The organism is Hungatella sp. SB206 (genome assembly GCF_051132295.1).
GTDB lineage: Bacteria > Bacillota > Clostridia > Lachnospirales > Lachnospiraceae > Hungatella > Hungatella effluvii.
Genome location: NZ_CP096603.1, coordinates 6,803,058 through 6,860,728, shown reverse-complemented (window position 1 = coordinate 6,860,728; position 57,671 = coordinate 6,803,058). Strand labels below are relative to the sequence as shown.

Annotated in this window: 53 protein-coding genes (2 of these 53 cut by a window edge); 46 read left to right on the top strand and 7 right to left on the bottom strand. The window is 52.2% G+C overall.

Features of this window, described 5'->3' with window-relative positions; all coding sequences use genetic code 11:
- From M1L66_RS30515 to M1L66_RS30465, 11 genes are all read left to right on the top strand, one after another.
- On the top strand, positions 1-80 hold the final stretch of the coding sequence (locus M1L66_RS30515; RefSeq protein WP_187020489.1) for a carbohydrate ABC transporter permease. Its footprint begins 802 nt before the window's first position; 80 of the gene's 882 nt are visible here — the last part of the coding sequence; its start codon lies off the left edge, out of view; its stop codon occupies positions 78-80.
- A 16-nt stretch (positions 81-96) separates the two neighbouring features.
- Positions 97-924, top strand: a complete 828-nt coding sequence (locus tag M1L66_RS30510) for a carbohydrate ABC transporter permease (protein WP_187020487.1) — start codon at positions 97-99, stop codon at positions 922-924.
- A 12-nt stretch (positions 925-936) separates the two neighbouring features.
- On the top strand, positions 937-1,755 hold the full coding sequence (locus M1L66_RS30505; RefSeq protein WP_434689394.1) for a transketolase: 819 nt from the start codon (positions 937-939) through the stop codon (positions 1,753-1,755).
- 1 nt (position 1,756) lies between these two features.
- Positions 1,757-2,692 (top strand): transketolase family protein, encoded by a 936-nt coding sequence (locus M1L66_RS30500; protein ID WP_434689392.1) that lies wholly within the window; start codon positions 1,757-1,759, stop codon positions 2,690-2,692.
- Between the two features lie 20 nt (positions 2,693-2,712).
- Positions 2,713-3,768: a hypothetical protein gene (locus M1L66_RS30495; RefSeq protein ID WP_434689390.1), complete on the top strand. Its 1,056-nt coding sequence runs from the start codon at positions 2,713-2,715 to the stop codon at positions 3,766-3,768.
- A gap of 6 nt (positions 3,769-3,774) precedes the next feature.
- Positions 3,775-4,845, top strand: coding sequence for an L-ascorbate 6-phosphate lactonase (ulaG, locus tag M1L66_RS30490; RefSeq protein WP_434689389.1), 1,071 nt, complete (start codon positions 3,775-3,777; stop codon positions 4,843-4,845).
- 12 nt (positions 4,846-4,857) lie between these two features.
- The gene (araD, locus tag M1L66_RS30485; protein ID WP_434689388.1) at positions 4,858-5,556 is read left to right on the top strand and encodes an L-ribulose-5-phosphate 4-epimerase AraD; all 699 of its coding nucleotides are present in this window, start codon (positions 4,858-4,860) and stop codon (positions 5,554-5,556) included.
- Between the two features lie 10 nt (positions 5,557-5,566).
- Positions 5,567-6,418, top strand: a complete 852-nt coding sequence (locus M1L66_RS30480; protein ID WP_434689386.1) for a TIM barrel protein — start codon at positions 5,567-5,569, stop codon at positions 6,416-6,418.
- Positions 6,419-6,594: 176 nt separating this feature from the next.
- Positions 6,595-7,218: a TetR/AcrR family transcriptional regulator gene (locus M1L66_RS30475; RefSeq protein WP_434689384.1), complete on the top strand. Its 624-nt coding sequence runs from the start codon at positions 6,595-6,597 to the stop codon at positions 7,216-7,218.
- A gap of 171 nt (positions 7,219-7,389) precedes the next feature.
- The gene (locus tag M1L66_RS30470) at positions 7,390-9,204 is read left to right on the top strand and encodes an ABC transporter ATP-binding protein (RefSeq protein WP_434689382.1); all 1,815 of its coding nucleotides are present in this window, start codon (positions 7,390-7,392) and stop codon (positions 9,202-9,204) included.
- Positions 9,201-10,943, top strand: a complete 1,743-nt coding sequence (locus M1L66_RS30465; RefSeq protein ID WP_434689380.1) for an ABC transporter ATP-binding protein — start codon at positions 9,201-9,203, stop codon at positions 10,941-10,943. Before M1L66_RS30470 ends, M1L66_RS30465 begins: the two co-directional genes overlap by 4 nt.
- A gap of 116 nt (positions 10,944-11,059) precedes the next feature.
- Here the strand turns inward: M1L66_RS30465 and M1L66_RS30460 are convergent, their stop codons facing one another.
- Positions 11,060-11,605 (bottom strand): hypothetical protein, encoded by a 546-nt coding sequence (locus tag M1L66_RS30460; RefSeq protein ID WP_434689378.1) that lies wholly within the window; start codon positions 11,603-11,605, stop codon positions 11,060-11,062.
- Between the two features lie 7 nt (positions 11,606-11,612).
- Positions 11,613-12,221, bottom strand: a complete 609-nt coding sequence (locus M1L66_RS30455) for a type 1 glutamine amidotransferase family protein (protein ID WP_434689376.1) — start codon at positions 12,219-12,221, stop codon at positions 11,613-11,615.
- A gap of 420 nt (positions 12,222-12,641) precedes the next feature.
- Here M1L66_RS30455 and M1L66_RS30450 point away from each other — a divergent pair, with 420 nt between their 5' ends.
- From M1L66_RS30450 to M1L66_RS30395, 12 genes are all read left to right on the top strand, one after another.
- Positions 12,642-13,280 carry a hypothetical protein gene (locus M1L66_RS30450; RefSeq protein WP_002604985.1) on the top strand — a complete coding sequence of 213 codons (639 nt, stop codon included), beginning with the start codon at positions 12,642-12,644 and terminating at the stop codon, positions 13,278-13,280.
- On the top strand, positions 13,273-13,665 hold the full coding sequence (locus M1L66_RS30445) for an iron chaperone (protein WP_187020462.1): 393 nt from the start codon (positions 13,273-13,275) through the stop codon (positions 13,663-13,665). Before M1L66_RS30450 ends, M1L66_RS30445 begins: the two co-directional genes overlap by 8 nt.
- A complete protein-coding gene (locus M1L66_RS30440; RefSeq protein ID WP_434689374.1) occupies positions 13,646-14,647 on the top strand; it encodes a hypothetical protein in 1,002 nt (333 codons plus the stop codon). Before M1L66_RS30445 ends, M1L66_RS30440 begins: the two co-directional genes overlap by 20 nt.
- Before the next feature lie 227 nt (positions 14,648-14,874).
- A complete protein-coding gene (locus M1L66_RS30435; protein WP_187020461.1) occupies positions 14,875-15,789 on the top strand; it encodes a hypothetical protein in 915 nt (304 codons plus the stop codon).
- A 1-nt stretch (position 15,790) separates the two neighbouring features.
- A complete protein-coding gene (locus M1L66_RS30430; protein ID WP_187020459.1) occupies positions 15,791-17,101 on the top strand; it encodes an adenylosuccinate synthetase in 1,311 nt (436 codons plus the stop codon).
- Entirely contained in the window at positions 17,086-18,570 is a 1,485-nt protein-coding gene (locus tag M1L66_RS30425; RefSeq protein WP_434689371.1) for a sensor histidine kinase, read from the top strand. The genes M1L66_RS30430 and M1L66_RS30425 overlap by 16 nt, the downstream gene beginning before the upstream one ends.
- A gap of 2 nt (positions 18,571-18,572) precedes the next feature.
- Positions 18,573-19,430 carry a response regulator transcription factor gene (locus M1L66_RS30420; RefSeq protein WP_187020456.1) on the top strand — a complete coding sequence of 286 codons (858 nt, stop codon included), beginning with the start codon at positions 18,573-18,575 and terminating at the stop codon, positions 19,428-19,430.
- Positions 19,431-19,620: 190 nt separating this feature from the next.
- Positions 19,621-20,724: a TRAP transporter substrate-binding protein gene (locus M1L66_RS30415; RefSeq protein WP_434689369.1), complete on the top strand. Its 1,104-nt coding sequence runs from the start codon at positions 19,621-19,623 to the stop codon at positions 20,722-20,724.
- A 281-nt stretch (positions 20,725-21,005) separates the two neighbouring features.
- The gene (locus M1L66_RS30410; protein WP_002604977.1) at positions 21,006-21,533 is read left to right on the top strand and encodes a TRAP transporter small permease; all 528 of its coding nucleotides are present in this window, start codon (positions 21,006-21,008) and stop codon (positions 21,531-21,533) included.
- Positions 21,530-22,825: a TRAP transporter large permease gene (locus tag M1L66_RS30405; RefSeq protein WP_187020451.1), complete on the top strand. Its 1,296-nt coding sequence runs from the start codon at positions 21,530-21,532 to the stop codon at positions 22,823-22,825. The genes M1L66_RS30410 and M1L66_RS30405 overlap by 4 nt, the downstream gene beginning before the upstream one ends.
- 29 nt (positions 22,826-22,854) lie before the next feature.
- Positions 22,855-23,325, top strand: a complete 471-nt coding sequence (locus M1L66_RS30400; protein ID WP_434689366.1) for a YcxB family protein — start codon at positions 22,855-22,857, stop codon at positions 23,323-23,325.
- Positions 23,326-23,392: 67 nt separating this feature from the next.
- Entirely contained in the window at positions 23,393-24,364 is a 972-nt protein-coding gene (locus M1L66_RS30395; RefSeq protein ID WP_187020627.1) for a TRAP transporter substrate-binding protein, read from the top strand.
- Between the two features lie 52 nt (positions 24,365-24,416).
- Here M1L66_RS30395 and M1L66_RS30390 read toward each other — a convergent pair whose 3' ends face one another.
- Entirely contained in the window at positions 24,417-27,317 is a 2,901-nt protein-coding gene (locus M1L66_RS30390) for a response regulator (protein WP_434689364.1), read from the bottom strand.
- Positions 27,318-27,545: 228 nt separating this feature from the next.
- Here M1L66_RS30390 and M1L66_RS30385 point away from each other — a divergent pair, with 228 nt between their 5' ends.
- From M1L66_RS30385 to ttdB, 6 genes are all read left to right on the top strand, one after another.
- The gene (locus tag M1L66_RS30385; RefSeq protein WP_432764179.1) at positions 27,546-28,115 is read left to right on the top strand and encodes a DUF1847 domain-containing protein; all 570 of its coding nucleotides are present in this window, start codon (positions 27,546-27,548) and stop codon (positions 28,113-28,115) included.
- 31 nt (positions 28,116-28,146) lie between these two features.
- Entirely contained in the window at positions 28,147-28,785 is a 639-nt protein-coding gene (locus M1L66_RS30380; RefSeq protein WP_187020444.1) for a GntR family transcriptional regulator, read from the top strand.
- A complete protein-coding gene (locus M1L66_RS30375; protein WP_025530027.1) occupies positions 28,778-29,428 on the top strand; it encodes a GntR family transcriptional regulator in 651 nt (216 codons plus the stop codon). Before M1L66_RS30380 ends, M1L66_RS30375 begins: the two co-directional genes overlap by 8 nt.
- 187 nt (positions 29,429-29,615) lie before the next feature.
- On the top strand, positions 29,616-30,884 hold the full coding sequence (locus M1L66_RS30370; protein WP_110321719.1) for an SLC13 family permease: 1,269 nt from the start codon (positions 29,616-29,618) through the stop codon (positions 30,882-30,884).
- Positions 30,885-30,968: 84 nt separating this feature from the next.
- Entirely contained in the window at positions 30,969-31,868 is a 900-nt protein-coding gene (gene ttdA / locus M1L66_RS30365) for a L(+)-tartrate dehydratase subunit alpha (protein WP_187020443.1), read from the top strand.
- Complete coding sequence (gene ttdB / locus M1L66_RS30360; RefSeq protein ID WP_187020441.1) at positions 31,868-32,485, top strand: L(+)-tartrate dehydratase subunit beta; 618 nt, start codon at positions 31,868-31,870, stop codon at positions 32,483-32,485. The genes ttdA and ttdB overlap by 1 nt, the downstream gene beginning before the upstream one ends.
- 114 nt (positions 32,486-32,599) lie before the next feature.
- On the opposite strand, the gene M1L66_RS30355 is transcribed toward ttdB, so the two are convergent.
- The 3 genes from M1L66_RS30355 to M1L66_RS30345 form a co-directional block, all read right to left on the bottom strand.
- Positions 32,600-33,664, bottom strand: a complete 1,065-nt coding sequence (locus M1L66_RS30355; protein WP_187020439.1) for a carbon-nitrogen hydrolase family protein — start codon at positions 33,662-33,664, stop codon at positions 32,600-32,602.
- A gap of 76 nt (positions 33,665-33,740) precedes the next feature.
- Entirely contained in the window at positions 33,741-35,150 is a 1,410-nt protein-coding gene (locus tag M1L66_RS30350) for an SLC13 family permease (RefSeq protein ID WP_434689359.1), read from the bottom strand.
- Positions 35,151-35,652: 502 nt separating this feature from the next.
- Positions 35,653-36,552 carry a LysR family transcriptional regulator gene (locus tag M1L66_RS30345; RefSeq protein WP_187020435.1) on the bottom strand — a complete coding sequence of 300 codons (900 nt, stop codon included), beginning with the start codon at positions 36,550-36,552 and terminating at the stop codon, positions 35,653-35,655.
- Positions 36,553-36,674: 122 nt separating this feature from the next.
- On the opposite strand from M1L66_RS30345, the gene mdcA reads away from it, so the two are divergent.
- From mdcA to M1L66_RS30295, 10 genes are all read left to right on the top strand, one after another.
- On the top strand, positions 36,675-38,312 hold the full coding sequence (gene mdcA, locus M1L66_RS30340; protein ID WP_434689356.1) for a malonate decarboxylase subunit alpha: 1,638 nt from the start codon (positions 36,675-36,677) through the stop codon (positions 38,310-38,312).
- Positions 38,313-38,332: 20 nt separating this feature from the next.
- The gene (locus tag M1L66_RS30335; RefSeq protein ID WP_434689354.1) at positions 38,333-39,880 is read left to right on the top strand and encodes an acyl-CoA carboxylase subunit beta; all 1,548 of its coding nucleotides are present in this window, start codon (positions 38,333-38,335) and stop codon (positions 39,878-39,880) included.
- A gap of 10 nt (positions 39,881-39,890) precedes the next feature.
- Entirely contained in the window at positions 39,891-40,214 is a 324-nt protein-coding gene (locus M1L66_RS30330; RefSeq protein WP_434689352.1) for a sodium pump decarboxylase, gamma subunit subfamily, read from the top strand.
- Positions 40,215-40,238: 24 nt separating this feature from the next.
- The gene (locus M1L66_RS30325) at positions 40,239-40,634 is read left to right on the top strand and encodes an acetyl-CoA carboxylase biotin carboxyl carrier protein subunit (protein WP_187020429.1); all 396 of its coding nucleotides are present in this window, start codon (positions 40,239-40,241) and stop codon (positions 40,632-40,634) included.
- A gap of 97 nt (positions 40,635-40,731) precedes the next feature.
- Positions 40,732-41,811, top strand: coding sequence for a sodium ion-translocating decarboxylase subunit beta (locus M1L66_RS30320; RefSeq protein ID WP_434694355.1), 1,080 nt, complete (start codon positions 40,732-40,734; stop codon positions 41,809-41,811).
- A gap of 220 nt (positions 41,812-42,031) precedes the next feature.
- Positions 42,032-43,522, top strand: coding sequence for a DEAD/DEAH box helicase (locus tag M1L66_RS30315; protein ID WP_432764178.1), 1,491 nt, complete (start codon positions 42,032-42,034; stop codon positions 43,520-43,522).
- Positions 43,519-44,847 (top strand): sensor histidine kinase, encoded by a 1,329-nt coding sequence (locus M1L66_RS30310; protein ID WP_187020425.1) that lies wholly within the window; start codon positions 43,519-43,521, stop codon positions 44,845-44,847. The genes M1L66_RS30315 and M1L66_RS30310 overlap by 4 nt, the downstream gene beginning before the upstream one ends.
- A gap of 41 nt (positions 44,848-44,888) precedes the next feature.
- Entirely contained in the window at positions 44,889-45,884 is a 996-nt protein-coding gene (locus M1L66_RS30305) for an alpha/beta hydrolase (protein WP_434689349.1), read from the top strand.
- Positions 45,885-46,024: 140 nt separating this feature from the next.
- Positions 46,025-47,134 carry a DNA glycosylase AlkZ-like family protein gene (locus tag M1L66_RS30300; RefSeq protein ID WP_434689347.1) on the top strand — a complete coding sequence of 370 codons (1,110 nt, stop codon included), beginning with the start codon at positions 46,025-46,027 and terminating at the stop codon, positions 47,132-47,134.
- Positions 47,135-47,239: 105 nt separating this feature from the next.
- Positions 47,240-48,058, top strand: coding sequence for a MerR family transcriptional regulator (locus tag M1L66_RS30295; protein WP_187020421.1), 819 nt, complete (start codon positions 47,240-47,242; stop codon positions 48,056-48,058).
- Here M1L66_RS30295 and M1L66_RS30290 read toward each other — a convergent pair whose 3' ends face one another.
- Positions 48,059-49,837, bottom strand: coding sequence for a hypothetical protein (locus tag M1L66_RS30290; RefSeq protein WP_187020420.1), 1,779 nt, complete (start codon positions 49,835-49,837; stop codon positions 48,059-48,061).
- A gap of 160 nt (positions 49,838-49,997) precedes the next feature.
- Here M1L66_RS30290 and M1L66_RS30285 point away from each other — a divergent pair, with 160 nt between their 5' ends.
- The 7 genes from M1L66_RS30285 to M1L66_RS30255 all read left to right on the top strand — a co-directional run.
- Complete coding sequence (locus M1L66_RS30285) at positions 49,998-51,719, top strand: sensor histidine kinase (protein ID WP_187020418.1); 1,722 nt, start codon at positions 49,998-50,000, stop codon at positions 51,717-51,719.
- Positions 51,697-52,413, top strand: a complete 717-nt coding sequence (locus tag M1L66_RS30280; protein ID WP_025531541.1) for a response regulator transcription factor — start codon at positions 51,697-51,699, stop codon at positions 52,411-52,413. The genes M1L66_RS30285 and M1L66_RS30280 overlap by 23 nt, the downstream gene beginning before the upstream one ends.
- 158 nt (positions 52,414-52,571) lie before the next feature.
- Positions 52,572-53,945, top strand: a complete 1,374-nt coding sequence (locus tag M1L66_RS30275) for an ABC transporter substrate-binding protein (RefSeq protein WP_187020416.1) — start codon at positions 52,572-52,574, stop codon at positions 53,943-53,945.
- Positions 53,946-54,071: 126 nt separating this feature from the next.
- Positions 54,072-54,959, top strand: a complete 888-nt coding sequence (locus tag M1L66_RS30270; RefSeq protein WP_187020415.1) for a carbohydrate ABC transporter permease — start codon at positions 54,072-54,074, stop codon at positions 54,957-54,959.
- An 11-nt stretch (positions 54,960-54,970) separates the two neighbouring features.
- Positions 54,971-55,804, top strand: coding sequence for a carbohydrate ABC transporter permease (locus tag M1L66_RS30265; RefSeq protein ID WP_002604948.1), 834 nt, complete (start codon positions 54,971-54,973; stop codon positions 55,802-55,804).
- Positions 55,805-55,814: 10 nt separating this feature from the next.
- Positions 55,815-57,152: a sulfatase-like hydrolase/transferase gene (locus M1L66_RS30260; protein WP_434689342.1), complete on the top strand. Its 1,338-nt coding sequence runs from the start codon at positions 55,815-55,817 to the stop codon at positions 57,150-57,152.
- Between the two features lie 344 nt (positions 57,153-57,496).
- Positions 57,497-57,671, top strand: partial view of a DUF6709 family protein gene (locus tag M1L66_RS30255; RefSeq protein WP_434689340.1) — the beginning only. It continues 854 nt past the right edge of the window; the window shows 175 of its 1,029 coding nt (coding positions 1-175); its start codon is at positions 57,497-57,499; the stop codon falls past the right edge of the window.

Genomic DNA, 57,671 nt, shown 5'->3' with positions numbered 1-57,671 from the left:
CTGCAATTATTCTGATGATTATGCTGATTATGCTGACGGTGTTCGTAAAGGGCGGCAAAGAAGCAGATGACAAGCATTAACGGGAGGAGAGCGATAATGAAGACACGTTCCGCATTATGGACTATGCTGCGTCTGCTGGTAGTTCTTCTGATTGCCATAGTGGTTCTGTTTCCTGTCTATATTATGGTAATCACATCTTTTAAGACCAGCAGCCAGGCATTTGATATGCCGCCGGAATTCCTGCCGGCCCCCGCGCTTTTTAACTATCACGCGGTGCTGACAGAACTGAATTTTACGCGGTACCTTTATAACAGCCTCGTCATCTCCCTTGTCACCACGGCAGTCAGTATTCTGGTGTGCATCATGTCGGGGTATGCGCTGGCCAGATTTAACTTCCGGGGGGTCGGCCTCCTCTCCATGGGTACGGTGCTGATTCGTATGGTGCCGCCGGTAGTGGTCGCGGTGCCGATGTATGTACTGTGGACTAAATTCGGACTGACCGGAGGCCTTAGTGGACTGGTCCTGGCATATTTGGGGCTGACGATCCCGTTAAATGTCTGGATGCTTTCTATATTTATTAAAGAGATACCCTTTGAACTGGAGGAAGCAGCCGCGATTGACGGATGCAGCTATATGAGAATTCTTTGGGGAATTGTGGTTCCGCTTATTAAGCCGGGAATCTCCGTGACCAGCGTCTTTACGTTCCGGACGGCGTGGAATGAATTCCTTCTGGCAATTATTTTGAGCAACCGCAGCACGAGGACACTTCCGGCCGCAGTATCACTGATGATCAGTGACCTTGGAATCAATTGGGGGCAGATTATGGCGATGGCGACCATTATAGCAATACCGGCATTTATCGTGACCTTTGCGTGTTCGAAGAATCTAATAACCGGTATGACGGCAGGAGCAGTAAAAGGATAGAGGGGGATGAGTATGAGCGATATCAGACTGCTTGAGGAGAAGGCAGGAGAGATCAGAAAACTGGTTATTACATCGGTCAGCAGGGCGGGAAGCGGCCATCCGGGTGGCGCGTTATCCTGCGCGGACTTATTGGCGGCTCTGTATTTTGAAGTGATGAACATCAGGCCGGAGGAGCCTCTGTGGGAGGAGCGGGACAGATTCGTCCTGTCCAAGGGACACTCCTGTCCGGCACTGTACGCGGCATTGGCGCTGCGCGGGTATTTCCCTGTAAAGGAAATGGACACGCTCCGTTCACTTGGTTCCATACTTCAGGGACATCCCTGTGCGGAGAAGACACCGGGTGTCGATGTGTCCACCGGATCGCTGGGACAGGGACTTTCCATTGCAAATGGAATCGCCCTGGGGGCAAGACTGGATAAAAAAGAGTTCTACACCTACTGTCTCATGGGAGATGGGGAGACGGAGGAAGGGCAGGTATGGGAGGCGGCCATGACTGCATCCCATTATAGACTGGACCATGTCATCGCATTTGTAGACTACAATCATCTGCAGATAGACGGCTCCATAGAGGAAGTCATCGGAAACCGGAATTTGGCGGCAAAATTCCAGGCGTTTGGCTGGAGGACGATCACGGTGGATGGGCACAGCATGGAGGCGGTTCTCGGTGGAATTCAGGAGGCGAAACGCAGCAGGGGAACTCCGGTCTGCATAATCTTAAATACCATTAAAGGAAAGGGCGTCTCCTTTATGGAGAATCAGGCCGCCTGGCATGGAGGTGCGCCGACGCCGGAACAGGCCGCACGCGCACTCTCAGAACTGGAGGGAAATTAATATGGGGGAAATGATTGCGACGAGGGAAGCCTTTGGCAGAGCATTGGCGGCGTGCGGAGCAGAAAATCGTGACATTGTTGTTCTGGATGCGGATTTATCAAAGGCTACCATGAGCTCTGTATTCCAGAAAGCCTTTCCAGAACGTTTTTTCAATGTGGGCATCGCGGAAGGAGACTTGATCGACACGGCCGCGGGGCTGGCGGCTGCGGGGAAAATACCATTTGCGTGTACCTTTGCGGTATTTGCCGCGGGCAGGGCCTTTGAACAGATACGCAATTCGGTGGCGTATCCCAAACTGAATGTGAAAATCTGCGGCAGCCACGGAGGCATTGCAGTGGGCTGGGATGGGGCTACCCATCAGGCGGTGGAGGATCTGGCCATCATGGCGGCAATTCCCAATATGGTGGTGCTGTATCCGGGCGATGCGGTTGAGATGGAGGCGGCGGTAAAGGCGATGGCATTCTATGACGGACCTGTCTATATCCGGTTTGGAAGGCAGCCGCAGCCGGTTTTATTTGACAGATCGTCCTATGAATTCAGGATTGGTAAAGGCATTGTCATGAGAAACGGGCGTGATGTGACTCTGGTGGTGACTGGTTCCTTACTTGCAGCAGCCATGCAGGCAGCCGACGATTTGGCAGCCGGGGGAATTGAGGCGGAAGTGCTGCACTTGCCGACGGTAAAACCGCTTGATGAAGCACTGCTTGTGGAATCGGCATCCAGAACCGGCAGGGCGGTGGTCATTGAGGAGGGCGTAATACGCGGCGGACTGGGGTCCGCAGTCGCAGTGACGCTTGCACAGCATTGCCCGGTGCCAATGGGATTCATTGGAATGGAAGATACCTTCGGCCAGTCGGGATCACCGGAGGAACTGCTGGAGTATTACCATTTGACCCCGGCGGCTGTTGTGGAGCGGGTAAAGGGATTGATGAAATAAAAGAACAGGGAGGAAGTCGTATGTTTTCTGTGACAAAAAGGGTTTTGGCTGAATTTGACAAACTCTATGCAATCGCCGGAGTGGTGGATCAGGGCCATTTTAAGACGTGTTATGCGGCTTCGGAGGGCCGGGAGGGCCGATGTGTCCAAATCGATCTGGAGGACGGCAGAGTAAGCGAACGATGGAGTTCCCCGGGAGGTACGATGACACTGTGTCCCACCGGGAAGGAAGGGGAGTTTCTGGCGACACAGGGCTTCTGGCCGGTGTTTGACGCGGCGGAATCGGTAATTGTAAGATCTTATAGGGAAGGAAATGGATATGTGACAGAACCAGTGCAGAAGATTCCCTATCTCCACCGGTTTGAGCTTCTGAATCTTTCGTGGGGAAGGGTCCTGCTGGCGGCTACTTTATGCGGCGGGAAAGAGAATAAAGATGACTGGAGTAAACCGGGGGCAGTCTATGCAGGAGCCTATGCGGAGACAGCAGGGATTCACAGGGCAGAGCCGGTGTCTCTGGAGCCTGTTCTGACGGGGCTGACAAAGAATCACGGATTCTGCCAGACCTCATTTCGTGGGAGAGAGGCAGTACTGATCGCGGCTTCGGAGGGTGTATCTGCATTATATCCGCCGGCGGGAAAAGAGGATAAATGGGAAACCGAGAAGCTCTTAAGCAGGGAGTCCAGCGATGTGGTGTGCTGCGACCTGGATGGTGATGGTCAGGATGAGCTTGTGATTATAGAAGGATTTCATGGAAATCTGGTTACTGTAAATAAATGGACAGACGGCGGCTTTCAGACCGTATGGAGTACGCCTGTCACATTCGGACATGCGCTCTGGTGCGGAGAGATCGCGGGAAGGAGATGTCTGATCACCGGCCACAGAAGAGAGGGGATGGAGCTTACTCTGTTTGACTTCACAGAAGACAGCAGAAATCCTGCCAGGCTTACGATCGGAAACGGCGGACCGAGCCAGATCTGTGTCTGCCCCAATGAGAATGGGGCGGAAATTTTAAGCGCAGACCGGGAGAGAGGACAGGCCGTATTATACACAGTAACAGCAGAAAATAAAGGAGGTTGACATAATATGCCGGATATTAAAGATATAACATGGGAGACGTGGGCAAAAGACGTTTTCCCGGAATGGGGAACCTGGTTAAATGAAGAGATTGAACAGACCGTTGTGCCGGACAATCATTTTTGTATGTGGTGGCTGGGCTGCACCGGACTGTGGGTAAAGACGCCGGGAGGTGCCAATATCTGTATTGATTTGTGGCTGAATACAGGGAAAAAGACCAGGAACTGGCCTTATCCGTACGGACAGGGAAGGGATTTCCAGATGACGCGGATTACCGGAAGCCGTGAGATACAGCCCAATACCAGAGTAGTGCCGATGGTTATGAATCCTTTTGAGATTCACGAGATTGACGCGGTACTCTCCACACATTTTCACAGAGACCATATTGATCAGTATGTAGCCGCGGCCGTATGCAGGAATACAAAGGATGTGCCCTTCATCGGACCGGAATACAGCGCGAATATCTGGCGGAGCTGGGGTGTGCCGGAGGAGCGGATCCGTGTAGTGAAGCCGGGGGACACCATAAAGATAAAGGACCTGGAAATCACCGCTGTGGACTCCTTTGACCGGACAGCCTTGATTACAGACCCGCCGCTGGGCGATATCAGAGGCAGAATGCCTGATGACATGGATGTCAGAGCCGTAAACTACGTGATCAAAACGCCGGGAGGAACGATTTACCACAGCGGAGATTCTCATTTCTCCAATTATTACCGGAAGCACGGAAATGATTATGATATCGATGTGGCGCTGGCAAGCTTTGGTGAGAATCCGCCGGGCTGTACGGATAAGATGACTTCTGCCGACTGCCTGAGAATGGCTGAGAACTTACGGGCAAAGGTTCTGATTCCGTTCCACTACGATATCTGGTGTAATATGCTGGCCGATCCGGCTGAAATCGAGCTGTTGTACAACTTTAAAAAGGAACGTCTCGGGTATGTGTTCCATCCCTACATATGGCAGGTGGGTGGAAAGTACACGTATCCCCAGGACAGGGACCATACCCGCTATATGTATCCGCGGGGATTCGGCGATGCCATGGCTGATGAACCGAATATCCCGTTTAAATCATTTTTATAGTGTGAGGTGAGTATGAACTTAGCTGAACTGAAAAAACAGGTGTATGACTGTAATCTGGAACTGGTACGGAGAGGGCTCGTGATCTATACGTGGGGAAATGTCAGTGCGATTGACCGCGGGAACGGACTGGTGGTTATCAAGCCGAAGGGAATTGAGTATAACCTTCTGACGGCAGACGATATGGCGGTGACGGATCTGGACGGAAATCTGGTGGAAGGAAGCCTGCTTCCTTCCGTGGATTTAGATATCCATCTGGAACTATATAAAAAGTTCCCGAATGCGGGCGGGATCGCCCATACCCACTCCACGTGGGCCACGGCCTGGGCCCAGGCCGGCGTGGATATCCCCGTGATGGGAACGACTCATGCAGACCATTTTTACGGGCCGATTCCGTGTGTCCGGCAGCTGTCCAGGGAAGAAGTGGAGCATGACTATGAGCGGAATTTGGGCCGTGTGATCGTGGAACGGTTTGAGGCCATTGATCCGGTTTCTATGTGCGCGGTGCTGGCTCCGGGACACGGTCCGTTTACCTGGGGAAGTAGCCCTGAGGAGGCGGTGGAACACAGCGTAATTCTGGAGGAACTGGCCAGAATGGCGAAGCTGTCTGCAGATATCAATGGCGGAAAGGCTCCGATTCTTCCGGAATATATGGCGGAAAAACACTATATGAGAAAATTCGGACCGGAAGCTTATTTTTATCAGAAACGGTGAGGAGGAGCTTATGAAAAAATCGGCAGCACTCTCTCTGTTTGCAGGCTGGAAGGGAATGCCTGCACTCTACTATGGAACTGATGAAAAAACGCTGGCGGAGATAAGCGGATTTGGCTATACCGGCGTGGATTTATTTGTAGACGATCCGTTTCTCCCGGAAAACCGGGCGGCACTGGGGAAGTTAAGGAGGCACGGTCTTGGGGTTGGAGCGGTCATGCCGGCGCTGCTGGCCAAACAGGGGTTATCTCTGGGGGACAAAGATCCTGAGATGCGTAAGTATGCGGTGGAACGGATCGGTGATATGATCCGTTTTGCCTCGGAAGCCTCCGGCATGGTCTCCCTTGGACTGGTGCGCGGCAGAGCCGGAGCGGGTGCTGGCCGGGAGGAGTTTTTTAAACGTCTGGCCGGAAGCTTTGAGGAACTGCTTAAGACCTCTTTGCCGCTGGAGGTTCCGCTGATACTGGAGCCGATCAACCGTTATGAATCGGATCATTTAAATTCCAGTATGGAAGCCCTTGATTTTATTGAAAAGAGCGGGCTTCCGCTCTATTTGATGCTGGATACATTTCATATGAACATTGAGGACGTGGATCTGGCGGAATGCTTCCGGCGGTGTGCTCCCTATACAAAACATGTCCATTTTGTGGATTCCAACCGGCTGGCTCCGGGAATGGGGCATTTGAATATGGCAGAGCTGTATCGAACGCTGGAAAAGCTGGATTACAGCGGATACCTCTGTCTGGAGGCTCTGCCCCTGCCTTCCGGAAGCGAGTGCGCCCGGATGGGGGCGAAGTTTTTTGGTTCCCAGGAAAGCTCGTCCTGTAAAACAAATAAACTCGTCGTTCCTTATGGCAGCGTCTGAAAGCCGGAGAATGGCTGCCCGGCGAACATTTATATATAAAAATTGTCTGTTATTGAGAAAATGAGAAAAAGGGATCAGTAAGCTGTATTGACTGGTTCCTTTTTTTGTCGTATCATAACGGTGTTATATAACACTGTTATAAAAGTGCTCGAACCAGAGCAGAATTGAGGTAATAAATGGGTACCCAAAACAGAGATACGGCTGCGGCGATTCTGGAGGCCAGCAGGAAAGAATTTATGGAATACGGATACGAGAAGGCATCGTTAAGGCGGATTGCAAAAGAAGCCTCGGTTACCACCGGCGCAATCTATGGCTATTTTGCAGGAAAGGATGCGCTGTTTGCGGCGCTGACGGAAGATGCGGCGGAGGAACTGGTGGAACTGTATACAAAGGTGCACAGCGATTTCGCGTCGCTTCCGCCCGAGGAGCAGCCGGATATGTTGAATGTTGTGACGGAGGAGTGTGTCCCGTGGCTTGTGAATTACGTCTATGACCACTTCGAGGCGTTTAAGCTGCTTCTGTGCTGCGGCGCTCCCGGCTGTGGAGAACGCTTCTTTGACCGGCTGGCCGAGGTGGAAGAGCAGTCATGCCATGATTTTGTGGCGGCGGTAGAGCAGATGGGTTATCCAGTCCCCAAACTGGGAGATGCGTTGATCCATATCGTGTGCAGCACCTTCTTCCGGCAGATTCAGGAGTTTGTAGACCACGATATCCCGCGGGAAGAGGCGATGTCCTGCTCCCTCATCTTAAGCCGTTTCCAGCATGCGGGGTGGAAAAGGATTTTGAATCTCCCTTCATAGTCAGGAATGGCGGACAGATAGGTCAGATGCAATAGTACCTGTAAATGGGAGCGTATTGCGCTATTGGGTTAGTTGAAACTAACTGAACCGCGGGGTACAATGCGAGTTACGATGCGAGTTATAGTGCGAGTTACAATGCGAGTTACAATTCAACAAAAAGGAGGATGAAAAATGGAAAGCAGTAACAGGGAAATCATGACACGGCTTCCGGAGGCAAAGAAAGTCACGCTGATGACCTTTGCCGGAAAGTACCGGTTCCTCACGGGGACCGGCTGTGTCTTATCGGGAATCAGTTCCGTAATTGCGCTGGCGCCCTATCTGTGCATGTGGAATGTAGTGAAAGAGGTGGTTCTGACCTGGAATACCGGTCTGGACGGCCGGAGTCTGGTTCATTGGGGCTGGCTGGCGGTGGCGTCATCTCTGATCAGCATGCTGTTTTATTATGGAGCGCTCATGTGCACTCATTTATCGGCCTTCCGCACAGCCAGAAATATGAAGACCGCGGCGCTTCACCACCTGACAAGGCTTCCTATCGGATATTTCAAGCAGGAGGGGAGCGGAAAGCTGCGGCGGATAATCGATGATGGAGCCGGCCAGACGGAGACGTATCTGGCTCATCAGCTTCCGGATCTGGCAGGGGCTATTGTGACGCCTGTCGCCGTTCTTGTGCTTCTTCTGGTCTTTGACTGGAGATTCGGCCTGATCAGCCTGGTTCCAATGGGCGTGGGCGTATTTTTCTTAAGCCGCATGATGGGAACCGGGATGGCGGAGTGTATGCGGCAGTATCAGAACGCCCTGGAAGATATGAATAACGAAGCGGTGGAGTATGTCCGGGGAATTCCGGTGGTTAAGACGTTTCAGCAGAGTATATTTTCGTTTAAGAGCTTTCACGATTCGATCCTCCGGTATCGGGATTGGGCGGTGAATTATACCATCTCCCTGCGCATTCCCATGTGTGCCTATACAGTCAGCATCAACGGGATTTTTGCCATACTGATTCCCGCCGGAATTCTGCTGGCCGGTGATATTTCCAGAGGAGCCTCCTATACGGCTGCGGCGCTGGACATTATCTTTTATATTTTATTCAGCCCGATCTGTGTGGCAATGATGGATAAGATCATGTGGACCAGTGAAAATACCATGGCAGCCAAAGACGCCATGAACCGCGTCTTAAAAATTCTGAAGGAAGAGCCGCTTTCCGAGCCGCCCGCGCCGAAGAAGCCAAAGGATTATACGATTCAGTTTCAGGATGTGACATTTTCTTACCGGAAGGGAGGAATTGCAGCTCTGGATAAAGTCTCCCTCACGGTTCCGCAGGGGGCTACCGCGGCCGTGGTGGGCGCTTCGGGCAGCGGCAAGACCACATTGGTAAGCCTGATTCCCCGGTTTTTTGATGTCAATGGCGGTAGTATCACCATAGGAGGCGCCGATGTGCGTGAGATCGGTACGGAGGAGCTGATGAAAATGGTCAGCTTTGTATTTCAGGACTGCCACTTATTTAAGGATACCCTTCTGAATAACATACGGGCGGCCAGGCCCCAGGCTGCGGAGGCCGAGGTTAGGCGGGCTCTGGAAGCCGCACGGTGCGAAGATATCATTGAGAAAATGCCGCAGGGCCTCCATACCGTTGTCGGCACAAAGGGAGTCTATTTATCGGGAGGTGAGGTCCAGCGGATCGCCCTGGCAAGAGCTATCTTAAAGGATGCCCCCATCGTTCTGTTGGATGAGGCAACCGCATTTGCAGATCCTGACAATGAGTACCTGATTCAGCAGGGATTTGAGAAACTGGTAGAAGGCAAGACGGTTATCATGATCGCCCACAGGCTGTCCACCGTCTGCCGTGCGGACCGCATCTTTGTGATGGAGAAGGGACGCATTGCGGAAGAGGGAAGCCATAACGCACTTCTCGCATCCGGCGGACTGTACGCCAGGATGTGGGAGGATTACCAGAGGTCGGTAGAATGGAAGGTAGGTGGAAAGGCATGAGTAAATATCTTCAGAAAAAATTTGCATTGAGCGGGCAGGGAGGAAAAGATCTGACAAAGGCAATCTTTTGCTGTGCCCTGACGAATATCAGCCTGATGTTTCCGATGGGAATCCTGTTCCTCTTTATGGAGCGGCTGACCGGCCCTCTCGTCGGCCTGGAAGCCCCGGATATGGGAATCGGCGGACATGTGGGAATCAGCGTGGTTCTGCTGGCGGTGATGGGCTTCTTTGAGCATCTGCAGTATAACGCCACATTTCTCTCCTCCTATCAGGAGAGCGCCAATATGAGAATCAGGCTGGCGGAACGGCTTCGTAAGCTGCCGCTGTCATTTTTCGGTAAAAGAGATCTGGCCGATTTGACGACTACCATTATGGCGGACTGTGCATTTGTGGAGAAAGCATTTTCTCATTTTATACCGGAACTGATGGGGGCTTTGATTTCCACGGTGCTGATCGGAGTCGGACTTCTTGCCGCAAACTGGAGGATGGGAATTGCGGTCTTGTGGGTGGCACCTGTATCATTTCTTCTGGCTGCCCTGACCAGACCGCTTGTGGACCGGATGGAGCGGAGACAGAAGGGGAAAAAGATCGCAGCCTCCGATGGCATTCAGGAATGCATCGAGAATATTCAGGATATCCGGGCCAATAACCAGAGTGCGGATTATCTGGAGAAGCTGGACCAGAAAATCATGGACGTGGAATCGATTACGGTTAAACTGGAGCTGTTAAACGGCACGCTGGTAACCTCGGCTCAGATGATCTTAAAGATCGGCATGGCAACCACGGTTCTGGTGGGAGCGTCCCTTCTCGTTTCTGGCTCTATAAGCTTTATGATCTTTCTGATGTTCATGCTGGCTGCGACCAGGCTGTACCAGCCGCTGAGCGGCTGCCTTCAGAATCTGTCTGCCGTGTATTCCACGCTGCTTGTGGTAGAGCGCATGAAGTCCATCGAGGAACAGAGGATACAGCAGGGGAGAGAGGACGCCGCCTATCGTGGCTATGATATCGTGTTTGACCGGGTGGGATTTTCCTATAAGGAAGGGGAACCGGTCCTGCGGGAGGTGTCCTTTACCGCGAGACAGGGGCAGGTTACGGCTCTCGTAGGCCCATCCGGAGGCGGCAAATCCACCAGCGCAAAGCTGGCCGCGCGGTTCTGGGATATCGATAAGGGAACGATCACCATCGGCGGCTGTGATATCAGCAAAATAGAGCCGGAGACGCTGCTGAAGAGCTTCGCCATCGTATTCCAGGACGTGGTTCTGTTCAACAATACGATTATGGAAAATATCCGTCTGGGCAGAAAGGGCGCCTCCGATGAAGAGGTACTGGCGGCAGCCAGGGCAGCCCAGTGTGAAGAATTTATTAGCCGTCTTCCAGAGGGCTATCAGACACGGATCGGGGAAAATGGCTCCACCCTTTCCGGAGGCGAACGGCAGCGGCTGTCCATCGCAAGGGCTCTTTTAAAGGATGCACCAATCATACTCATGGATGAGGCCACGGCATCCCTGGACGTGGAGAATGAGACGTTGGTCCAGGAGGCCATCTCCAATCTGGTGAAGGATAAGACCGTGCTGATTATCGCCCACCGGATGAGGACTGTAGCGGGCGCCGATCAGATCGTCGTACTCAAGGACGGATGCGTGGCGGAACAGGGAACGCCGGAAAAGCTGCTTGAGGATAATGGGATTTACCGTCATATGACGGAGCTTCAGAATAGAAGTTTGTCCTGGAGTTTGTAAATCTTTAAAGGTGTGAGAGAGTCATTGCCGAACAACGGCGCCTGATGATACAATAAGTAATAATGGGCACGTCTTTTACCAATAAGGCGTAATACGTAAAAGGTCTGTTTTACGTATTACGCTGTTGTCCATGATTCAAAAAGAATATAGTCATCTTCCGTTTCAATCAGATAATCGAAAGCGTTCCAGGCATGAATATCACCGTATCGAATGATAGAAAGAATACGTGACGGAACGGCAAGATCAAGTATTTTATTCTTAATATCGAATCCTTCTATGGTATCCGCCTGTATATATTTGATACTCGAAGTACCTCGACACGAAAAGTATTCTGGTATCCAATCGTTTTTTAAGTGCTGTTTCCATTCACCAGTACTAAAATTATCCTTCCACGGTTTTTCTGTTTTCGGCCATTCTTGATGATCATATAATGAATAGATAAAAAGAGCAGAAACTGCCATTTCCAGGGAATTGCACAAATATTTTGGAATTGCACAAAAATAGGCCCCTTCTTCTCTGGCATCGCGGGAATATACACGATTGCTGCGTATGCTGTCTTTATAATTTTCTATAGCTACTTTTGAGGCTAATTCAGCAAAATAATCTATATCACAAAACAACTTACCTACTGTATTTAATATAAAATCAACCTCCTGTTTCATAGCTATTTCAGGTGTCATAAGACGGCAAACATACCTGCCTTATCGCGCCATATTTGAAATTATCATACCACTTTGCCATTTCAACGTCGCTATCCACTTTTAGTATTTTGAAAATTTCATAAGCAAATTCAACCGCCGCCGTTTCATTTGCAGTAATAAAACCGCCATCCACCACTACCTGAGCAGGAACATAGAGTGCCTGTCCACAATACCCACGTTGACTTTGAAACAGTTCCAGGCTATCACCTGTATGCTTTATATCATTCAGAAAACCATGCCTGCATAAAAATGTTGTTGCACCGCAAATAGCGGCTACAGGAACACTGGCATTTGAAATTCTTCTGATAAACTCCGCAATTTTATCGTAGTCATTTTCTTCCCAAGAAAGACCACCAGGTAAAATAATAATTGCAGTATTGGAAAAATTCAAATAATTATCTATGCTGTAATCAATGTTTACACACAGGTTGCCCATAGAAACTTTAGGACTAGTATCAAGAGCTATCGTTTTTACAACATAATCTGAAAACACGTTGGCAACAGCTATCGCGTAGCTCGCCTCCCAATCGCACCATCTATCGGTCAGCAGTAACAATATTTCATTTTTCTTATTCATTAAATTTCCTTTCATTAACACAGGTAATGTGCCTTATCCGCCTAATGCGTACAAACCCATAATCTTTTTTCATTTTAATATGACCGCATGGAAATGTCAAACAGCTCAGTTTATTTCATTACTTCATGCTACAGCTCATAACTCGGTTTGTTCGCTTGGGCACCATTCGGGCACCATTTTACCCTTTGCAGGACGGTTTCTCACATGGCAGAAATGCTGATTTCATTGGCCTTTCCGGCTGGAAAAAGGATTTTATGGTTTACTTTTTGGTTTCCGGAAATATGAATTTTGCATATAAGTGATCCGCCCCACACATCTACCCGCGTTTTATCAGGAAATATCTGTAAAAAAACAGCATTTGATGGTAGAATGGTTAATAACACAAGCAAAGTGACTATTGCAAAGACGGGAGACGATCATATGGAGAATCAGAAAATCAGAATCATAAAGAAAAACAACGATTTTTCCCTGGAATACCAGCCGGGCGATATTTTTACGGTAGACAGCACCTGGTACGGAGGGGTCAACGTGACCAGCAAATCCGGAATTCCGCTGTCGCTCGACCGGGAAGAATACGAGCTTTATCAGGAGGAAGAGGAGCCGCGCCGCGAGATCGACCGGTATTCCTATCATCTGGGCGCGATGGACAGTTTCTGCGAGATGGTGGCGGCGGGAGTAAAAAAGCTGGCCATGAGCCACCCCTGTGCCACAAAGGAGGAACGGGATTTATTTCTGCCGGAGGTGAAACGGATCTGTGATTCTTACGGGATACGGTTCTATCCGGAGGATGAAGCGTTTCTGACGGACTTATTTCCTGAGGAGCTGAACCGGGGGACGTATAACTATCTGTTTTACAGCGCGGACGAGGTGCTGGAATCGTATCTGGGTCTGAAAGAAGAGCAGAAGCGGCTTATGGAAAACGGCACTTACACCAGACAGCAAAGCTATGAGACTGCCAGGAAGTTCGGACAGCTTCTTTCCTATACGGAGGAGGGAACCAGGCGGCTGATCGAGAAAACAGAGAAGCAGAAGGCGGAAGGAGACACGTGCCATGGCTGATCAAAAGAATCAGGAACGCTGCCAGGAAGTCGATGATTATATCGCCGGTTTTGAGGCTCCGGTGCGGGAGCGTCTGGAGGCGGTCCGATCCCTTGTCCTGGAGACTGCCGCCGGATGCAGCGAGAAGCTGGCGTGGGGCGCCCCAACGTACTACTTAAACGGATATCTCTTACAGTTTGCCGCGTATAAGAAGCATCTGGGCTTCTACACCACTCCGGCCACGCTGGAACATTGGAAAGAGGCGCTTTCCGGTTATAAGACAAATGAGAAGAATACGGTGCAGTTCCCTCATAATAAGGAACTGCCGCTGGATCTGATGAAAGAAATGATTCTGTTCCGGATCCGTGAGAAGGAGACTGATGCGGATGGCTCTGTTAAAATGTAAGATGTGCGGCGGAACGCTCACAATTGATAAAGACAGCAGCCTGGCTGTCTGTCCTTACTGTGGGACGAAATCCACAGTATACGATCAGGACAGAAAACTGTTCGAACAGTTTCAGACCATGTTTGCGGCTCTTTTGAATAAAGATGCAGACGCGGGAAAGACGGAGGAGGGCTTCTGGGTGGAGGCCACGGACGAGGAGCTGGTCAGGGAGGATGGGGAGATCATTGCCATCCGCTGCCTCTGGAGGATGAAGGCCGATTTCTGTACCGTGTATGTGGCGAAGAAGAATGTGATTTACACGTTTGATAAACAGTATGAAGCCTATGCGGACCGTTACATCAAGATGGTTTCGGAGGTGAAGTATCCGAACCGGGAGATGGAACAGGAGCTGAAAAACTACATTCCGCAGGTGGTGACCCACTGCCGCCTGGAAGACGGAGGCCGCATGGTGGCCATAGAAAAGAAGCCGGGCGTCTATCCATTACGGCTGTTAGGCATTCTGCTGGACCGCCATGCGGCCTGGGTGATCAGCCGGCTGGAGAATTTGTGCTGCCTCCTCTCCTATAGCGGAATTGTTTTAAATGGCCTGACACTGGACAATTTATTTGTGGAGCCAGCCACCCATCAGATCTACTTATACGGCGGATGGTGGTTCGCCGGATATCAGAACGGAACGATGAGCGGAATCTCCGCGGACGCAAGAAAATGCATCTACAGGAAATACCTGGAGAGCAAGCGATGCCATTTCTCCACGGACTTGGAATCGCTGCGTCTTGCGGCGGCAAAGCTGCTGGGATGCGAGACAAGGGAGGCGGTGGAAGGCCTTCTGACTCTGCCGGAACCGTTCCGGGAGTTTTTGCTGGAGCCGGCAGCAGGCAGTGCCGGAAGCGATTTTGCCGAGTGGGACAAAGTGCTGGAGGCCTCGTACGGGGAACGGAAATTCATTCCCCTTCCCGTTACGGATGAGGAAATCTACAGCTAGTACTGCGTTGCGCAATTAACTGTGATAAAACACCCGCTATCTACGCCAGAGCCGCGCCTGCAAAGCTAGCCGTAGGGTCCACTACGCCGTCGCTTTGCAGACACGCCTCTGACGCAGATATCAGGCATTTTATTCACAATTAATTACGCAATGCAGTACTAGTACTGCGTATTATCAGGGCAGTATACCGGAATAAAAGATCTATCACATATGCAGGAGGAAACAGTATGGGACACGGAAGTTACCAGAGTAAGGATTGGAATAATTTACGATCAGCAAGAAACATCAACCAGAATTCCACGGTAAACGATATCTACCGTTCCAGGCAGATGAGACCGAACCTGGACCCCAATGGGGTGAAATACCGGGAATCGTGTGATTCCATGGACAATCCGGCGTCCACCGCAATTATTTTCGGGCTGGATGTGACGGGCTCCATGGGATACTTATCGGAGGAGATCGCCAAGGGCGCTTTAAACCGCACCATGCTGGAAATATATGAGAAGGAGCCCGTTACGAACCCGCATATTATGTTTCAGGCCATCGGGGACTCCAAGACGGATGATGCGCCTCTCCAGGTGACCCAGTTCGAGGCGGATATCCGGATTGCGGAACAGCTTTTGGATGTCTGGTTCGAGGGACGGGGCGGCGGCAACGGCGGGGAGTCTTACCTGCTTTCCTGGTATTTTGCGGATAAGCATACGAAGATTGACTGCTATGACAAACGCGGAGAAAAGGGATTCTTATTCACCATAGGCGACGAGCGGTGCCATAAGATTCTGACGAAAGCGGAGATCAAGCGCGTGTTCGGGGATCTGGCTTTCCGGGATTGCAGCGCCGAGGCCCTCTATGAAAAGGCCTCCCGCAGATATGAGATTTTCCATATCGTGATGAAGGCCGGAGCCTACAAGGCACAGAACAGCGGGAAAGACTGGAAGCAGCTGATCGGATCCCGTGCCGTAGAGCTTGATCCGAATGATCTGGATGTGCTTCCGGAGGTTTTTGTCAGCCTGATGCAGGCGGCCAGAGGCATGGAGACAAAGGCAATTACCGCGCAGTGGAGCGGAAAGGCCGCGGACGTGGTTGCAGAGATTATAAAAGGAATCAGAAAAGAAGAGGGAGAGGGCTTCCTGACATTTTGACATGGGTGATTACGGGAAAGAGATAAAAGCGGTTATTGGCAAGAATTTTGGTGACGAGGGAAAGGGAAAATGTGTGGACCTCCTCTGTGCTGAGGCCATGGAACAGGGAAAAAAGGCTGTTGTAGTGCGCCATAACGGCGGCGCGCAGGCGGGCCACACGGTGGAAGGGGAAAATTTCCGGTTTGTATTCCACCAGCTGGGGAGCGGCTGCTTCAGAGAGACGCCGTTTTACTGGAGTGAGACATTTCTCCCCGATCTGGTAAAGCTGGGGGAGGAGGCGGAAGCATTTGAACGGATACGCGGTGACAACGGGGCCGGACATGACGCGGTGGCCGCCTATGCAAGCCCGGACTGCGTCTGTGTGACCGTCTTTGACGTGCTGCTGAACAGTCTGGCGGAGGAGCTTCGGAGGGAGGCGCGCCACGGCTCCTGCGGCATGGGGATATATGAGACGGTCCACCGCGCCAGGTCAGTTACGGGCGGCGCAGTGACCTTCCGTCTCGGTGATCTGGAGGGAAAAAGCACGGAGGAGATTGCCGGGATGCTGAAAAGGATACGGGACTGTTACGTACCCGGACGACTGGAGGAAATATGCAGGGAGCTGGACGGCGGTCCGGAAGCGCCCTTTGACCGTCACGGTGACCCGTGCGCAGAGCGTGCGGGTGATCGTTGGGACAGGCTGTGGGATCATGAGTGGTTCCGCCTTCTGCGTGATGACAATGTGCTCTGGAACGCATCAGATCTGATGCGGGAAAATTTTAACCGCTACGTCATCACGGCAGATCCCAGCCAGGTCCTGGAACCGTTCGATACGGTGATCTGCGAAGGCGCCCAGGGACTTTTGCTGGACGAGGACAATACGGAGTACTATCCTCATTTGACGCCGTCCCACACGGGACTGTTCAATGTGAGCCGCCTTCTGGCATCGGCAAGAATCGAGCCTGCATCGCTGGACGTCCGCTATGTGACACGGTCCTACGTGACGAGGCACGGCGGAGGGCGGCTGGATCATGAGTGCCGGAAAGAGGAGATCAATCCCTTCATCCAGGACTTAACCAATCTGCCCAATCCCTGGCAGGGAGAGCTGCGGTTTGCAAAGCATCCTGACGTGAACGGGTTCTTTGCCCCGCTGGAAATGGATCTGGGGAATTTACCCGCACGGCTTAAGAAGCGCCTGTGTGCGCGGATCGAGGTGACCCATCTGGATGAGACAGACGGGCGGATTCTGTGCTGCGGCCGCCCCCGGGAACTGGAGGAGTTTCAAAAAGAATGTGAGAACATGGGGAAGGAAGTGCTATGTTTCAAAATATAAAAGAAATCTGGTTGACAATCTCTCTGAAGCGGAAGATCGGCTCTTTCGCCGTCATGGTAATTCTGGTCATGGGGCTTTCCGTGGCCTTTAATATTCGTATTATGGATTTCTCTCTGGGCAGTTTCAATGTCATACTCGACGATAATTCACGGTGTCACGATTTCCAGGAGGCGATGGAACTGGAAATAAAAGCGTTTGAAGTGTATGTGAGAGACCGTACACAGGAAAACAGGGATGAGTACGTCCTGGCCTGCGTCAGGTCGGAGCGGTGCCTCCGCTCCCTGCCCTTCGACTATGAGCGGATCGGCGAGGAACGGTATGCCAGGACCTGGAATGTGAAGAACGGTTATGAGGGGTACTGCATGGCCCGCGATCAGCTGCTGGAGATGGATTCCGGCTCTGAGGACTTTATTCCCCGTCTGTACGAAATTTATGATATGCAGTCTTACATTCAGACCTACGCCAGAAGACTGGTGCAGGTAACCTTAAAAGAGGGAAATGCGACCTACCAGGAAAAGGTTCCGGTGTTCTACCAGCTGCCGTATCTGATCCTTCTGTTCTCCGCTGTTATGATGGTGGTGGCTTTATGTCTGACGAAGCTGCTGTCCAGCACCCTGATCGATCCGCTGGTCAAGCTGGCCCACACCTCCAGAAAGATCGCCAGAAATGATTTCAGCAGCAAGGACATAACCGTTGAAAATAAAGATGAGATGGGGGAACTGGTCAGCGCCTTCAACAAGATGAAGCACGCCACGGAGGGGTATATCAACACCCTGAAGGAGAACAACGAGATGGCCGAGCTTCTCCACAAGGAGGAGCTGGAGAAGATGGAGATGGAGAAACGTCTGGACGCCACGCGGCTGGAGGTGCTGAAGAGCCAGATCAATCCCCATTTCCTGTTCAATACATTAAATATGATCGCATGCACGGCAAAGCTGGAGGATGCGAAGACCACGGAGCGGATGATCGCCAGCATGAGCAACCTGTTCCGGTATAATTTAAAGACATCGGAACAGATTGTGCCGCTGGATCAGGAACTGAAGGTGGTGGAGGATTACATGTATCTTCAGCAGATGCGTTTCGGCAGCCGTATCGGGTATGAGTGCCGGATCGATGTGGATGCCAGGCAGGTGATGGTCCCGGCCTTCACGCTGCAGCCGGTGGTGGAAAATGCCATTATCCACGGCCTGTCGCGGAAAGAGCAGGGCGGAAGGGTCTTTTTAAAGGTGTGGAAGGACGGAAACAGCGTAATAATCTCCGTGGCCGACACCGGCCTGGGAATGGACGAGGAGACGCTGGAGGAACTGGTGACCGCGCTGAAGAACAGCCACACGGCAAAGATGGGAATCGGCCTGGGCAATATCTACCAGCGGATTCAGACCATGTACCAGAACGGCGGCCTGAGAGTTTACAGCAAAAAGGGGCGGGGAACCGTCATTCAGATGACAATACCGCAGGAGGAAATATGAGTATGTACCGTGTATTAATCGCAGATGATGAAATGATTGAGAGAAAGGTTCTCTATAAGACGCTTACGGAGAATTTGGGGGACCAGTGCACGATTTTCCAGGCAGAAAACGGGCGGGAAGCCCTGCGGGTCTATGAAGAGGAGAAGATTCAGATCGCCATCTTAGACATCGAGATGCCGGGAATCACCGGAATCGAGGCCGCGCAGAAGATCCGGGAGCAGGATGGGGACTGCTGTATTATTTTCCTTACCGCTTTTGATGAGTTTGCCTATGCCAGAAGCGCCATTACGGTCCGGGCGCTGGACTACCTGTTAAAGCCGTATGACGAGCAGGAGCTGATGCTCGTCCTGGAGGAGGCCATGCGGCTGACCGAGGAGCGGATGGGAGAGAAAGCCGTAAGAGAGCAGATGGCCACAGGGACGTATTCCGGTACCGGATCAGACGGCAGATCTGCTTCCAAGACGGCCGGAGGCGACGGAGGCGGTACGGAAGCTTCCAGAGATGAGGGCGAGGATTTCGGCAGCCTCCGTCTGTCCAGAGTGGCAGAAATCATCGACAAGTATATACATGAGAATTACATGTTTGACATATCCATGCAGGACATGGCCAGGATGATGAATTATTCGGAGGCCTATTTCTGCAAGCTGTTCAAACAGTGCTTCCATAAAAATTTCACATCCTACTTAACCGAATTCCGTGTGGCGGAGGCGAAAAAGATGCTGGAGGAGCCGACGGTGAATGTAAAAGAGATTGGGAAAGCGGTCGGATATGCGGATTCCAATTACTTCGCAAAGGTTTTCAAACGGATTACAGGCCAGAGCCCCACGGAATACCGAATGGTTATTTTTCAAAGAATATAAAGAATGCGTTAAGAAGGTGTTTGTACGAAGTGCATAAAGAAAAGCAAAATATAGGTTAAAATAATACTATGATTCACAATTATTTACCGTTTCCAGGGAAAAGAAATCCTCTTATAATGAACTTAACGTAAAGAAAACGTTAAGAAATACACTGAAATGTAAAAAGAGTGTTAAGAGGAGGAATTGTGACATGAAGAAGAGATTTGTGAGCACAGTGTTATGCGCGGCAATGGTAGCCGGTTCCCTGGCGGGCTGTGGGTTAAAGACACCGGAGACGACGACGGCGGCGCCGGCACCTGAGACCACCACGGCAGCGGCGGCTGAGGAGACGAAGGCAGCAGAGGAGACTTCCGCGGCGGCAGAGGCTTCCGACACGCCGGAAGTAACACTTGTTTATGCCGAGGTAAACCCGTTAGACACCATCGTCGGACAGATGGCAACCGCGTTCAAGGAGAAGGTAGAAGAGCTTTCCGGCGGGAAGATCGCCATCGACATTCAGGCCAGCGGTGTTCTCGGTTCTGAAAACGATGTCCTCGACACCATGCTGGGCGGCGGCGGAACCATCGACATGTCCCGTATCTCCGCGTTCGCTTTGACAAGCTACGGCGTGGAAAAATCCGTACTTCTGTCTATTCCGTATACATTTGTAAACCGTGACCATTTCTGGAATTTCGCCAACAGTGACCTGGCGCCGGAATTCCTCATGGAGCCCCATGACAACAATCTGGGAGTAAGGGGCTTATTCTACGGCGAGGAAGGCTTCCGCCATTTCTTTACGGTAAAAGAGATCAGCGGCCTGGAAGACTTAAAGGGCATGAAGTTACGAGTATCCAATGACCCGATTATGAACGGTATGGTTCAGGGCCTGGGCGCAAACCCAACTGTTGTTTCCTTTAACGAACTGTATTCCGCTCTTCAGACCGGCGTTGTAGACGGTGCGGAACAGCCGATTGCAAACTACAAGTCCAATGCGTTCCAGGAAGTTGCGCCAAACTTAATCCTTGATGGCCACACCCTTGGCGCGGTTCAGGTTATCATCACGGACGAAGCATGGGATAAGCTGACAGAAGAGCAGCAGAACATCCTGATGGAAGCAGGAAAATACGCATCTGATTTCAACAGAAAGATCTCCGAAGAGGCAGAAAACAAGGTCCTGGATGAGCTGAAGGCAGAAGGCATCAATGTCATTGAAGTGCCGGATATCACCCCATGGCAGGAAGCCTGTAAGGATATCATCGATTCCTCTACGGCAGACAACAAAGAACTGTATCAGAAGATTCTCGATATGAAATAAATTCGCAACTATTTAGCCGTGCATCTTCTTGTTTTCGAAAAGCACGAAACCAAGAAGCCCGGGCGTTCAGCCCTATGCCAGTTTGTAAAAAAAAGTGCTTATACAAGCGAGCTTGTAACACTCTTTTCCGTACAAACTGCCGCACGGCTGAATAGTTACATAAATTGTTGCTGCAATGGAAACGGGCACAGAGGATGATTCTTGTTACGCCTCTGTGCCCCGTTTGTTACGGGGCATGTGCGCGGAAGTGTGCATGTGGCCGTATTGGAAAGGGGATCAAGATGCCGGGTATTTTTAATAAAATTGATAAGATTAAACCTGCCTACGATGCTACCTATCAGTCTGTCATGTTCTTATGCAAGCTGCTTCTGGTCGTGGATATCCTCATTACCACCATGTCTGTAATCGGGAGGTACGTTCCGTTTATTCCCGATCCGGCGTGGAGTGAAGAGGTGGTTTTAACCTGTATGTCTTATATGGCGGTGCTTTCGGCTGCTCTTGCAATCCGGAGAGGCGCCCACATCCGCATGACAGCTTTCGACTCGTATCTGCCGAAAAATGTCGTAAAATTTTTAGATTTACTCTCTGACGCGGCCGTTCTGGCCCTGGCGCTGATCATGATTTTTGTCGGTTGGAAGTATGCCAGGGGAATCGGCTCCAAGGGTTCCTATGTGAGTATGCCGAAGATATCCAGATTCTGGATGTATTTTCCGGTTCCTTTAGCGGGGGTGGCCATGCTGATCTTTGAACTGGAGGCTGTATACAATCACATCAAAAGCTTTTTCGTAAAGGAGGCGGACCAGTCATGAGTGGAGAAACATTAGCAATTGTCGTTTTGCTTGTCAGCTTTTTTGTCATGGTTTTTCTGCGCTTTCCGATTGCCTACGCGGTGGCGCTTTCCTCCGTGTTCTGTCTGCTTTCCCAGGGACTTCCGCTGACGACCATCTGCCAGCAGATGGTAAAGGGAATCAGTTCCTTCAGCCTCATGGCGGTACCGTTCTTTATCACCATGGGCTGTCTGATGGGCTCCGGCGGTATTTCGGAGAAGCTGATCGCGCTGGCCAACGCCTGCGTCGGATGGATGCGCGGCGGCATGGCAATGGTAAATATCGTTGCCTCCTATTTCTTCGGAGGAATCTCTGGCTCCGCGGCGGCGGACACCGCGTCCCTCGGTACAATTCTGATTCCGATGATGGTTGACCAAGGGTATGACGACGATTTTTCAACGGCCGTTACCATCACCTCATCCTGTGAGGGGCTTCTCGTTCCTCCCAGCCATAATATGGTCATCTATGCCACCACGGCGGGCGGCATTTCCGTAGGAAGCCTGTTCCTGGCCGGATATATTCCCGGTGCGCTGCTGGCGGTATCCTTAATGGTGGGATCGTATATTATATCGGTCAGACGCAACTATCCGAAGGGCGAGAAATTCAGCATTATCAACCTGTTAAAGCAGCTGGGCGTGTCCTTCTGGGCACTGGCGGCGGTTCTGATCGTGGTATTCGGCGTTGTCGGCGGTGCGTTTACGGCGACGGAGTCCGCGGCGGTCGCGGTTATCTACAGCCTGGTTGTCAGTGTGTTTATCTACAAGGGGCTGGACTGGAAGGGCGTCTGGAGAGTTCTCGGTGACTGCGTCGACACGCTGTCCATCGTTCTGATCCTGATTGCCACCTCCAACATCTTCGGCAACTGTCTGACACGCCTCCACGTTCCGGTTCTGGCGGCGGGTGCGATCATCGGCCTCACCGATAATCCGATTCTGCTGGCTCTGCTGTTAAACTTGATTCTTCTTGTACTTGGATGTATTATGGATATGGCGCCGATTATCCTGATCGCAACGCCGATTCTTCTCCCGATCGCCACGTCGATCGGTATCGATCCAATACAGTTTGGTATTATGGTAATTCTGAACTGTGGTATCGGGCTTTTAACACCTCCTGTAGGCGCGGTGCTGTTTATCGGATCCGCGGTATCCAAGACGCCGATGGAGCGGGTTGTCAAGGCGACGCTGCCATTTTACCTGTGTATGATCATTACGCTGATGCTGATTACGTTTGTTCCGGCCTTCAGTATGTGGCTGCCCACGGTATTGGCGAAATAACAGCGTTTGGCGGTTCGGAGGTGTGAGTGATGAAATATAAGTATACCTACAGGAATACCGCGGGCGAACTGTGGCAGCTTTCCATGTATTATACATACGGTTCAGTGGTCGGGATGTGCAATCTGATCTTCACGGCGGCGGTGATCGCCCTGACCATCAATAAATGGAATACAGTCAGCGGAGTATGGCGGTTCCTTCTGCTCCTCGCCTGCTGTCTCTTTACGGTTATCCAGCCGCTTGCCGTCTGGAGAAAGGCTGAGAAACAGGCAGCAGGGATCAGCAGGGATACGGAGATGGAGTTTGGAGACGGGGGAATCCGTATCCGGGTGGGTGACGAGAACTCTGCAATTCCATGGACCGTAGTCAAAAAGATTTCTAAGAAACCTACAATGATTATCCTGTTTTCCGATACCACTCACGGTTACGTGCTTACGAACCGGGTGCTTGGAAAAGACCGGGATGCGTTTTATAACTATGTAACATCGAAAAGTGCTGTATAGAGGGAACATGGCGGAAAGGAGGGACTGTGCTGTGAAAATAAAGACGGCGGCTCTGTTTGTCTTTGCAATGGTTATCCTGGCTGCGTGCGGCGGCCGGAAGGAAGACCAGACAAAGGCCGTAGATCCGGAATTTGTGTTTACGTATGCAGAGAATCAGGCAGAAGACTACCCCACAACACAGGGGGCCTACAAATTCGCCGAGCTGGTGGAAGAGAAGACCGGCGGGAGAATCGTGATCTCGGTCAACGCACAAGGCGTGCTGGGCGATGAGAAGACGGTAATCGAACAGATGCAGTTCGGCGGTGTCGATTTTGCCCGTGTGTCCTTATCGCCGCTGGCAGAATTTGTTCCCAGGCTGAATGTGCTTCAGATGCCGTATCTCTATACGGGAAGGGAACACATGTGGAAGGTCCTGGATGGGGAGATTGGCGACGATTTCTTAAATTCCTTCGACGGCTCCGATCTGGTGGCCCTGTCCTGGTACGACGCGGGAGCACGTAATTTCTATAGCTCGACAAGGCCGATCACGAAGTTGGAGGACATGAAGGGCATGAAAATCCGTGTCCAGGAGTCGGAGCTGATGGTGGGAATGATGGAGGCGCTGGGGGCCACCGCGGTGCCCATGGCCTACGACAAGGTCTATTCCGCCCTTCAGACCGGGATTATCGACGGGGCGGAGAATAACTGGCCATCCTATGAGTCCACGGCTCACTATGAGGTTGCCAAATATTATACGATCGACGAACACAACCGTGTTCCGGAGCTTCAGCTGGTGTCCCAGGCCACATGGGAGAAACTGACGAAGGAGGATCGGGATATCATACGCGAATGCGCACAGGAATCCTCCCGTTATGAGAGGAAGCTGTGGGAGGAGCGGGAGCGGACCTCTGAGGAAAAGGTGCGGGCGGCAGGCTGCCAGGTGGTGGAGCTGCCTCCGGAAGAAAAGGCCAGATTCCAGGAGGCCGTCACGTCCATGTACGGCAAGTACTGTGCGGAGTATGTGGATGTCATTGATGCGATAGTTGCGGTGGGGAAATAAACGAGGAAGGGAAGTGAGACGCCATATCCGGCATATCACTTCCCTTTCTCGTTTATTTCCCTATCGCTTTTTCCAATTCACTGATCAGCATAGTTATATCCAGCGGTTTTACCAGATAGCCGTTCATGGAGGCCTCAAACGCCTTCTTCCTGTCTTCCTCGAAGGCGTTGGCCGTCATGGCCAGGATTGGTATCGTAGCGGAGTCCTCACGGTTCAGGGCCCGGATTCCCCTGGAGGCATCCAGCCCATCCATGACAGGCATGCGGATATCCATCAGAATGGCCTGATACGTTCCGGGTTTCTGATCGCGGAAGCAGTGGATGGCCGCTTCCCCGTTCCCGGCGACATCTACTGCGGCGCCGTTCATCTCCAGGAGCGTCTTTGCGATCTCCTGATTGAGCTCGTTGTCCTCCACCAGGAGGATTCGGGCGCCCTTCAGAACGGATTTCTGAGTCCGCATCTCGGCTGCGGCCGGTTCCGCGGAGTCTTTTTTGTCCAGCTTCGAAAAGGTATCGTAAATGACCGAACGGAACAACGGTTTGGCGATGAAGTAGTCGATTCCGGCCTCGCGGGCCTCCTCCTCTATGCCGCGCCAGTCGTATGCCGTAATCATGATAATCATGGTGTCAGGGCCAACCAGGCGGCGGATTCGCCGGGTGGTTTCGATGCCGTCCATACCGGGCATCTTCCAGTCAATCATGGCGATATCAAACATCCAGTTCTCCATGATGGCCTTTTCTACTTCCCGGACAGCCCGGATGCCGGCGTCCACCCACAGCGTTTTCGCCCCGATATCGTCGAGAATCAGGGCGGTCTGTCTGCCAATAGAAGGATCGTCGTCTACCACCAGCACCTGAAAGCCTTTTAAGAGATTCTGACGTTTCCGTTCCCATTCTTTCTCCTCATCGTCGGATACCAGCTGGAAGGGAATGGTGACGGTGAACTGGCTTCCCTCCTGCTTGCGGCTCGTGACAGAGATGGTTCCGCCCATCAGCTGCACGAGGCTGTAGACGATGGAGAGGCCCAGGCCGCTTCCCACGTTGTTGCGGGCGTTGCCGGGGGCTTCCTGCTCAAAGGGCTGGAAGAGGCGCTTCATAAAGTCTTCCGACATACCGATTCCGTTGTCCTCAATGATGAACTGGATATAAGCGTATCCGTTGGTTCTCTTTTCTTCCGAGATATTAACGCGGATCGAGCCGCCTGGCGGCGTGAATTTCAGAGCGTTTGACAGGAGATTCATGAGAATCTGCTTCATACGCAGCGAATCCCCGATATAGTGGCTTTCCAGAGGCTCCAGGTGACGCATCTCATAGGCAATCTCCCGTTCCAGCGTCTGCGGATAGATAATCTGGTTGATCTCCTCCACAAATGCCGTGAAATCGAAGAGGTCATGAGCGATCTCCATCTTATCCGTTTCAATCCTGGACATATCCAGAATGTCGTTGATCAGGGAGAGGAGATACTTAGACGAGGTATCAATTTTTTGGAAGCAGTCCTTTACAGTCCTGGTATCGTTAAGCTTGATCTGGCCGATGGTGCTCATGCCGATGATGGCATTCATCGGTGTCCGGATATCGTGGCTCATGCGGGAGAGGAAGTCCGATTTGGCCCGGCTGGCTGCCTGGGCTGAAACGAGGGCCTCCCGGAGCAGCTGTTCCTGGCGGGCCTGTTCCTGCCGCAGTTCATCGAGGAACTTGATCAGACAGATCGTCAGAACGTCGTCGCTGAATGGATTCTCCACGGCAATCGCGTGAATAGACAGCCAGTGGTATTTGCCGTCGACTGCCCGCCCCTGTAGTTCCATATAGACTTCCTGTTCTCCGGCTGCAAAGCGGCGAAGAAGGGCGTCACGGCCGAAGGCATTGGTAAAATCCTCCTGATAGGTGCTGTAGATTCCCGGAATGCTGCCAGCCTGAAGGTCTGTATAGCGGCCTTCCTCAGGAAATTGATACTCCAGCTGGTCATTTACAAAGCAGTGGTACGTGTCATGAGTCAGATTGACGCTCACGATCAGGGGATAGGCGGTGCAGATCGCGGCACGCAGCGAACGGTTTTCCAAAATCCGCTCCTGCTCCTGAGCCTGCTCCAGACGCATTTGTTCAGTAATATCGGTAAACACCGCCTGGATGACCTCCAGACCGTTGCTGTTGATGATTCGTCCCATCACCACATTGATCCAGGCTTCCTCCCCGTCTTTTTTGATGCAGTGGCGCCGGTAGGAGGCGGACTCTCCGTTCAGGGTGAGGCGGTCGAGAAGCGCGGAGATCCACTCCTGGTCCTGTGTGTCAACCTTTTGGAGCGGGTTCCTGACCGCCTCGCGGTACTCCGACTCCGAGGCGTATCCGTAAAATCGCCATACCATGGGATTGACCGAGATGATGGTACGGGAGGGATCGGTGGAAAACTGGAGAATACCGCAGGGGAGCGTATGGTAAAGCTGTTCTAGAAATCGGGTCTGATGTTCGTATTCCTGCTTTTTCGTGTCCAGCGCGGATTTCAAACGCTCGAAGGCCTGGCGGCCCGATTCCACCGGAAAGAGTTCGTCGTCCTGAATCTCCGAAAATGGGACAGAGTTATGAATATGTACCGTTTCCAGGCCGTCCCCCTTTTCACGGAAAATAAAGGTAGCCCTCTGCTGGATATTTAGGCAGGTCTCGGATTCGGGCTTGCTGATCAGACGGCTGACCGCCTCGCATAAGTAGGAGCCGCCTCCTAAATCGATGGAATGATACTGTTCTTCACACATGTCGCAGGCGATCATCCCGTCCCTGCCGCTGCGGAAAACAGCGGCTACTGCTTCTTTTCCCTCCGCCTTCTGGTGTTCTCCGCTGCCAAGCCATACGATGTCATCGGCAAATGTCGAAATCATGAATTCCATGTCAGAGTCGCAAAAGTACGTAGTCAGTATTTTGCGGGCCAGTGACTCTATCTCAGCCAGTGTCTTTTTACCCAAAACAATTACCTCCCGGTTTAAGCCCAAAGTATATTTCTTTTATCATAGCACAGTTTGATACCGGAAGAAAGTGCGTAAGTTGGGAAACCATTGAAAATTAAGGGATTTTGCCTTTGACATCGGAACGATAATTGGATACAATATTAAATATAAAAAGAAAGCCGGGTAAGATCAATGTATATGTGTGCCAAATGTAAAGTTTATGCCTGCAGTGCAGGAGAGAAGAAGGTGCTTCCTAAAAACTGTCCTATGAGAAATGAGCCGCTCTTGAAGGAAGCGCTGTCCGAGTATGAAAAACCGGAAAATCACGATTTTTACGTGACTTCGTCGGAGATAGAGAGTCTGGGATACGGCCAGTGGGTGAGAGTGAGGGAAACCATAGAATTTTGCAGACGTATGGGATACCGGAAGCTTGGCCTGGCGTTCTGCAGGGGCCTCCGGAAGGAGGCGGAGATCGTTTCGGATATCCTGACGAGGCATGGATTTTCGGTGGTATCCGTGATCTGCAAGGCTGGAGGGACAGACAAGAGCCGCATCGGAATCGCCGAGGAACGGAAGGTCCATCCGGGCGAATTTGAGCCGATGTGCAACCCGGTTTTTCAGGCCAGCCTGCTGAATGAGCAGAAGACGGAGTTTAATATCGCATTGGGCCTCTGTGTGGGGCATGATTCCTTCCTGTATAAGTATTCGGACGCATTTGTCACCACGCTGGTGGTGAAGGACCGCGTGCTGGCCCACAATCCGGCAGGCGCATTGTACTGCGCGGAGGGGTATTATAAAGAGAAACTGAACGGCTGATACGCGATACCGGAAGAACAGGAGTGATAACATGGAGACAGTGAGTGCAGTACAGACAAAAGATTATATCGTTTCCGCCATACGCAGCGAGATTCTGGCCGGTAATATGAGGCCGGGCGAGGAGCTGACGCAGGAATTGATCGCGGAACAGCTGGGGGTGTCGCGCATGCCGGTCAGGGAAGCGCTTCAGTCTCTGGCGCAGGAAGGCCTGATTGTGCGCCTCCCCAACCGCCATATGCAGGTTGCGGCCATGGAAGAAAAGCAGGTGAGGGACACCTTTCGCATGGCCGCCGCCATGGAGACGGAGATCCTGCTGATGATACCGGAGGAAAAGAGGGACGAGCTCCTTCTCCGGCTGTCGGAACTGGCAGAGACGGCGGGAAACGGAGAACAGAAGGCCGCCGCCGGGGCCGAGATGGCCTGGCATAGGTATGCACTGGCCAGCCTCAAGAACTCCTATATTCATCAGCTGTTTCTGCGCCTTTTAGACAGCTACGTTTCCTATGCGGTCGAGAGATTAAAACGGGGAAATGCGGCTGCGGAACTGATGACCGATGTGGGGACCGCGCTAGCGAGCGGGGATGAGGGGGCGCTGAGGGCCGCCATGAACCGTTACTACGGCCGTATGGCGGACTGCCTGCTGATCAGTAAGGAGGAAACGTATGAATAATTTGGGTAAGGTAAAGCTGCTTCCGGCCCGGGAGCAGGTAGCGTCTATCCTGAGAAAAGCCATTCTTTCCAGGGAGCTGCAGGAAGGGCAGGAGATCACGCTGGAAGGAATCGCCGAGCTGGTGGGCGTCTCGACGACACCGGTGCGGGAGGCATTTCAGATTCTGGCCAGAGACGGGCTGATTAAGCTGCGCCCCAACAAGGGGGCTGTAGTCCAGGGGATCAATGAAAAGACCATCCGGGATCACTACGAGACGAGGGCCGTCCTGGAAGGGGAGGCCGCGGCCAGGGCCAGCGCCGAGGGCGTGGATTTATCCGCGGTGGATCAGGCGTATCAGATTGCCGAAAAGGCGCTGGAGGACAACGATTCGGCGGAATACTCCAGATATAACCAGGCGTTCCATATGGGAATCTGGGAGGCGGCGGACAACGAGAAGATGAAATCGCTTCTCTCCTCCATGTGGAATGGGCTGTCCATGGGACACAAGGTGACGGAAGAGGATTATGCCAAGATTTCCATCTACGAGCACAAGAAGATTCTCGACGCCATGAAGGCCCACGACGGCAGCCGGGCCAGAAAGCTGATGAATGACCATATTATCAGAAGCATGAAGAACATCCTCACCAGATTCGAGACGGACTGATGGGATTAAATAAAGGCCGGGATTGTTGGAATTGAATAAAAATCATCACTAAAAATCGTACAAAACAACGAAATCAAACAAACGCCTTGACAAATGGATCTGCCGAGGCGTATGATTAGGATAACAAATGGATACATTATCATATATCAAATATCAAAAGAGTATCCAATGAAAAAGGAGGGGCTTTATGGATCCAGTAGTTGTTACACTGTTGTTTCTCTTGTTTGCCATTGTGATGTTCGTGTGGGAACGGATTCCACTGGCAGTCACGTCGATGATCGTGTGTATTGGCCTTGTGCTTACGGGAGTGCTGAGCACGAAAGACGCATTTGCGGGTTTTACGAACAGCAATGTCATTCTGTTTGTGGCCATGTTTATTGTCGGGGGCGCGCTTTTTGAGACGGGAATGGCCAACAAGATCGGAGGCGTGGTTACAAGGTTTGCAAAGACGGAGCGCCAGCTGATCGTCACCATCATGATCGTGGTGGGCCTGATGTCGGGCTTCTTATCCAACACGGGTACGGCGGCCGTATTGATTCCGGTCGTAATCGGTATTGCGGCAAAGTCCGGGTATTCGAGATCCAGACTTCTGATGCCGCTGGTATTTGCGGCGGCTCTGGGCGGTAACTTATCCCTGATCGGAGCACCGGGCAACCTAATTGCCCAGAGCGCCCTGCAGGAGATGGGAATGAGCTTCGGTTTCTTCGAATATGCCAAGATCGGCCTGCCTATGCTGATCTGCGGCATCATCTATTTTGCAACCATCGGTTATAAATTCCTGCCGGACAAGACGCCGACCGACGGGGACAGCACCTTCGATGAACAGGTGGACTACAGCAGCGTTCCGAAGTGGAAGCAGAGCGTATCCCTGGTTGTCTTAGTCTGTACGATATTAGGAATGATCTTTGAGAAGCAGATTGGAATCAAGCTGGAGATAACCGGATGTGTCGGTGCGCTGATCATGGTCTTAACCGGAGTTATCAGTGAAAAACAGGCCTACAAGGCCATTGACATGCAGACGATCTTCTTATTCGGCGGAACGCTGGCCCTCGCAAAAGCGCTGGAGACCACGGGAGCCGGAGCAGCCATCGCCGATTTCGTGATTGGACTTCTCGGTAAGAATGCGTCTCCGTTCCTGCTGCTGGTAGCCGTATTCATGATCTCCTGTGTGCTGACAAACTTTATGTCCAACACGGCGACGACGGCACTGCTGGTTCCGATCAGCGTCTCGATCGCAGCCGGTATGGGCGCGGATCCGAGAGCCGTTCTCATGGCAACCGTAATCGGCGGCTCCTGTGCCTATGCGACACCCATCGGCATGCCTGCCAACACCATGGTCATCTCGCCAGGCGGGTATAAATTTATGGATTATGTAAAAGCAGGGCTTCCGCTCATCGTGGTATCCACGGTTGTGAGTCTGGTGCTGCTGCCCATATTCTTCCCGTTCTATCCGTAGGAACCGGGAAATAATGATTCTAGTACTGTACATAAGCGGCCCACAAACAGCCGCAAAGTGCATATAACAAGGAGGATGTAAGAAATGAACAAGGAACAGGCTGTTGCACAGATGACAGACACCATGGCGAAGTTCGTGGCTTATTCGGGAAAGGTACTGCCCGACGACGTCTATGCGAAATTGGAAGAACTGAGAGAGAAGGAGACCAGCCCGCTGGCCAAAACCATCTACGATACCATGTTTAAGAACCAGACGCTGGCGAAGGAGCTGGACCGTCCCTGCTGTCAGGATACGGGAGTCCTGCAGTTTTTCGTGAAATGCGGAGTCCATTTTCCACTGATCGGAGAACTGGAGGCGCTGTTAAAGGAAGCGGTGATCGAGGCTACCATCAAGGCACCCCTCCGCCACAACAGCGTGGAGACCTTTGACGAGTACAACACCGGCAAGAATGTGGGAAAGGGAACGCCGACCGTATTCTGGGAGATCGTCCCGGACTGCGATACGTGCTGTATCGATACATACATGGCGGGAGGCGGCTGTACACTTCCCGGAAAGGCCATGGTGCTGATGCCGGGAGCCGGATACGAGGGAGTAACCCAGTTCGTCATGGACGTGATGACCAGCTATGGACTGAACGCATGTCCGCCTCTTCTGGTAGGCGTCGGTGTGGCTACCTCCGTGGAGACGGCGGCCCTGCTGTCCAAGAAGGCATTAATGAGGCCCCTGGGAACTCACAATCCCAACGAGAGAGCCGCCTCCCTGGAACGCATGCTGGAAGACGGGATCAATAAGATCGGCTTAGGGCCTCAGGGCATGAGCGGAAGCTATTCCGTCATGGGCGTGCATATCGAGAATACGGCCCGCCATCCATCCACCATCGGCGTGGCGGTCAACGTCGGATGCTGGTCGCACAGAAAAGGGCACATCGAGTTTGATAAGGATTTAAACTATACCATCACATCTCATAAGGAGGTAACGTTATAATGGAGAAGAAGGTATTAACGACACCGCTTCGGGCGGAAGATCTGGAAGATATCCATGCTGGAGATATTATATACTTATCCGGCCATATCGTAACCTGCCGTGATGTGGCGCACCGCAGACTGATCGAGGAAGGCCGGGAGCTTCCGGTCGATGTGAGGGGCGGAGCCATCTTTCACGCAGGCCCTATTGTAAGGCCCATTCCGGGTTCTGATGACAGGTTTGAGATGGTATCCGTAGGTCCCACCACCAGCATGCGTATGGAGAAATTTGAGAAGGAATTTATCGAGGAGACCGGAGTCAGGGTCATCGTCGGAAAGGGCGGCATGGGAGAGAAGACCATGGAAGGATGCCGGGAAGGAAAGGCGATTCACTGTGTATTCCCAGCCGGATGTGCGGTCGTGGCCGCCACCTGTGTCGAGGAGATTGAGGACGCGCAGTGGCGTGACCTGGGAATGCCGGAGACACTCTGGGTATGCAGAATCAGGGAATTTGGCCCCCTGATCGTCTCCATCGATACCCATGGAAGAAACTTGTTCGAGGAGAACAAGGTGGTGTTTAACCAGAGAAAGGACGAGGCTGTGGAGGAAATTAACAGGCACGTCAGCTTTATCAAATAAAAAATAATCAGTTTTCTGCCGGAAGAAGGCCGGTTCGCATCTGCTGCGGACCGGCCTTCTTTTCTGGTTTGCTGTATGGGGCGGAATGGGGGAACGTTCTTCCTTCGGGTCGTTTTATTCAGTGTCTTCCTCTTCATAAGGGATATATTCGCGGGATTCTCCGATTCCCTCATCGTAGAAGTATGCCGGTTCCCGGGGCGTTTTGTTTACATGGAGCTGAAAGACGTCGAACCGCTGGTAGGCTCCTGCGATATCGTGGATTCCCTTTGCCGTGATTTCATTTGCAATGTCGCAGTCGGCGTAAATAATTCCTTCCTGGTTGTTCTCAATCGATGGGCAGCACGGCTGTCCGTTAGGGCCTGCGATCATGGTGAGGGCCCAGGACTGGTTGTGGAGCCATTCCTTTAAAGCGGGATCGCCCATGGACATCTGCTCCATGGCATCCTCATCGAGGGAGGCGGAAGAACAGATATTGAATACCTTTGCCTCAAATGCGTGAGCACAGGTACGGACGCGCAGGCAGTCGGCGTAGTTGCCTTTTTCTCTGCTGGTCGGCCAGCAGGGAGGATAAACGGAGATATGTACCTGCTCTCCCTGGGCTACCAGGGCGTAACGGGCCAGAGTATTGGAATTTTCGCCGCAGATCAGGGAACCGATCCGGCCGATCTCCGTATCATGAATATTGAGCGAAGAGCCGTCGCCGAACGACCATACCAGCTTTTCTCCCCATGTGGGAAGAAGCTTTCTATGGTGGCCGATCATGTTGCCTTCCCGGTCGAACAACAGGGTGGTATTCCACATCGTCCCAAAGTTGGACGTGCTCTTTTCGCAGATACCGACGGATAGGAAGATGCTGTTGTCACGGGCAATTTTCTGCAGTTCATGAAAGGCAGGTCCTGGAACGGTGACTGCATTTTCAAACAGTCTTTTGTAAAATGGATGCTGGTCTACCGGCGGCAGGAACAGGCACCAGAGCGGGAAGGTAGGAATAAAGGATTCTGGGAATACTACGAGATCCGCGCCGTTATCTTTTGCTTCCTTTGTCAGGCGTGCGACTTTCTGAATCGTCGCATCGCGGTTTAGGAATACGGGAGCCGCCTGAACGGCCGCGGCTCTTAATTTAGGCAGTGTATCACCGATTGTGTGAGTAATTTCTTTGACTGCTTCTTTTTTAGACATAATATCTGCACTCCTTTTCTCTTTGTTGTAAGTTTGAATTGTTATATGAGCGGCGGATTATCGTACCGCCGTTTTTCTACGGGATCAGTCCCAGAATCTTCCAGTAGGGCACGCTTGCGGTCAGCGCCAGAATGCTTACGATGTGGAAGACCAGACAGAACGGCACCAGCATGGTATGGCTGAGTTTCTCATCTCCGCCCGCCGAGTTGAACGCGGCGAGAAAGTTGATGTTCTGATACTTGGTAAAGTACGGGTATACCACGCAGTAGGACGCCATGGCCGCAATCCATGGACTCATGCCTGCATGGAGACAGAACGGAGTCAGGATTACGATAAAGAGCGTGTAGCAGGTGGTCATATCTACGATGATGAAACGTGCCAGCAGGGCGACTGTGGCAATGACAAAGACGAATAAAAACGGATTGCTGATGAGACTCGCCATGGAGGCTCCGAAGGTATTACCGAGCCAGGTGTCGATTCCCACGGTGGTGATGGCGTTGGCCAGGTTGATGGCGCCGCCCATAAATGCGATAATGCTCCAGTTGATACGGCTGTTATAGTCCTTCGGCGTAATGACGCCCAGGGCCAGCAGCGTGGACATGCCTAATACGGCTGTGATGGCTGCCGGAATGTTTAAGGTGCGTTCCAGAACCCAGAAGAAGATACAGGCAACGAGCACGATCAGCGTGATCTTTTCATTTCTCGACATGGGGCCTAAGTCGGTCAGCATCTTGTTGACGTCTTCCTTTATCAGCTTCGGAGCCTGTGTGGGCCGGTAAAGGATCCGGATGGCGAAGTAGCTGGCAATGGTACAGATAATGAGCCACGGGAGCATGGCGCGCAGCCAGAACATCCAGCTGAATTGGGCCTGTACATTTTCCGGGAGTAGTCCCATGATGATGTAGGAAAAGAAGGAGGCGCTCAATACCGCCTGGCTTAACAGCGTATAGCCTGCGTACATGGCGGACCACATGCCGGCCATGCCCTTGGAGCGGTCCTCGAATCCCAGTTTCTCGCCGATGTCGGTGGCCATGGCGCCTACGATGGACACCTTGGCAATGGTGGAGGGAATAAACGGGCCGATGATGACACCGGACCCCAGCAGGGCCAGAACCTGCCCGTTAAAGGTCGGCGGGCAGACGCGCATGATCCAGAGCGCGACTCTTGCCAGCAGTCCGCTCTTCGTTACGGCGGCGCCGATTCCCATGGCCGCGATGAGCAGCCAGACCGTGGTTCCCGAGAAACTTCCAAATGCCGTCGTAAACGGCACAATTCCTAAGAGAACCCACGTACAGCACATGATGAAGATGCACACAAAATCGGGGATTGCGTTGGTCATCCAGTTGATAATAGCCCAGATTAACAGACCCATTGTCCACATCGCCTTCTGTTCCAGCCCCCCGGGTGCGGGAATCAGAGCGATGCCAAGGCCCACAGCGATGGCGACAGCTTCGCTTATGAGCTTCTTTTTTGTCTCTTTTGTCATGATAAAAGTACCCCTTCCTTCAAGAAATGAATGACTGGGCACAGCCGTCAGTACTTCTCCGCAGCAGCAGCATCCCCCCGGATAATTATGGTTCCTCCTCTCTTTTGCCCGATAGATTTGCGATAAAAAGTAAGTATCTGTGCCTTCTCCCAATTGCATACTGCAATAGTGACAAAAATATTTGCTATATAAGGAATTATATGTGCAAAACGCCATAATGTAAAATACTAATACATTCATAGACTTATGCCTTTTTTGTTATGTATCAGGGGAAATGATTGATGCTGCAGGTGATATGAATGGAGGTATGATAATAGCCTGAGGCAGAAGCCCCAGGCCGGTGTTGGTGTGTCTATTTTTCAATTCGCCCGGCGAATTGGTGCGAGCGCCCATCATGCCCTGCATGACATAATACCTTGGGGCGCTCTGCACATCCGCCGGAGGCTTCGACATTCAGAAGTGAATTGCACCACCACTGAATAAAATTTGCCTTAACCGCCACCTAAGAGGTGGGGGAATCTGCTTGTAAATGTTGGAATGTCTTAAAATAATCCTGAACAAAGTCGCGGAACAGGATTGCGGCAGGAGAGAGATATCCCTGTGCACGCCAGGATAAGTTGATGTAGCGTCTGCACTGCGGAAAGGAGATGGGGACCAGAACGATGTTCTCCGTGCCCATGCCCTGCCAGGTGATGGAGGGGATGAAGGAGATGCCGATGCCCGCGCGGATCAGTTCCCGGACGGTCTCCGGGCTGTCGCTCTCCAGCACGACGGACGGCTCGAAACCGGCTATCTTGCAGAAGGTGTCGGTGATGGTTCGCAAGCTCTTTCCCTGCTGGAGGCATATGAATTCTTCGCCCGCCACCTCGCTTAAGTTTAAGTTCTCCCGTTTGGAGAGCGGATTGGACTCCGGCAGGGCCAGGAGAATCTCTTCCTCGATCAGGGAGGCGGAATGATCCTGCGTGCACGGCTGCATGGAGGAAAACAGGGTCAGGTCGCATCCGTCGGGTTGATTCTTGGTTAAGTCTTCCTGGATAATCTGAAGCCGTATGGAAGGATATTCATGTTTAAACGCCATGACCAGTTCCGGCAGAAGCTTGGAAGCCGCATAGAGGGAGAGCGTTACGGTACGGCTGCGCTCCCCGGCCGCATCACCGATCTCCTGCTCGATGTCTTTCAGCTCCTGTAGAATCCGGTTCGTATGCTTTAAGAGAATCTCGCCGTAGGAATTCAGGATAATGTTCTTCCCGGAACGCTCGAACAGCTGGACTCCCAGTTCCTTCTCAAGCCGGGAAATCGTGCGGCTTAAAGAAGGCTGTGCTACGTGGAGTTCTTCGGAAGCCCTGGTGATGTGCTGAAGCTCCGCGACTTTCTTAAAATAAGTAAGAGAATGAATGTCCATGAATACGCCCTCTTTTATAACAATATAGATATCATTATGTAACAAAGTATATATTGGACGTTATAAAAAGTCAATGCTATTATTTTTTTATCAGGAACGCATTTTAAGAAAGGGGAGAGCGCATGATTTGGAATAAAGAACGCCGTTCAAAGGCGGAACGGATGGAGAAGGCCGCCGGTTATGCAAGGGGAAAACGAGTCGGGACAGAAGAGATCGTTCCATTTTTAGAGAGTATTTTAAGGCCGGGTGACAGAGTTGTTCTGGAGGGCTGCAATCAGAAGCAGGCTGCATTTTTAGCAGAGGCGCTTAAGGAAGTGAATCCGGAAAAAGTCCATGATCTGAATATGATTATTCCTTCGATTTCCAGGGATGAGCACCTGGATATCTTCGAAAGAGGGATAGCGTCGGAGATCAATTTTTCCTTCGCCGGGGTACAGAGCAGGCGGCTGGCGGAAATGGTGGCGGAGGACACCGTGAAAATCGGGGCCATCCACACGTATCTGGAGCTGTACGGCAGGTTGTATGTGGATTTGACGCCCAATGTCTGCCTGATTGCTGCGGACAAAGCGGACTCAAACGGAAATTTATACACCGGCTACAACACGGAGGAGACGCCCATGCTGTCGGAGGCAGCCGCATTTAAGAGCGGGATTGTCGTCGCACAGGTCAACGAGATCGTGGGAGAGGGGGACCTTCCTCGGGTTGATATTCCGGGCGGCTGGGTGGATTATATTGTGAAGGCGGACGAGCCGTATCCCATGGAACCATTGTTTACCAGAGATCCGGCCCAGATTCAGGAGGCCCATATTCTGATGGGCATGATGACGGTCAAGGGAATCTATGCAAAGCACGGTGTGGAAAGCCTGAATCACGGCATCGGCTACAACGGCGCGGCGATTGAACTTCTGCTTCCTACTTTTGGAGATTATCTGGGACTGAAAGGGAAAATCTGTACCAAATGGGTCTTGAATCCCCATCCCACTCTGATCCCGGCTGTGGAAGCGGGCTGGGTGAAACAGGTATGCGCCTTTGGCGGAGAACTGGGGATGGAGCGGTATACCGCTGCGAGACCTGACATCTTCTTTACCGGAAAGGCTGGCATGCTCCGGTCCAACAGGGCGGCCGCCCAGGTGGCAGGGCTCTATGGGATCGACCTGTTCCTGGGAGGCACACTCCAGATGGATTATGAGGGAAACTCCTCGACCGTGACGGGCGGACGGCTCAGCGGCTTTGGCGGTGCCCCCAACATGGGAAACAGCACCGGCGGGCGCCGCCATACGACAAAAGCATGGCGCGACATGGCTCCGCTGACCGGTTCCATGGCCTCCGGGCGGAAGCTGGTGGTTCAGATGACAAAGAGCCAGAGCAAATACGGCCCGGCCTTTGTGCCGGAACTGGATGCCGTTCGGATCGGCAGAAAGGCCGGCATGGATGCGGCTCCTGTCATGGTCTACGGAGAGGATGTGACTCACGTGGTGACGGAGCAGGGAATCGCCTATCTCTACCAGGCGCAGAACGCAGAAGAGCGCACGAAGATGCTGGGGTGTATCGCACAGGGAACGCCGGTGGGCTCCATGGTGGGCAGCGGGGAGATCGAACGTATGCGGAGAGAAGGAAAGGTAGCGTATCCGCAGGATCTTGCCATCTCACCTGACGCGGCGAAGCGTGAACTCTTAGCGGCGAAATCTTTGGAAGAGATTGCCGATCTGTCCGGCGGTTTATATCGTGTGCCGGAGCAATTTAGAAAAAAGTCTGAGTGACGGTCTGGAGGGAAAGGGAGTTGGCTACAAAAAAACAGGAAGAACTGTTGATTTTAAAGGATAAACTACGGCTGGGCGGCGGTGAAAAGGCCATTGAAAGGCAGCACTCGGCCGGGAAGATGACCGCCCATGAGCGGCTTCTGGCGCTGTTTGATGAAGGAAGCTTTGTGGAGACGGGGTTATTTGTGAAACACCGCTGTACGAATTTCGGCATGGAGAAGAAGCCGTCCCCGGGAGAGGGCGTCGTAACAGGATATGGAACGGTGAATGGCAGGCTTACATATGCCACTGCCCAGGATTTTACCGTGATAGGCGGTTCTCTGGGAGAAATGCATGCGGACAAGATTGTAAAGACGCAGGAGGCAGCCATGAAGGCGGGAGCCCCCATGATCTGCATTAATGACTCGGGGGGAGCGCGCATTCAGGAAGGTGTGGATGCCCTGGCGGGCTATGGGCGTATTTTCTATAACAATACTATGGCTTCCGGGGTGATTCCCCAGATATCCGTGATTATGGGGCCGTGCGCCGGCGGCGCTGTGTACTCGCCGGCCCTGACGGATTTTATTTTCATGGTAAAGAATACAAGCCAGATGTTTATAACCGGTCCTTCGGTAATCGCGGCTGTCACGGGGGAGTCGGTGACAGCGGAGGAGCTGGGGGGAGCGAGAACCCATAATGCGATCAGCGGAGTGGCCCATTATATGGCGGAGGATGAGGGCAGCTGTATCCGGCAGATCAAAGAACTGCTGGGCTATCTCCCTCAGAACAACATGGAGAACCCGCCGGAAATGGATCTGTGCGACGACTGGAACCGTATGACTGACTCCCTAAATGAACTGATACCCGAGAACCCGGGGAAGCCCTATGACATGAAGGCCGTCATCGAAGCCCTGGCAGACGGCGGTCAGTTCATGGAATATCAGGAGTATTTTGCCCCCAATCTCATTACCGGATTCATTCATATGGGAGGACGGAGCACGGGAGTGATTGCAAACCAGCCAAAGGCCATGGCGGGATGCCTGGATATCAATGCCTCCGACAAGGCCGCGCGTTTTATCCGTACGTGTGATTCCTTTAATATACCGCTCCTTACACTGGTGGATGTGCCGGGATTTCTGCCCGGTACGATGCAGGAGCACAATGGAATTATCCGTCACGGCGCCAAGATGCTGTACGCTTACAGCGAGGCGGTAGTACCGAAGATAACGGTAATCACGAGAAAATCATACGGTGGGGCCTATATCGGAATGTGCTCCAGACATCTGGGAGCCGACGCGGTCTTTGCGTGGCCGGATGCTGAGATTGCAGTAATGGGAGCCGATGGGGCTGCTAACATTATCTTCTCCAAAGAGATAAAGAACGCTTCCGACGGAGCGTCCAGGCGGAAGGAAAAGATTGCCGAGTACCAGGAGGCAATGATGAATCCGTATGTGGCGGCTTCCAGAGGATATGTGGATGACGTCATTATGCCGGCCGAGACGAGAAAACGCGTTATCAGCGCGCTGGAGGCGTTCCGCGGCAAGCGGGTTCAGAAAATGCCGAAAAAGCATGGAAATATTCCATTGTAGGAGGTGTGTCATGTTTGGTGATAGTGTGACTGTGGCGGATACGCTGTTGATTTCCGGATTCAGTATACTGATTGTGTTTCTGGTGCTGCTTCTGCTCTCCTTAATGATTGATTTCTGCGCCTGGCTTTTAAGACGGCGGGAGGGTGTGCCTTCCTCACAGGAGCCCGGCGCCGGGCCGACAGCTGGAAACAAAAGCGATGCGGTACTTGTCGCTGCAGCGGTTGCTGCATATCTGGCGGCGGATCCGGACGAAATTGTGGTGCGGAGAATTACCAGAGTGGAAGACTATGACAGCGCGTGGGCCAGAAATGCTCGACAGGAATCCATACGATAAAGAACAGGAAAAGGAGTTAAAACCATGGGAATAAAAATATTTCGGATCGTGCTTGACGGTGTGGTTCATGAGGTGGAAGTGGAAGAGATTCACCGGAATGCGCAGGACGGTGGTTATGCGGCGCCGGCGAGGCCTGTTTCGCAGAATCAATCCGCAGGAGGAACTGGAGCAGCTGCAGAGCAAAAGAGAAACGGCGCCTCCGCAGGCGGTGAAGTGATCACCGCGCCTCTTCAGGGAATCGTTCTGGGGGTTCCGGCAGCTTCCGGACAGACGGTAAAATGCGGCGAAGTGCTGGTCATCATCGAGGCAATGAAGATGGAAAATGAGATTATCGCCCCGCGCGACTGCACGGTGACCTCCATCATTACCTCAAAAGGCGCTTCCGTGGCAGCAGGGGATCCGCTGCTCGAAATCTCTTAAGGAGGCTAAAAGGATGAATGGAATTTTACTGGAGTTCTGGAAGAGCAGCGGATTTTCACAGCTGTTTCAGTGCGATACCGTGCTGTTTGGCCTGCATATGCCCGGCGAACTTATTATGATCGCAATTTCCTGTCTCTTTCTCTATCTGGCGATTCATAAGGGATATGAGCCTTATCTTCTCATTCCCATTGCGTTCGGTATGCTTCTGGTGAATCTTCCGAAAACCGGCCTGATGGCCGCCGCGGTGGGGGACGAAAATGGAGGCCTTCTATATTATTTATACCAGGGAACCAATTTAGGAATCTATCCGCCGCTGATCTTTCTGTGCATCGGCGCAGGGACGGATTTCGGTCCGTTACTGGCCAACCCGCGGAGTCTCCTTTTAGGGGCAGCGGCCCAGCTGGGAATCTTCTTAACCTTTATCGGAGCGATTATGCTGGGCTTTGCGGGAACGGAAGCCGCGTCCATCGGAATTATCGGAGGCGCGGATGGGCCGACGGCGCTTTACTTAACCAGCAAGCTGGCCCCGCATCTGCTGGGAGCCATTGCCATCGCGGCTTATTCCTATATGGCGCTGGTACCTATTATACAGCCGCCGATTATCCGTCTCCTCACGACAGAGAAAGAGCGGAAGATCAAGATGGAGCAGTTGAGAGCGGTCGGTAAAACGGAGAAGATCGTATTTCCTATCGTGGTAACCTTATTTACGGTCCTGCTTCTGCCGTCGGCAGGCGCGCTGATCGGCATGCTGATGCTGGGGAATTTAATAAAAGAATCAGGCTGTGTCCCACGCCTCGTGGATGCATTACAGAATTCCCTGATGTATATTATCTCTGTCTTTCTGGGTATTACTGTTGGGGCAAAGGCCAGCGCGGACGCATTTCTGCGGGTGGATACGTTAAAGATCATTGTTCTGGGCCTGATCGCATTTTCGGTGGGAACCGCCGGAGGTGTACTGCTTGGCAAGGTGATGTGTAAACTGTCTAATGGCAGAGTGAACCCCATGATTGGCGCCGCAGGCGTTTCCGCGGTCCCGATGGCGGCCCGCGTGGTACAGAAGGAAGGCCAGAAATACAACCCCTCCAACTTTTTACTGATGCACGCCATGGGCCCCAATGTGGCCGGTGTCATCGGCTCGGCGGTGGCGGCCGGAATGCTCCTGCTATTTTTCCAGTAGCAGGAAACGTCGTTCTCTGATCCGTATGCCCGCCTTTCCTTCCCAGGGCAGACCGGTGAGAGAGACAGTATGTATGGGAACTATATTTGCCAGTAGATTCTGGCTTCAATCCATTGTATAATAAAATCAGCCGGCAGGTTATGGTATGGCCTGCCTTCTGATTTTATTTTATTGGGAGGAATCCGGAATTCAGTTTTCTTACTATGGAAGGAATTTAATTATGTCAGAGAATAAAAGTGGTTTGGAAATAGAGATGAATACAGATACGGTGTCCCCCAACGGATTTCTTCCGTACGCCCTTTCTAAGGAGATCGTCCGTGCATTGGAGCTCCTGGGGTATCACGAACCAACGGAGATACAGCGGGAAGTGATCCCTGCGGTTCTGGAAGGAAAGAATGTGGCGGCACGGTCCAGGACGGGGACGGGAAAGACGGCGGCATTCGGTATTCCGCTCTGTGAAAAGATTGTCTGGGAAGAGAATCTTCCGCAGGCGCTGGTTCTGGAGCCCAGCAGGGAACTGGCGGTCCAGGTGAGCAGCGAGCTGTTTCACATAGGACGAGGCAAACGCCTGAAGGTCCCGGCGGTCTTTGGCGGCTTTCCGATTGATAAGCAGATACGCACGATCAAACAGAAGTCTCACATTGTCGTGGGAACTCCGGGCCGCGTCATGGATCTGATTCAGAGGGACTGTTTAAAACTCACCGGGATCCGGTATCTGGTCATCGACGAGGCGGATCTCATGCTGGACATGGGGTTCCTGGACGAGGTGAAACAGATCATGGCTCTTCTGCCGAAAGGCGGAACTGTTCTTCTGTTCTCAGCTACACTGGATGAGAAGGTGCGGCTCCTGGTGGATGAGTATATGGCGGACGCCGTCATGATTGCCCCGGAGGCGGATACAGAGGAAGAGGAACCCGCGATCTCCCAGGCGGTATACCGCACGGACCAGGAAGAGAAATACGACCTGCTGAAACAGGTTCTGATTCTGGAAAACCCGGAGAGCTGCATGATATTCTGCGGAACCAGAGAGATGGTAAATGTGCTCCTTCAGAAGCTTAAGAGAGACCGGATATTCTGTGGGATGATTCATGGAGAAATGGAGCAGAGGGAGCGTTTAAAAACAGTGGACGCTTTCCGGAGAGGCGGATTCCGCTATCTGATCGCAACCGATGTTGCGGCCAGGGGGATTGATTTCGATAAGATCGATCTCGTAGTGAATTATGATTTCCCGGGCGGCCGTGAGACCTACGTACACCGCATCGGCCGGACAGGAAGAAACGGAGAAAAGGGGAGAGCCGTAAGTCTCCTGTGTGAGAACGAGGAGCGGATGCTTCATATGGTGGAAGCCTATATGGGGCGCGAACTTCCGGTGACTTCATGCCCCGAACCGGATGAGGAGATGACGAAGGCCTTTTGGGCGCGTCAGAGGGAGAGGCGGGCTCCGAAAGCGCAAAAGGGAGCCGCCTTAAACGCTGGAATCACGCGTCTTTCAATCGGGGGCGGGAGAAAATCGAAGATGCGCGCAGTGGACATTGTGGGGACGATCTGCAATATCGATGGGATTGGGGCGGAAGATATCGGTATTATTGACATCAGGGAAAGCCTGACATACGTGGAGATTCTAAACGGTAAGGGTCAGGAGGTACTGGAAAAGCTTCAGGAAAAACCAATTAAGGGCAGGCTGCGGAAAGTGAGGATCGCGCGCAGATGAGTATGACGCTGGTGGATATGGCATGCATTACGCTGCGGGTGATGTGCTGCTGCTGCGTATTCGCATTTTTCCTGTTTTTCTCATTCAAATCGCGGCTGCGGCTGGGATACTGGAGGTCGGCTGCACTGTTTCTGTTTGATATAACGGTGACCGCGGCAGTTACCATCCTGTTTCTCGTTCCGGGATCGCCGCTGCGGGAATATAACATTTATGGGATATGTCTGTGGCTTCTGGTGTCGGTGGTGGTATTCCGGATTGTGATAAAGGGCAGCGCCTTTGAAATCCTTTTTATAGTGCTGGTGACGCTGAATTTATATGTAAATATTGTGGCGATTGCAAAGGTGATCGGGAATCTGCTGAACCTGGATTCCGCGGCGGAGACGACGAAGATGGTGCTGGTTCTGGCCGTTTTGGCGGCCTATACGCCTCTTTTGCGGCTTTTAATGGCAAAGCTGTATAAGCAGGTGATTGATTTTCGGCTGTCACTTTCTTTCTGGAACTATATCTGGATTATTCCGGCGCTGACGTACTTGATATTCTATGTGAAAATTGTCAATGATTACTGGATAACCGGGGTCCATACGGGGCCGGGTGACGTGGTTTTCGTGATTCTCTGGTCGTTTGCCACCTATGCATTCTTTTACGTGACGCTGCAGATGTTAATTCAGGCGTACAAGGGAATTACGGCGGTACAGCAGGCGGAAACGGTTTCGGCCCAGCTCACGCTGCAGAAGGAGCAGTACGGTAAACTTCTGGAGAGCATCGAAAAAACGTCGCGGCTGAAGCATGACTGGCGGCACCATCTCCTGTCCATCAACGGATTTGTGGAGGCGGAGGATATAAAAGGGCTGAAGGAATATGTAAAAGAGCTGATTCCGGAGTATATAGAGGGAACAGAGACTTCCATCTGCCGGAACCATATTGCCGATGTCATACTGCGCCATTACGCGGCGGCAGCGGAGGCAGCCGGGATCCGGCTGGATATCAGCGCGGATCTTTCGGAGATACCGGATGTTTCCGATATGGATTTGTGCATTATTTTCGGCAATCTTTTAGAGAACGCGCTGGAGGCGTGCAGCGGTATGGAGGACGGCGCCGGTCATGTGGAGATTCAGGCGGAAATGAGAGGGAAACAGCTGGTCCTTCAGATTCAGAATACATATCAGCGGGATGTAATTTTAAAGGATGGGAAGTATTACTCCACAAAACACAGCGGAGTGGGGATTGGTCTCTCCTCCGTGGAGAAGGTTGTGGATAAGTATCATGGAATCATGCGGGTCAGCTTTGACGGCGTAATTTTTAAGGTCCAGATTCTGCTTTTCTGAATAGGATGCCATTAGAACATCATATCAGATGGGAGAAATCTATGAATCGAAGAGTACTGTTGGAACCGGCGGCGGAGACTGTCTGTATTGAGAATTCAGTTCCGCCGCTGATTTTTGAACTGCCGCCGGAAGAGGGACGCCGGGTGCTGGAGAAGGCCCAGGACGCGCCGGTCTACATGTATCCGGCCCAGGTGGAGGCTTCCATGGTCGAGACAGGCCATTGGGGAAGCATTCCCGTATACCGGGTAACACCGATAAACAGTGAATTTGCAGAAAATGTGATTTTCTACATTCACGGGGCCGGATGGGTATTCGGGAGTTTCCATACGCATGAGAAGCTGGTGAGAGAGCTGGCCGCCAGGACCGGCTGTACGGTCATTTTCCCGGAATACACCCGGTCTCCCGAGGCGTGTTATCCGACCGCCATTGAGCAGTGCTACAGTGTACTCTGCCAGCTGCCCCAGCTGTTTGAACAGATGGGAAGAAGGCTGAATGGTAATACATTGACCGTGGCCGGAGACAGCGTGGGCGGTAATATGGCGATCGCCATGACGCTGTTCTCCAAATACAGAAGGGGGCCGGCTATCCACAAGCAGCTTCTCTATTATCCCGTGACCAACGCCTGTTTCGATACGGCGTCGTACTGTGAGTTTGCGGAGTGCTACTATTTATACCGGGCGGGCATGATGTGGTTCTGGGATCAGTACACCACATCGGAATGCTGCAGAAACCAGATCACCGCATCTCCGTTAAGGGCATGTACCGATCACCTTACCGATCTTCCGCAGGCCATGATCTTAAACGGCCAGGCGGATGTGCTGAGAGACGAGGGTGAGGCCTATGCCGAAAAGCTGCGGGCGGCAGGCGTGTCAGTGACGGCGCTTCGTTTCCAGGCGATCATCCATGATTTTGTCATGCTGAATGCGCTGGATCAGACCAATGCGTGCCGGGCGGCGATGGACGTTTCCACGGAATGGATCAACAGGAAGAATATGGAGTGGTACCAGGACAACGAAGAGCGGTCAGCAGATCAGTGATATAGGGAGAGTTCCCGTTTATGTATGAGTATTTCTGCGTAAACGGGAACTCACATGGTGAAAGTGTGTAGTGAATGCACAACGAATAAACATTTCGTAAAATGCGCGATCAGGATAAAATGACATGGAGGTATGTTCAGTTGAATAGAAATACATATTTAAAGCTGCGTCTGGAACGCCAGCATTTTACAAAGCCCGCCGGGAAGAAGGAATATGGAGTGCTGTTTAAGCAGATGTCTCCCGTACTCTGCGTATACTGGAGCTGTCCGGGCTCTCCGCCGGAGCTTTTATACCGCGCGGCATTTGACGACAGGAAGTATTGCTATAAGATGAGGGGAAGCCGTACTATTTTGAAGGGAAGATTCCAGAATGGTAATATTGCCTACATTTATGCGGACGAACTGGAGCTGTTCGCGGCTGTCTATCGGAAGGACAAGCCTCTTACGGATACGGAACTGGAACTCTTTGAACTTCTGAACCGGGAAGGCCCGATGACGATCCATGTGATGAAGGAGTTCACGGGTATGCTGACGAAGGAGATCACGCCCGCCCTGCACCGCCTGCAGGAGAAATTCCTCGTATTCGAAGATCAGGCGGACAGCGAATGGGATCGCGCCTGGTATCCGTTCGAATCTGAGTTTCCCGATGTGAATCTGGAACGGTATACGAAGGAGGAGGCGGAAGAGGAACTGGTAAGGCGGTTTGTGTGGCTGAATGTCTGGATTGACGCGGCCATGGTGAGGTCCTTCTACAGGCTTCCATTAAAGGAAATAAAAGGCGTGCTGGAACGGCTGGAATCAAATGGAACGCTGGCGCCGTATGAAGGGGGATACGTCCGCAGAGAGGACTTACAGCTGCTGGAGGGGGATCCGTCTGATACAGTGGAGAATGTACCAAAGGAAACGGAGAAACATTCCGTTTTTATTCTCCACAAAAATGATTTTCTGGTGAAGTCCAATGAGCATTGGCTGAAGGATACATTTACACACCCGGAATACGATGTGCTGGGATATCTGCTGATTGATGGTGCGTTTAGAGGATGCCTGCTGGGGCATTTCCGGAACGGGCCCTTTGAGCTGGAGGATGTGGCGCTATGGACAGAAACCGGGGGAGAGGAACCGGTTTGCCTGAGGAATGAGGCTGCTGATGGATTAAAGGCGGCATTAAAAGAGGATATTCTAAATGCAGTGGAGCTTCTGTATGATCCCGGGATCAGCCCGCTGAAGCGGTATATGGGGGAAATGCTGTAACAGTTCAGATGGCGGGAGAATATTTCAATTCGGGCTTGACTCTCACACTGTGGTACGGTCTATAGTGATATTGAGCTCAAAAACACATATATGTGAGGTGACAAAATGTTGAAGATTGGTGATTTTTCAAAGCTGTCGAGAATCAGTATCCGTATGCTGCGCCATTATGATGAAATCGGCCTTATGGAACCAAGAGTAGTCGATCCCGCCACCGGTTACCGGTATTATGGGGAGGACCAGCTCTCCGTGGCGGGGCAGATCCAGAGCCTGAAATCCATGGGATTTGGCCTGACGGTTATCCGCGAAATCTTAAACTGCTGCGGCGGACCGGAGGAAATGGAAAAGTTTCTCCGGGTTAAGAAGAAAGAGCTGGAGGACCAGCTGGGCGACATCGGTACGAAGCTGCAGCTTCTTGATAACACCATCGAATGGATCAGAGAGGATGGAAATATGATGGATTATCAGGTAACGTTAAAAACTCTGCCGGAGAGGTATGTCGCAAGTGTCAGAAAAGTGATTCCGGCCTACGACCAGGAGCATATTTTATGGGGAATTCTCCATGGGGAGACGGGCAGTCAGAATCTGCAGATGGCATCCCCGGTGTATGGATTGGCTGTCTTCCACGATGAAGGTTACAAGGAGCAGGATGTGGATGTGGAGATTCAGATTTCTGTTGCAGGAACATATAAGGACACGGAGCATGTGAAATTTAAGACCGTGCCGCCTGTGCTGATCGCTTCCGCTACCTACCAGGGAAGCTATGCACAGATTACCAGAGTCAACGAGGCGGTAGCCCGCTGGATTCACGACAACGGTTACGAGTACGATGGTGCTTCGTTCTGCATCTACCATGTCAGCCCCCACGACACATCGGATCCGGAGAAAATGGTGACGGAGGTGTGTTATCCGGTGAGGAAGAAATAGTTAAGGAAACAAAGGCGGCGCCAGCAGAATCTGGGTCAAATCGCCGCTCAGCCGTATTTCCCATCCATCAAAGCCGGAGGGCGGCTTTAAAAATGATTCCCGGTCCGTCTCGGTCAGCTGCCGGTAGGGAGGAGCCGCCTCGGCTATTACGATGGGAATGCCAGCGTCGTTGGGGCTTACATAGCCGGAGCTGTCAATCTGAATCCTGGAACCGGCGGCCAGCGGCCCTACGATCCTGACGATGGAGTTTTGCGAGGAGAGATAGACACCGTTTGTGATGACCCGTGTGTTTTCGGCCCGGAGCTCTCCGCTGTTGTAGATGCCCGGTGCGTACAGGGCGGCGGTGTTCGTGCCCTCACCGCCGAAATCCCCGGTTGAGGAGAGGGTGACGCTGGACTGCTCTGCGTTATAGATGCCGCCTCCCGCGTCCGAGCTGTTTCGGCTGACGGTGCCGCCGGTGATCAGCAGGGCTGCGCCGGTATCGTTGTAGAAGCCGCCGCCGTAGACGGCGTGGTTATCCAGGATTTCACCGCCGTTCATGGCAAATACACTCCGGTCACGGAGCCAGACGCCTCCGCCGTAGCGGGAGGAACGGTTGTCATGGACAGATCCGCTCAAGAAGGTGAGACGTGACTGCCCGGAAGCGGCAATACCGCCTCCGCGGGAGGAGGCCGTGTTATGGTTTATCTCGGTCCCGTTTAACGTTATGACGGCAGGCAGGTCAGCGGCGGTGTTCTTAAACCACAGCCCGCCGCCGGACCCGGAATCGCCGCTTTGCGCCGTATTGTCAGACAGGCGGCTATCAAGAAACGTCACGGCTCCGCCGAAATTCGTGAGCAGATAGATGCCGCCTCCGGTCCCCGCGGTATTGCCGCTGACAGCAGATTCGGTGATCAGGAGGTCCGCCCCCGCGGTGGGCGCCAGACAGCAGATGCCGCCCCCCGTCCCTGCGGCCGTATTGGCGGCAATTGTGACGCCATCCGTCACGATCATACGGTCTCCGCAGTTTGCTCCGTAAAAGAAGACGGCGCCTCCGTGAACGGCGGTATTCCCGGAAAGAACGACTGATCCATCCAGCACGAGAAGCGAGGGCGCGCTGTCTCCCGGCCGGTATCCCGAAAATGAGATGCCTCCGCCTGTAAAATGCGAAACATTGTCCGTGATCCGCGCCTGTTCCATGACAGCCAGGGTGCCGCCGAGGCAGGGGATTTCGGAAGTGAAACTGAGTCCGCCTCCGTTCAGAGCCGAATTGTGGTCGATCACGGCCTGGTCTGAGATGGAGATGCAGTCGTCGGGACTGCTTAAGGAGACCGCCGCCCCGCCGCCGTTTGCCCGGGTGGAACAGCCGGTGATCCTTGCGCTGCCGTTCATTTCAAAGCGGTTCGTACAGCCGGTGCCGCCGCAGATCCGGACTCCGCCGCCGTCGCTGTAGGATCTGTTATTTTTTAACACGGACTGCGTATCCAGACAGAGGGAGCCGTCCGTCACGCAGATGAGGGAACGCGCCAGCACGGAAGCCGGATCATGGTCCTCTGAACGACCGTCGAGGGTGATGTTTGCAAGCCGGAGGGCGCCGCCTCCGAAGATCCGGAACAGAAAGCCGTCATAGCCCGGATCCTTGAACAGCGTATGAAGGGAATACGGCGCAAGACTTTCTATCGCAACATCATACAGGATATTCAGCTGGGAAGTGAGGGGGAAATCAGCGGTTATCTGTATGGAGGGTTCCTGACGGTACAGCGCGGCGGCCAGCTGTGCCTGATTCGATACGTGTGCCATGTTGCTTCACCTGCTTTCTCATAGATATATCATTTTATGCGGAGGCCGAAGCTCGTGATACCGGAAGGAACAGGGGAAATTGTCATTTTCAGTCCGGGATGCTATAATAGAATCCATTAAAGAATAAATAAGAATTGGATAAAAACTGGATTGGGGAAATATGAAAAAAGTCTGGAAAATGGAACGCTACCGTAACGCGTCCATTCAGAAAAAACTTACTTTATCGACTTGGCTGGTGGCAATTATACCGATTATGATAATTTTTGCCATCGTTTTTTTCGTGTTTATAAATGTCAGCGTGGAGAATTCAAAACGCCAGTCTCAGATGCTTTTGGACAAGACGGTGGAAGAACTGGATTCGTATTTCGCACAGGCACAGGAGGGCATGAATCTGATGGTAACGGACATCAATGTACAAAATGCCATTGATGATTACGTGACGGGAACCTATAAGGAAAAGCTGGATTTAAGGGATTTTATCAGGAACCGCCTGACCAATATGAGCACTGTGGGAAGACGAACAGGCGCGATATCCATCTACATTAAGGAGGCCGATAAGACGTTTTCCAGAGACTTTTCCGACAAGGATCTATCGGCGGCCTGTGCCGGTGCGCCCTGGTTTGAGGCACTGCTGGCGGGGGATACATCCTTTGTCCGGGAGGACGGAGATTCCCTGCAGGACGGGAGGCCGGTCTGGATTCTGGCGTCCAATATAGTCAGCGTCAAGAACGGAGAGGTACAGGGTCTGGTCTATGTGGAGCTGGATAAACAGAAGATGATTCAGCCTTTTTACGATCTGGTGGAGGGCAGCGGGGATGAGATCATCTGCAGTGGAAACGAGATTATCTCCGACTCCTACAGGGAAGGCGGCCATTTCGTCCCGGTGTACTCCCATTCCTCGGCTCTTGGGCAGGACGTGGAGTTCCGGCTTCAGTTAAAGGAACTGCAGAGAGGCTACGGCGCGGCCCTGATTTATTTCCTGATCGGCATGGTAGTCCTTATTATCCTGATCTATCTCAGCGACAAGCTGCTGGCGGACTGGTTTTCCAGGAGAATCATCACGCTGCGGGATGCGACGAGGGAGATCGCCACAGGGAATTTAGACGTGGTCGTCTGCGATGATCATCCCGATGAGATCGGAGAACTGGTACAGAGCTTAAATACCATGGTAAAGGATATGAAGCGCCTGATTGAAAGCGAGTATCTGGTCAAAATTGAAAGCCAGCAGGCTACTCTTAAGGCGCTTCAGAGCCAGATTAACCCTCATTTTATCTACAACACGCTGGAGAGCATCTCCATGCTGGCGCTGATTCGGGATAATTATGAGATTGTGGATATGGCACAGGCATTTTCCATGATGATGCGCTATTCCATGGAGCCGTCCACCCTTGTGGCGGTCAGAGAAGAGGTCGAGAATGTGCGGAATTTCGTGACCATACAGAAAATCCGTTTCCCGGACCGTTTTCTCGTGGAATACGCAATAGATGAGGAGTGCATGGCGGAAAAGATTCCGAGACTGACCATGCAGCCGCTGGTGGAAAATGCATTTAAACACGGTTTCGAGGATACGCCGGAGCACAAGCGCCTGCTGGTTTCCGTTTTAAAGCGGCGTGGGTTCCTTGTAATCAGGATTTTTAACGACGGTATGGCGGTTCCGGCAGAGCGCATCGCCAGAATCAGGGAACTGTTAATGCCGGACAGCCAGGAGGAGACTCTGGATTGTTTTGCGCTGCGGAATTTAAGCAGGCGCCTGAAGCTTCTGTTTGGGGGAAACAGCCGGGTGACGCTGCGTTCGGGAAATGGAATTGGAACGATTGTTTCGTTGAGAATTCCGCTGCGGAAAGAGGGGGAAGAGGACGATGATAAAGATTTTGATCTGTGACGATGAGGCGATCATACGACAGGGGATCAGAAAGATTCTGGAGAATTTCTACGGGGATATCGAGGTGAGGGAGTGCGGTGACGGCATGGAGGGTTATAAGACCATGGCTGTGTGGAATCCGGATGCGGTCATCACGGATATCCGCATGCCGGTGTTGGACGGGCTGGCCATGATCGAGAAGGCGCTGGCCGCGGGAATTACGACCCAGTATGTGGTGATCAGCGCGTATCGGGATTTTGAGTATGCCAGAACGGCGATCCGGTGCGGAGTGCGGGAATACATTTTAAAGCCGGTCAACCGTTTTGAACTGACAGACTGCACCTCGCGCCTCCTGGGGATCAGAGAGCAGGCGGAGACGAAGGAAGAGAAGGGGACGGTGCCGGAGGAGAGCGGAAGCATCGGCAGGGCGGTCCAGTACATAGAAAATAATTTTTACCGCAACATCAGCCTGGAGGAGGTCAGCCAGGTGGTTCACATGAACACGGCCTACTTCTCCACGCTGTTTAAAAAACAGACGGGGAAAAAGTATATCGATTACGTAACGGACTTACGCATGGAAAAGGCGAGAAAGCTGATTTTAAATACAGATTTAAAAATCGTGAATATCGCGGAAATGGTAGGATACAGCAGCACAAAGCATTTTGCACGAATCTATAAGGAGAAATACGGAGTCACACCTAATGGGGAGAGATAAAGTGCACAATAATCATGCATAATAAACTTAAAAACTATAAAAACAGCACTAAAACAAAATTTTGGGTCCCTTCTCTTTTGATCAGCCTCTGTTATAATGAGAGTATAAAAGTTAAGCGGAATGAAGCAAACCGAAATAGAAAAAAGGAGGATTTTTTTATGAAAAAAACGCTTGCTGTTGTACTGTCAGCCGTAATGGTCAGTGGGTTAGCCTTAAGTGGATGCGGAGGTAACAACACATCAGCTACCACCGCCGCGCCGAAGGAGACGACGACTGCCGCACCGGCGGAGACGAAAAAGGAAGAGACGAAAGGGGAAGGCGCATCCGGAGAACAGGTGACGATCACCATGAGCAACTGGCTGGAGGCGGAGGAAGCCACTTCAGATATTTTCAAAGAGCTTCTGAATGATTTCATGGCGGCCAATCCCGACATCAAGGTGGAGTCCCAGGCGATCCCGTTCAACCAGTATAAGGATCAGGTCTTAATCGCAGGAACCTCCGGCAATGCAGCCGATGTCATCATGGGAAATTCTCAGATGATGAGCGCATTTAACGGAGCGGGAATCCTGGCAGAACTGGATGATCTGGCCTCCGGAGATGTGCTGGACGATATTTATCCCGGCTATTTATCGGGAACGACGTATGGCGGAAAGGTAAAGGCCTTATCCTGGGCACCGCATCCCATCGCCATGTATTACAATAAGGACTTATTTACCAAGGCCGGTTTAGACCCGGAAAAAGCGCCGGCAACATGGGAAGAGATGACGGAAGCGGCCAGGGCCATTGCTAAGCTCGGAAAAGACGATGCAGGCAATACACTCTATGGCCTGGGAATCCCAACCGGCAAGGTAGCCCACACCGGTACCGTGTTTAACGGCATTTTCTATACGTACGGCGGTCATTTTGTTGACGACAGCGGAAACGTTGATTTAAATAACGAAGGCAATGTGGAAGCGCTCACGTGGACCAAACAGCTGGTGGATGAAAAAGTAATTCCGGCAGGTCTGGAAATCAAGGATTTAAGAGGTTTATTTGCATCAGGCCAGATCGGCATCATCTTCGATGGCGATATGGGACGCAGCGCATTCAGAAGCAGCAGCGGACTGGGAGAGGATTTTGACAAGAAGATGGGAATCGCCGTGATTCCGACAGGAAAGACCGGACGCAGTGAGACGGTGTATACAGAGCATCAGCTGGGTGTATTTGCAAAATCAGAGCATAAAGAAGCAGCAGTCCGCCTGGTGGAATATTTAATCGGAAAGGATGCCATGGTGAAATACCACAAATCCAACGCAGTGCTTTCCGCAAGAAAATCCATAGCGACTCTTCCGGAGATGAACGAAGATTACTTCATGGAAGTATTTAACAAACAGTCTGAGACGGCCAGCCCGCTTCCGGCTACCAATGCGATGTTTGACAATGCCATGAATGAGGTGACAAAGGCGATCGAACGGATCGTTGTCAATAATGAAGATATTAAAACCGTACTGGAAGAAACCAATAAGACGATCAAAGAAATGTACGGTCAATAAGAATGGAACTGAACTCATCAGTCTGAACGATCACTCGCCCGCACTGCGCGCGAGCCACCGTAGCAATCAGGAGCGGCTGCAGATCATCCTGCATCCGCTCCCTTTGTATCTATTGGAGGTTGTATTATGGGTGAAATAACGCGAAAAAAGAAAAAAATTAACTGGTTCATGGTGATGCTTCTGGTACCCGCTCTGGCGATGCTGACAGTCACCATCATCATCCCGGTTTTTGTAGTGGTTGGAATGAGCTTTTTTCATTACAATCTGCTTGATATGGGTAATATTAGATGGAACAATTTTTCCAATTATAAAGCGGTCTTTACCGACTCGGAGTTTATCAGGACCTTCGGGAGAACGCTGGTCTATGTGTGCGGGACGGTCATCGCCCAGTTTTTTATAGGTTTGGGGGTGGCGCTGCTGCTGAATAGCGGAAGCCTCAGAGGAAGAAAGGTGTTCAGAAGCCTTTTATTCCTTCCGTGGACGATCCCGTCGCTGGTGGTGGCGGTCACCTGGATGTTTATCTTTCAGCCGCAGTACGGCATTGTCAATTACCTTCTGGGTCTGGGGGATTACAGCGTCCTGGGAAGCCCGAAGACGGCCATGCTGGGCGTTATCATTTCGGCGGTATGGAAACAGATGCCGCTGATGATGATCATGCTTCTCTCCGGACTGCAGACCGTGCCGGAGGACTTAAAAGAGGCGGCGGAGATCGACGGAGCCACCGGAGCACAGAAGTTCTGGTGCATCACAGTGCCGTGCATCATGCCGGTTGTGAAAACGGTGACGCTGACCTCCATCGTGTCGAATTTCCAGATGTTCGTTCTGTTCTTCACCATGACAGGAGGCGGTCCGGTCCGCGCGACCACTACGCTGCCCCTGTATACGTATGAGACGGCATTTTCGGGCTTCAATCTGGGCAAGGGCGCGGCCATCGGTGTCTGCTGGCTCGTGTTCCTGGTAATCTTCTCTACGGTTTATAACAGGGTTCTTTCTTCCAAAGAAGTGGAATATTAGGAGGTGGGCAAATGAAGAAGAAAACTTATCGGAAAATTCTTATGTATGCGGCGATTCTGGCCGCCACGATCTGCTTCGTATTCCCTATTTACTGGATGCTGCTCACGTCCTTAAAGCCCAATGAAGCGATTCTGCGTCTGCCGCCCCAGTTTCTGCCGGTAAACGCCACGCTGGCCAATTACAAGGGGATTTTAACCGACGGAAAATTCCTGATTTTCTATAAAAATAATATTATCGTCTCGGGAATTACCACACTGGTGACGCTGACGCTGGCAGTGCTGGCGGCCTATGCATTTTCCCGGTACCGGTTTAAAGGCGACAAGTTCGTGATGATGCTGTTTCTCTCAACGCAGATGTTTCCGGCCATGACGCTTCTAATCGCTCTTTACAACATGTATTTCCGTCTGGGCCTGTTAAATACGTATACGGCGCTGGTTCTGGCCTGCTCCACCAATGCGCTGCCCATGTCGGTATGGATTCTGAAAGGCTTTTTTGATACGATTTCCAAGTCCCTGGAGGAGGCGGCTTACATCGACGGCTGTTCCAAGGGGAGAACCCTGGTGCAGGTGATACTCCCGCTGGTTAAGCCGGGAATTCTGGCTGTGGGCCTGTATTCCTTCCTGATTTCCTGGGAAGATTTCCTGTGGGGCTTAACTCTGGTGAATAAGACGGAGATGAGGACGCTGGCCTCCGGTATTGCCATGACGTACCTGGGGGAATACAACTACGACTGGGGCCGTGTTATGGCCGCCGCCGTGGGAGCCGCAGTTCCGATTCTCGTGATTTTTATTTTCCTTCAGAAATATATGATTGCCGGTCTGACGGCCGGTGCGGTGAAAGAATAGGAGGCAGTTTATGAAACAGAGACAGAACATTGTATTTTTCTTTTCCGACCAGCAGCGGGCGGATACGCTGGGCTGCAACGGCCAGCCGCTTCCCGTATCGCCCAGGCTGGATCAGTTTGCTCGTGGGGACGCGGTGAATTTTGCCAATGCTTTTACGCCCCAGCCAGTCTGCGGACCGGCCAGAGCCATGCTCCAGACGGGACTGTATCCGACACAGACCGGCTGCTACCGCAATGCGGTTTCCCTGCCGCTGGATCAGAAGACGCTGGCTAAATATCTGCGGGAAGCCGGATACCGGGTGGCTTACGTGGGGAAATGGCATCTGGCATCCGATGAAGATGAGAACCATTATGAGACGGTCCCTGTGCCGGCCGAAAGGCGCGGAGGTTACGACGACTACTGGATGGCGGCCGATGTGCTGGAATTTACCTCCCACGGATACGGCGGATATATCTTTGACAAGGACGGAAATAAGCTGGAGTTTACCGGATACCGGACCGACTGTCTGACAGATTACGCGGTGCGCTATATTGAGGAGTATGAAGATGAGAAACCATTTTTCCTGATGGTTTCCCATATCGAACCGCATCACCAGAATGACCGGGCCGATTACGAGGGGCCGGACGGAAGCCGGGAGCAGTTCGCCGGATTTGTACCGCCCTCGGATCTGGAGCCTGGGAGGGGAGATTGGGAACGGTTCTACCCAGATTATCTTGGCTGCTGCCATGCCCTTGACCGGAATTTTGGCCGCGTCGTGGATGCGCTGAAGGAGAGAGGGATCTACGAGGATACCATGGTGATATACGGCAGTGACCATGGCTGCCATTTCCGCACCCACGCAGATGAGGTGGCGGAAGGCGGATATGATGACTATAAACGCAACAGCTTCGAGGGAACCATACACGTTCCGCTGCTGATCAAAGGGGCTGAATTTGAAAAGGGAAAGCGGGAGGAGAAGGTGGTAAGCCTTTTAGACCTGCCGAAGACGATTCTGTCTGCCGCCGGATTCGATACAGAGCTTCTGGGACTCCAGGGGCGGCCGCTTCAGGAGGCGTGTAATCCTGACTGGGAGGAGGCAGTCTATATCCAGATCAGTGAGAGCTTTGTGGGCCGCGCACTGCGCACAAACCGGTATAAATACGTGGTTCACGCCCCGGACCGCGATCCATGGAAGGAGAGCGGAAGCCCGGTTTATAAGGAAAAGTATCTGTTTGATCTGGTCAATGACCCGTTGGAAAAGGTGAATCTCGTCGATGACCGGGCGTATGAAGAGATAAAGAACGCGCTTAAGGAGAGACTGATCAGCTTCGGTGAGGAGGCGGGAGAAGCGTTTATCGTAGAATGTTAATTGGAGATTTTAAGTGAATTGTCAAGGCGGCAGGAGAGCGGGTGAGTTCTTTTGCCGCTTTTCTATTTCACAGGAAAGTTCGTCCTATAAAATAGAAACCCTCCGGGAGGATGCACACTTCGCGCCAAGGAAATATGGTTGCTGAAGCAACCGCGCGCCGGCGCGCCGGACTCTTTGTTCCAGAGAAGCATCGGGAAAATACTTTTAAACATAAAATCAATCATTTGAGACAGGATAAACAGCAGAGTCCGGAATATCTGTTATACTTGGATAGAATAACTTTATGGTGAGGTACAGCGTTAAACTATAGGATTCAAAAGTACAAGCGCAGGAGGAAATGAAGTATGGAACAGAACCATGGCAGGAACAGCCTGTTGGAAAAGGAACTGAAGAAAGGCGTTGTTAAGTCTACCGCTCCGGTCGGACTGATTATAACGGCCCTTGGTCTGGGGATCGTGATGATCATTGGGAGCTATCTGATCAAATATATCCGCGGGCCGCTGCCGCTGAATGAAGTTT

Excerpts from the sequence above, each read along its gene's own strand:
- M1L66_RS30510 (WP_187020487.1), top strand. The coding sequence starts at position 97 with ATGAAGACACGTTCCGCATTATGGACTATGCTGCGTCTGCTGGTAGTT.
- M1L66_RS30505 (WP_434689394.1), top strand. The coding sequence starts at position 937 with ATGAGCGATATCAGACTGCTTGAGGAGAAGGCAGGAGAGATCAGAAAA.
- M1L66_RS30500 (WP_434689392.1), top strand. The coding sequence starts at position 1,757 with ATGGGGGAAATGATTGCGACGAGGGAAGCCTTTGGCAGAGCATTGGCG.
- M1L66_RS30495 (WP_434689390.1), top strand. The coding sequence starts at position 2,713 with ATGTTTTCTGTGACAAAAAGGGTTTTGGCTGAATTTGACAAACTCTAT.
- ulaG (WP_434689389.1), top strand. The coding sequence starts at position 3,775 with ATGCCGGATATTAAAGATATAACATGGGAGACGTGGGCAAAAGACGTT.
- araD (WP_434689388.1), top strand. The coding sequence starts at position 4,858 with ATGAACTTAGCTGAACTGAAAAAACAGGTGTATGACTGTAATCTGGAA.
- M1L66_RS30480 (WP_434689386.1), top strand. The coding sequence starts at position 5,567 with ATGAAAAAATCGGCAGCACTCTCTCTGTTTGCAGGCTGGAAGGGAATG.
- M1L66_RS30475 (WP_434689384.1), top strand. The coding sequence starts at position 6,595 with ATGGGTACCCAAAACAGAGATACGGCTGCGGCGATTCTGGAGGCCAGC.
- M1L66_RS30470 (WP_434689382.1), top strand. The coding sequence starts at position 7,390 with ATGGAAAGCAGTAACAGGGAAATCATGACACGGCTTCCGGAGGCAAAG.
- M1L66_RS30465 (WP_434689380.1), top strand. The coding sequence starts at position 9,201 with ATGAGTAAATATCTTCAGAAAAAATTTGCATTGAGCGGGCAGGGAGGA.
- M1L66_RS30460 (WP_434689378.1), bottom strand. The coding sequence starts at position 11,605 with ATGAAACAGGAGGTTGATTTTATATTAAATACAGTAGGTAAGTTGTTT.
- M1L66_RS30455 (WP_434689376.1), bottom strand. The coding sequence starts at position 12,221 with ATGAATAAGAAAAATGAAATATTGTTACTGCTGACCGATAGATGGTGC.
- M1L66_RS30450 (WP_002604985.1), top strand. The coding sequence starts at position 12,642 with ATGGAGAATCAGAAAATCAGAATCATAAAGAAAAACAACGATTTTTCC.
- M1L66_RS30445 (WP_187020462.1), top strand. The coding sequence starts at position 13,273 with ATGGCTGATCAAAAGAATCAGGAACGCTGCCAGGAAGTCGATGATTAT.
- M1L66_RS30440 (WP_434689374.1), top strand. The coding sequence starts at position 13,646 with ATGGCTCTGTTAAAATGTAAGATGTGCGGCGGAACGCTCACAATTGAT.
- M1L66_RS30435 (WP_187020461.1), top strand. The coding sequence starts at position 14,875 with ATGGGACACGGAAGTTACCAGAGTAAGGATTGGAATAATTTACGATCA.
- M1L66_RS30430 (WP_187020459.1), top strand. The coding sequence starts at position 15,791 with ATGGGTGATTACGGGAAAGAGATAAAAGCGGTTATTGGCAAGAATTTT.
- M1L66_RS30425 (WP_434689371.1), top strand. The coding sequence starts at position 17,086 with ATGTTTCAAAATATAAAAGAAATCTGGTTGACAATCTCTCTGAAGCGG.
- M1L66_RS30420 (WP_187020456.1), top strand. The coding sequence starts at position 18,573 with ATGTACCGTGTATTAATCGCAGATGATGAAATGATTGAGAGAAAGGTT.
- M1L66_RS30415 (WP_434689369.1), top strand. The coding sequence starts at position 19,621 with ATGAAGAAGAGATTTGTGAGCACAGTGTTATGCGCGGCAATGGTAGCC.
- M1L66_RS30410 (WP_002604977.1), top strand. The coding sequence starts at position 21,006 with ATGCCGGGTATTTTTAATAAAATTGATAAGATTAAACCTGCCTACGAT.
- M1L66_RS30405 (WP_187020451.1), top strand. The coding sequence starts at position 21,530 with ATGAGTGGAGAAACATTAGCAATTGTCGTTTTGCTTGTCAGCTTTTTT.
- M1L66_RS30400 (WP_434689366.1), top strand. The coding sequence starts at position 22,855 with ATGAAATATAAGTATACCTACAGGAATACCGCGGGCGAACTGTGGCAG.
- M1L66_RS30395 (WP_187020627.1), top strand. The coding sequence starts at position 23,393 with ATGGTTATCCTGGCTGCGTGCGGCGGCCGGAAGGAAGACCAGACAAAG.
- M1L66_RS30380 (WP_187020444.1), top strand. The coding sequence starts at position 28,147 with ATGGAGACAGTGAGTGCAGTACAGACAAAAGATTATATCGTTTCCGCC.
- M1L66_RS30375 (WP_025530027.1), top strand. The coding sequence starts at position 28,778 with ATGAATAATTTGGGTAAGGTAAAGCTGCTTCCGGCCCGGGAGCAGGTA.
- M1L66_RS30370 (WP_110321719.1), top strand. The coding sequence starts at position 29,616 with ATGGATCCAGTAGTTGTTACACTGTTGTTTCTCTTGTTTGCCATTGTG.
- ttdA (WP_187020443.1), top strand. The coding sequence starts at position 30,969 with ATGAACAAGGAACAGGCTGTTGCACAGATGACAGACACCATGGCGAAG.
- ttdB (WP_187020441.1), top strand. The coding sequence starts at position 31,868 with ATGGAGAAGAAGGTATTAACGACACCGCTTCGGGCGGAAGATCTGGAA.
- M1L66_RS30355 (WP_187020439.1), bottom strand. The coding sequence starts at position 33,664 with ATGTCTAAAAAAGAAGCAGTCAAAGAAATTACTCACACAATCGGTGAT.
- M1L66_RS30350 (WP_434689359.1), bottom strand. The coding sequence starts at position 35,150 with ATGACAAAAGAGACAAAAAAGAAGCTCATAAGCGAAGCTGTCGCCATC.
- M1L66_RS30345 (WP_187020435.1), bottom strand. The coding sequence starts at position 36,552 with ATGGACATTCATTCTCTTACTTATTTTAAGAAAGTCGCGGAGCTTCAG.
- mdcA (WP_434689356.1), top strand. The coding sequence starts at position 36,675 with ATGATTTGGAATAAAGAACGCCGTTCAAAGGCGGAACGGATGGAGAAG.
- M1L66_RS30330 (WP_434689352.1), top strand. The coding sequence starts at position 39,891 with ATGTTTGGTGATAGTGTGACTGTGGCGGATACGCTGTTGATTTCCGGA.
- M1L66_RS30325 (WP_187020429.1), top strand. The coding sequence starts at position 40,239 with ATGGGAATAAAAATATTTCGGATCGTGCTTGACGGTGTGGTTCATGAG.
- M1L66_RS30320 (WP_434694355.1), top strand. The coding sequence starts at position 40,732 with ATGCCCGGCGAACTTATTATGATCGCAATTTCCTGTCTCTTTCTCTAT.
- M1L66_RS30315 (WP_432764178.1), top strand. The coding sequence starts at position 42,032 with ATGTCAGAGAATAAAAGTGGTTTGGAAATAGAGATGAATACAGATACG.
- M1L66_RS30310 (WP_187020425.1), top strand. The coding sequence starts at position 43,519 with ATGAGTATGACGCTGGTGGATATGGCATGCATTACGCTGCGGGTGATG.
- M1L66_RS30305 (WP_434689349.1), top strand. The coding sequence starts at position 44,889 with ATGAATCGAAGAGTACTGTTGGAACCGGCGGCGGAGACTGTCTGTATT.
- M1L66_RS30295 (WP_187020421.1), top strand. The coding sequence starts at position 47,240 with ATGTTGAAGATTGGTGATTTTTCAAAGCTGTCGAGAATCAGTATCCGT.
- M1L66_RS30290 (WP_187020420.1), bottom strand. The coding sequence starts at position 49,837 with ATGGCACACGTATCGAATCAGGCACAGCTGGCCGCCGCGCTGTACCGT.
- M1L66_RS30285 (WP_187020418.1), top strand. The coding sequence starts at position 49,998 with ATGAAAAAAGTCTGGAAAATGGAACGCTACCGTAACGCGTCCATTCAG.
- M1L66_RS30280 (WP_025531541.1), top strand. The coding sequence starts at position 51,697 with ATGATAAAGATTTTGATCTGTGACGATGAGGCGATCATACGACAGGGG.
- M1L66_RS30275 (WP_187020416.1), top strand. The coding sequence starts at position 52,572 with ATGAAAAAAACGCTTGCTGTTGTACTGTCAGCCGTAATGGTCAGTGGG.
- M1L66_RS30270 (WP_187020415.1), top strand. The coding sequence starts at position 54,072 with ATGGGTGAAATAACGCGAAAAAAGAAAAAAATTAACTGGTTCATGGTG.
- M1L66_RS30265 (WP_002604948.1), top strand. The coding sequence starts at position 54,971 with ATGAAGAAGAAAACTTATCGGAAAATTCTTATGTATGCGGCGATTCTG.
- M1L66_RS30260 (WP_434689342.1), top strand. The coding sequence starts at position 55,815 with ATGAAACAGAGACAGAACATTGTATTTTTCTTTTCCGACCAGCAGCGG.